Annotated in this window: 49 protein-coding genes (1 of these 49 running past the window's edge); 32 read left to right on the top strand and 17 right to left on the bottom strand. The window is 34.5% G+C overall.

Annotated features, from left to right (window positions below):
* Window positions 1–486 carry the 3' end of an endo-1,4-beta-xylanase gene (locus tag MJQ71_RS19055; protein WP_238808530.1) on the top strand. 630 nt of this gene lie to the left of the window's left edge, so only the last 486 of its 1,116 coding nucleotides appear in the window; its start codon lies off the left edge, out of view; the stop codon is at window positions 484–486.
* Window positions 487–759: 273 nt separating this feature from the next.
* On the opposite strand, the gene MJQ71_RS19050 is transcribed toward MJQ71_RS19055, so the two are convergent.
* From MJQ71_RS19050 to MJQ71_RS18995, 12 genes are all read right to left on the bottom strand, one after another.
* Window positions 760–2,160, bottom strand: coding sequence for a DUF1593 domain-containing protein (locus MJQ71_RS19050; RefSeq protein WP_238808529.1), 1,401 nt, complete (start codon window positions 2,158–2,160; stop codon window positions 760–762).
* A gap of 2 nt (window positions 2,161–2,162) precedes the next feature.
* Entirely contained in the window at window positions 2,163–3,659 is a 1,497-nt protein-coding gene (locus MJQ71_RS19045) for an FGGY family carbohydrate kinase (RefSeq protein ID WP_238808528.1), read from the bottom strand.
* A complete protein-coding gene (locus tag MJQ71_RS19040; RefSeq protein WP_238808527.1) occupies window positions 3,656–4,612 on the bottom strand; it encodes an ABC transporter permease in 957 nt (318 codons plus the stop codon). Before MJQ71_RS19040 ends, MJQ71_RS19045 begins: the two co-directional genes overlap by 4 nt.
* Before the next feature lie 19 nt (window positions 4,613–4,631).
* Window positions 4,632–6,116, bottom strand: a complete 1,485-nt coding sequence (locus MJQ71_RS19035) for a sugar ABC transporter ATP-binding protein (RefSeq protein ID WP_238808526.1) — start codon at window positions 6,114–6,116, stop codon at window positions 4,632–4,634.
* Window positions 6,117–6,165: 49 nt separating this feature from the next.
* Window positions 6,166–6,780, bottom strand: coding sequence for a DUF2291 domain-containing protein (locus tag MJQ71_RS19030; protein WP_238808525.1), 615 nt, complete (start codon window positions 6,778–6,780; stop codon window positions 6,166–6,168).
* 2 nt (window positions 6,781–6,782) lie between these two features.
* Window positions 6,783–7,691, bottom strand: a complete 909-nt coding sequence (locus MJQ71_RS19025; RefSeq protein ID WP_238808524.1) for a D-ribose ABC transporter substrate-binding protein — start codon at window positions 7,689–7,691, stop codon at window positions 6,783–6,785.
* The gene (locus MJQ71_RS19020; RefSeq protein ID WP_238808523.1) at window positions 7,688–8,665 is read right to left on the bottom strand and encodes a transketolase family protein; all 978 of its coding nucleotides are present in this window, start codon (window positions 8,663–8,665) and stop codon (window positions 7,688–7,690) included. The genes MJQ71_RS19025 and MJQ71_RS19020 overlap by 4 nt, the downstream gene beginning before the upstream one ends.
* Before the next feature lie 30 nt (window positions 8,666–8,695).
* Window positions 8,696–9,523, bottom strand: coding sequence for a transketolase (locus MJQ71_RS19015; protein ID WP_238808522.1), 828 nt, complete (start codon window positions 9,521–9,523; stop codon window positions 8,696–8,698).
* A 19-nt stretch (window positions 9,524–9,542) separates the two neighbouring features.
* Window positions 9,543–10,940, bottom strand: coding sequence for an L-fucose/L-arabinose isomerase family protein (locus MJQ71_RS19010; protein ID WP_238808521.1), 1,398 nt, complete (start codon window positions 10,938–10,940; stop codon window positions 9,543–9,545).
* Between the two features lie 25 nt (window positions 10,941–10,965).
* Window positions 10,966–11,841 carry an alpha/beta hydrolase gene (locus tag MJQ71_RS19005; RefSeq protein WP_238808520.1) on the bottom strand — a complete coding sequence of 292 codons (876 nt, stop codon included), beginning with the start codon at window positions 11,839–11,841 and terminating at the stop codon, window positions 10,966–10,968.
* Window positions 11,842–11,864: 23 nt separating this feature from the next.
* Entirely contained in the window at window positions 11,865–12,824 is a 960-nt protein-coding gene (locus MJQ71_RS19000) for a sugar phosphate isomerase/epimerase family protein (RefSeq protein WP_238808519.1), read from the bottom strand.
* A gap of 70 nt (window positions 12,825–12,894) precedes the next feature.
* Entirely contained in the window at window positions 12,895–13,656 is a 762-nt protein-coding gene (locus tag MJQ71_RS18995; protein ID WP_310587548.1) for a DeoR/GlpR family DNA-binding transcription regulator, read from the bottom strand.
* A gap of 160 nt (window positions 13,657–13,816) precedes the next feature.
* Between MJQ71_RS18995 and MJQ71_RS18990 the strand changes: the two genes are divergently transcribed.
* From MJQ71_RS18990 to MJQ71_RS18975, 4 genes are all read left to right on the top strand, one after another.
* Window positions 13,817–15,322, top strand: a complete 1,506-nt coding sequence (locus MJQ71_RS18990) for a DUF1593 domain-containing protein (protein WP_238808517.1) — start codon at window positions 13,817–13,819, stop codon at window positions 15,320–15,322.
* A 65-nt stretch (window positions 15,323–15,387) separates the two neighbouring features.
* The gene (locus MJQ71_RS18985) at window positions 15,388–17,739 is read left to right on the top strand and encodes an outer membrane protein assembly factor BamB family protein (RefSeq protein ID WP_238808516.1); all 2,352 of its coding nucleotides are present in this window, start codon (window positions 15,388–15,390) and stop codon (window positions 17,737–17,739) included.
* A 48-nt stretch (window positions 17,740–17,787) separates the two neighbouring features.
* Window positions 17,788–19,086, top strand: coding sequence for an MFS transporter (locus MJQ71_RS18980; protein ID WP_238808515.1), 1,299 nt, complete (start codon window positions 17,788–17,790; stop codon window positions 19,084–19,086).
* Between the two features lie 48 nt (window positions 19,087–19,134).
* Window positions 19,135–21,246: an outer membrane protein assembly factor BamB family protein gene (locus MJQ71_RS18975; protein WP_238808514.1), complete on the top strand. Its 2,112-nt coding sequence runs from the start codon at window positions 19,135–19,137 to the stop codon at window positions 21,244–21,246.
* A 77-nt stretch (window positions 21,247–21,323) separates the two neighbouring features.
* Here the strand turns inward: MJQ71_RS18975 and MJQ71_RS18970 are convergent, their stop codons facing one another.
* Both MJQ71_RS18970 and MJQ71_RS18965 read right to left on the bottom strand, forming a co-directional pair.
* Complete coding sequence (locus MJQ71_RS18970) at window positions 21,324–23,900, bottom strand: TonB-dependent receptor (RefSeq protein ID WP_238808513.1); 2,577 nt, start codon at window positions 23,898–23,900, stop codon at window positions 21,324–21,326.
* A 65-nt stretch (window positions 23,901–23,965) separates the two neighbouring features.
* On the bottom strand, window positions 23,966–24,346 hold the full coding sequence (locus MJQ71_RS18965; RefSeq protein WP_238808512.1) for a winged helix-turn-helix domain-containing protein: 381 nt from the start codon (window positions 24,344–24,346) through the stop codon (window positions 23,966–23,968).
* 60 nt (window positions 24,347–24,406) lie between these two features.
* Between MJQ71_RS18965 and MJQ71_RS18960 the strand changes: the two genes are divergently transcribed.
* The 5 genes from MJQ71_RS18960 to MJQ71_RS18940 all read left to right on the top strand — a co-directional run bounded on the left by MJQ71_RS18960 (window position 24,407) and on the right by MJQ71_RS18940 (window position 28,671).
* Complete coding sequence (locus MJQ71_RS18960; protein WP_238808511.1) at window positions 24,407–25,141, top strand: sulfite exporter TauE/SafE family protein; 735 nt, start codon at window positions 24,407–24,409, stop codon at window positions 25,139–25,141.
* 690 nt (window positions 25,142–25,831) lie between these two features.
* Complete coding sequence (locus MJQ71_RS18955; RefSeq protein ID WP_238808510.1) at window positions 25,832–26,764, top strand: hypothetical protein; 933 nt, start codon at window positions 25,832–25,834, stop codon at window positions 26,762–26,764.
* Window positions 26,765–26,773: 9 nt separating this feature from the next.
* Window positions 26,774–27,037, top strand: coding sequence for a PqqD family protein (locus tag MJQ71_RS18950; RefSeq protein ID WP_238808509.1), 264 nt, complete (start codon window positions 26,774–26,776; stop codon window positions 27,035–27,037).
* 2 nt (window positions 27,038–27,039) lie between these two features.
* Entirely contained in the window at window positions 27,040–27,459 is a 420-nt protein-coding gene (locus MJQ71_RS18945) for a lasso peptide biosynthesis B2 protein (RefSeq protein ID WP_238808508.1), read from the top strand.
* Window positions 27,460–27,480: 21 nt separating this feature from the next.
* Window positions 27,481–28,671 (top strand): nucleotidyltransferase family protein, encoded by a 1,191-nt coding sequence (locus MJQ71_RS18940; RefSeq protein WP_238808507.1) that lies wholly within the window; start codon window positions 27,481–27,483, stop codon window positions 28,669–28,671.
* 476 nt (window positions 28,672–29,147) lie between these two features.
* Here MJQ71_RS18940 and MJQ71_RS18935 read toward each other — a convergent pair whose 3' ends face one another.
* Together MJQ71_RS18935 and MJQ71_RS18930 are read right to left on the bottom strand one after the other, a co-directional pair.
* A complete protein-coding gene (locus tag MJQ71_RS18935; RefSeq protein WP_238808506.1) occupies window positions 29,148–31,496 on the bottom strand; it encodes a PAS domain-containing hybrid sensor histidine kinase/response regulator in 2,349 nt (782 codons plus the stop codon).
* Between the two features lie 155 nt (window positions 31,497–31,651).
* On the bottom strand, window positions 31,652–32,245 hold the full coding sequence (locus MJQ71_RS18930) for a recombinase family protein (RefSeq protein ID WP_238808505.1): 594 nt from the start codon (window positions 32,243–32,245) through the stop codon (window positions 31,652–31,654).
* Between the two features lie 432 nt (window positions 32,246–32,677).
* Here MJQ71_RS18930 and MJQ71_RS18925 point away from each other — a divergent pair, with 432 nt between their 5' ends.
* The 5 genes from MJQ71_RS18925 (at window position 32,678) to MJQ71_RS18905 (ending at window position 35,533) form a co-directional block, all read left to right on the top strand.
* Window positions 32,678–32,911 carry a hypothetical protein gene (locus MJQ71_RS18925; RefSeq protein WP_238808504.1) on the top strand — a complete coding sequence of 78 codons (234 nt, stop codon included), beginning with the start codon at window positions 32,678–32,680 and terminating at the stop codon, window positions 32,909–32,911.
* Between the two features lie 176 nt (window positions 32,912–33,087).
* Window positions 33,088–33,483 (top strand): coiled-coil domain-containing protein, encoded by a 396-nt coding sequence (locus tag MJQ71_RS18920; protein ID WP_238808503.1) that lies wholly within the window; start codon window positions 33,088–33,090, stop codon window positions 33,481–33,483.
* 7 nt (window positions 33,484–33,490) lie between these two features.
* A complete protein-coding gene (locus tag MJQ71_RS18915) occupies window positions 33,491–34,036 on the top strand; it encodes a hypothetical protein (RefSeq protein WP_238808502.1) in 546 nt (181 codons plus the stop codon).
* A gap of 24 nt (window positions 34,037–34,060) precedes the next feature.
* A complete protein-coding gene (locus MJQ71_RS18910) occupies window positions 34,061–34,651 on the top strand; it encodes an N-acetylmuramidase family protein (protein WP_238808501.1) in 591 nt (196 codons plus the stop codon).
* Between the two features lie 45 nt (window positions 34,652–34,696).
* Entirely contained in the window at window positions 34,697–35,533 is an 837-nt protein-coding gene (locus MJQ71_RS18905) for a hypothetical protein (RefSeq protein WP_238808500.1), read from the top strand.
* Window positions 35,534–35,734: 201 nt separating this feature from the next.
* On the opposite strand, the gene MJQ71_RS18900 is transcribed toward MJQ71_RS18905, so the two are convergent.
* Complete coding sequence (locus tag MJQ71_RS18900) at window positions 35,735–36,439, bottom strand: LytTR family transcriptional regulator DNA-binding domain-containing protein (protein WP_238808499.1); 705 nt, start codon at window positions 36,437–36,439, stop codon at window positions 35,735–35,737.
* 481 nt (window positions 36,440–36,920) lie between these two features.
* Here MJQ71_RS18900 and MJQ71_RS18895 point away from each other — a divergent pair, with 481 nt between their 5' ends.
* The 17 genes from MJQ71_RS18895 to MJQ71_RS18815 form a co-directional block, all read left to right on the top strand.
* A complete protein-coding gene (locus MJQ71_RS18895; protein ID WP_238808498.1) occupies window positions 36,921–37,877 on the top strand; it encodes an AAA family ATPase in 957 nt (318 codons plus the stop codon).
* Between the two features lie 4 nt (window positions 37,878–37,881).
* Window positions 37,882–38,835, top strand: coding sequence for a ParB N-terminal domain-containing protein (locus MJQ71_RS18890; protein ID WP_238808497.1), 954 nt, complete (start codon window positions 37,882–37,884; stop codon window positions 38,833–38,835).
* A gap of 1,003 nt (window positions 38,836–39,838) precedes the next feature.
* Complete coding sequence (locus tag MJQ71_RS18885; protein ID WP_238808496.1) at window positions 39,839–41,224, top strand: replication initiation protein; 1,386 nt, start codon at window positions 39,839–39,841, stop codon at window positions 41,222–41,224.
* Between the two features lie 539 nt (window positions 41,225–41,763).
* Window positions 41,764–42,486 carry a LytTR family transcriptional regulator DNA-binding domain-containing protein gene (locus MJQ71_RS18880; RefSeq protein WP_238808495.1) on the top strand — a complete coding sequence of 241 codons (723 nt, stop codon included), beginning with the start codon at window positions 41,764–41,766 and terminating at the stop codon, window positions 42,484–42,486.
* A gap of 108 nt (window positions 42,487–42,594) precedes the next feature.
* Window positions 42,595–43,089 carry an AP2/ERF family transcription factor gene (locus MJQ71_RS18875; protein WP_238808494.1) on the top strand — a complete coding sequence of 165 codons (495 nt, stop codon included), beginning with the start codon at window positions 42,595–42,597 and terminating at the stop codon, window positions 43,087–43,089.
* A gap of 291 nt (window positions 43,090–43,380) precedes the next feature.
* Window positions 43,381–44,067, top strand: coding sequence for a response regulator transcription factor (locus MJQ71_RS18870; RefSeq protein WP_238808493.1), 687 nt, complete (start codon window positions 43,381–43,383; stop codon window positions 44,065–44,067).
* Between the two features lie 54 nt (window positions 44,068–44,121).
* A complete protein-coding gene (locus MJQ71_RS18865) occupies window positions 44,122–44,613 on the top strand; it encodes a hypothetical protein (protein ID WP_238808492.1) in 492 nt (163 codons plus the stop codon).
* A 105-nt stretch (window positions 44,614–44,718) separates the two neighbouring features.
* Window positions 44,719–45,501 (top strand): hypothetical protein, encoded by a 783-nt coding sequence (locus tag MJQ71_RS18860; RefSeq protein ID WP_238808491.1) that lies wholly within the window; start codon window positions 44,719–44,721, stop codon window positions 45,499–45,501.
* 59 nt (window positions 45,502–45,560) lie between these two features.
* Complete coding sequence (locus MJQ71_RS18855; protein ID WP_238808490.1) at window positions 45,561–46,091, top strand: STM3941 family protein; 531 nt, start codon at window positions 45,561–45,563, stop codon at window positions 46,089–46,091.
* Between the two features lie 742 nt (window positions 46,092–46,833).
* Window positions 46,834–50,682, top strand: coding sequence for a beta strand repeat-containing protein (locus MJQ71_RS18850; protein WP_238808489.1), 3,849 nt, complete (start codon window positions 46,834–46,836; stop codon window positions 50,680–50,682).
* 87 nt (window positions 50,683–50,769) lie between these two features.
* The gene (locus MJQ71_RS18845) at window positions 50,770–51,636 is read left to right on the top strand and encodes a phage tail-like protein (protein ID WP_238808488.1); all 867 of its coding nucleotides are present in this window, start codon (window positions 50,770–50,772) and stop codon (window positions 51,634–51,636) included.
* Between the two features lie 36 nt (window positions 51,637–51,672).
* Window positions 51,673–52,458 carry a hypothetical protein gene (locus MJQ71_RS18840; RefSeq protein WP_238808487.1) on the top strand — a complete coding sequence of 262 codons (786 nt, stop codon included), beginning with the start codon at window positions 51,673–51,675 and terminating at the stop codon, window positions 52,456–52,458.
* An 18-nt stretch (window positions 52,459–52,476) separates the two neighbouring features.
* On the top strand, window positions 52,477–53,034 hold the full coding sequence (locus MJQ71_RS18835) for a hypothetical protein (protein ID WP_238808486.1): 558 nt from the start codon (window positions 52,477–52,479) through the stop codon (window positions 53,032–53,034).
* Between the two features lie 55 nt (window positions 53,035–53,089).
* On the top strand, window positions 53,090–54,340 hold the full coding sequence (locus tag MJQ71_RS18830; RefSeq protein ID WP_238808485.1) for a phage tail-like protein: 1,251 nt from the start codon (window positions 53,090–53,092) through the stop codon (window positions 54,338–54,340).
* A 33-nt stretch (window positions 54,341–54,373) separates the two neighbouring features.
* On the top strand, window positions 54,374–55,132 hold the full coding sequence (locus MJQ71_RS18825) for a tetratricopeptide repeat protein (protein ID WP_238808484.1): 759 nt from the start codon (window positions 54,374–54,376) through the stop codon (window positions 55,130–55,132).
* Window positions 55,133–55,241: 109 nt separating this feature from the next.
* Entirely contained in the window at window positions 55,242–56,894 is a 1,653-nt protein-coding gene (locus MJQ71_RS18820) for a hypothetical protein (RefSeq protein WP_238808483.1), read from the top strand.
* 44 nt (window positions 56,895–56,938) lie between these two features.
* Window positions 56,939–57,671 (top strand): hypothetical protein (locus MJQ71_RS18815; RefSeq protein ID WP_238808482.1); only part of this gene is annotated, 733 nt, incomplete at its 3' end.

The following is a 57,671-nucleotide window of genomic DNA, read 5'->3' as shown; positions in this document are numbered from 1 at the left end:
CGTGCTGGCTGTATTGCATTAATCAAGAAAATTCAGAACGCGGGAGTAAGAATTGACGGGGTTGGAATTCAAGGACATTGGCACGTTGGCAAAATTCCATTGAAAGAAATTGAAGAAAGTATTTTGCAATATGCTGATTTGGGCTTGAAAGTAATGTTTACTGAATTAGATATTGAAGTTTTACCCCGTGATTTTCAAGGAGCAGATATAAATCAACGAATGACGAACAACACAGCATTGAATCCTTATCCAAATGGCTTGCCCGAAAATGTCCAACAACAATTGGCCGACGATTATGAAGCATTGTTTAAATTATTCCTTAAACACAAAGATAAAATTACAAGAGTTACTTTTTGGGGAGTTAACGATGCCAATAGTTGGCTTAATAATTGGCCAGTTAGAGGTCGTACAAACTATCCGTTATTGTTTGACAGAAATAACCAACCAAAACCTGCATTTTATAAAGTTATTGCTCTAAAAAAATAAACCAATAGTTGGCAAAAACTTTTTACACTTCATCTTATTGTTTGATGAAATGTAATTCAAACAAAATGTTGCCATCCCCTATTTAGCCAAAAACCCTGCTTAATAAAGTCCAATCAAACGTCCGTTTGATTGGACTTTATTAATGGCAAAAAATAGACTTTAATCTTTTTGTTTAAAGTCTATTTTTTGCCATTAGTTTGTATATTATTGTTGTATATAAAACAAAGTATAAATATTTTACTATTTCATCAGATAAGTATATACAAAACAGTATTAGGGTAAAACAGTTACAATCACACGTTTATACCTTGTTAGGGCGGGTTTACCTTTATCAGACACTTTTAATATAAAATGTATTGTTTGGGGTGAATCTACCTTTGGAGCGGAAAATGGAACTCGATACATATTTGAAGCATAAGGCCTAAAACTAATATTACCATTGTAAGTGCCTGCTTCACGGTACTGCATCCAAAAATAACTCAGAGCGTCACCATCGGGGTCGGTTGTTCCTTTTGCATCTAAGAAAAACTGTTCACTAGACTTGACGGTAATTTTATCAGAATGATTTAATTTTGGCACAGGAGGATGATTAGCTTCGCTAAAACTTTTATGAGTCCAATCCATGCGTGCGGCAAAATCGTTTTGAAAATCTTCTCTCCATCGTAAAATCGTTTCTAAATTTCCAATATAACTTTTTTTGTCAATACTAGAAACAATTGAATCCTTGGCGTTCGTCCAAATTGGTCGAATTTCGGGTTCTTCTTTTTGTAAAACTTTTGTATATGGATTTGGTTTGGGTTCTTCAAAATTAGGTTTGTAAAACTCATATCGTCCTCCCCAACCTCCAAAGTTAGGATTCGCTGAATCGTTTAATCCATTAGGAATCAAACCCATAAAAGAGGGAGAATCACCTTCCATACCATAAGCAACATCAGGGTATTTTGTTCCCAAAATTGAATGCCATTGTTGAATATTTTCAGAAAGCCATTGATTTGAAATCACATCATTATTAAATCCATCTGCTTTGGCATTAATGCCTCGCCAAGTTGCATTTGAATAAGTAAAACCAGGTGTTACTACAAAGAAAATATTTGGGAATGTCTTACGAATCCACGGATTTGAATCATCTTGGTCTGAAATTGTATAAACCCGAATTTTTTGATATAATTTTTCAGCCTGTTCAGTAGTCTTTGTTTGTTGAATTTTCCACAAAGCTTGAGCTAGACAATTAGACCCACCCCAAATAGAAAACCAAATAGGGCGACTATCATTTTGTTCAAGTACCTTAATAATCCAGTTTGAGCCTTCTGAGTCTTTTCCTTCGCCGACACCATCCATTCCGTATTTTTCGAGACCTTTTTTAATTTTTGTCTTTAAAAAAGCGGCAGTTGGGTATCCATTTTCGTGTTTCAAAAGATTAGGCTGTACTTTATCATAAGCATTCACAATATCATGGATACTTTCAACCGCAGCCCAATTTTTTTGATGAATAGAAGTTGTCGCAATAAGCCCTTCAATATCAAACTGATTTGAATACGTCAAAAGTCGAACCATTGATTGGGCGTCATCTGGGTCGGCTTCAATATCAGTTAGCACCAAAAGTCTAGGTTTTTGAGCGTTTAAAATGCTCATTGAAAGGAAGAAAATACTCAGTAAAAAAACTACTTTTTTCATATCTAGGCTGGTTTAGAGATTTTATTTTTCCATCCATCGTATCCAATTTTAACTGTTTCATTATTAAAATCGGGTAAAATCGTGTCTGTATTTGTTTGATTGAAAGCTTTTAATTGAGTAATATTTTCAAAAACACCACTTTTTAAGCCAGACAGATAAGCTGCTCCCAAGGCAGAAACATCTGGATTTTGCTGTTTTTTTAGCGGTAAAGCCAATAAATCAACTAAAAAACGGATGATAAATTGGTTTTTAGTCATACCACCATTGACGGAAATTGATTTTAACGAAGCATCCATATCATGCTCCATCGCAATAATTACATCTTTGATTTGATAAGGAATACTTTCTAAAGCTGCCCGTACAATATGATTTTTGGTTGTGCCGAAAGTCATTCCATCTAATGATGCTCGACGGCTCATTTGCCAATGCGGAGCTCCTAATCCACTAAAAGCGGGTATTAAGTAAACGCCTGCATTATCCGAAACGGCATTAGCCATTTGCTCGCTTGCTGATGCTTCTGTGAAAAGATTTAATTCATTTTTTAACCATTCGATGGTTGAGCCACAGGAAACAATCGCACCTTCTAAGGCGTAATCAACTCTATTTTCGGTACTCCAACAAATCGTTGTGAGCATACCCGATGACGATAGAACTGGTTTTTCTCCAATATTCATCATAATTGAGCTGCCTGTACCAAGTGTAACTTTGGCCGTTCCTTTTTCGAAACAACCTTCCCCAAAAGTTGCGGCGTGCGAATCGCCAATAAGAGCCGTAATTGGAATTATTGATTCGTCTCTGCTCAAAGAGCTAATTGTAAAATTGCCAAAATTGTGAGAAGATGGACAAATTTCGGGCAGATTTAATAGCCCTAAACCCCATAATTGTAAAATTTCTTCATCCCAAGTTAGCGTATGAATATTAAAAAATAGCGTGCGAGAAGCATTCGTAAAATCAGTTTTAAAAGCTTTCCCCTGAGTCATTTTAAACAATAACCAACAGTCAACTGTGCCGAAGTATAGTTCGCCCGCATCTAATTTTGTTTTAACGTTTTCATCGTTTTCGAGCAGCCAAAGTAATTTTGTTCCCGAAAAATAAGGGTCAATTATCAACCCTGTTTTTTGCTTAATTAATGCTTCTTGCCCTTTTTCTTTTAATGCTTGGCAAATTTTTATGGAACGTTTACACGCCCAAACGACGGCTGGACTTACGGCTTTTCCTGATTTGTCCCAAAGTATAAATGTTTCTCTTTGATTACTTATTCCGCAAGAAGTTATTTCTGCAATATTAAAACCCTTTTGCGTAAAATCATTTAAACATTCATTGATAGAATCGGTCGTATTTTGATAAATATCTTCTGGGTTTTGTTCTACAAAACCATTATCAAAATAATTAGTTTTTAAATCAACCGAGCCTTTTGAAACTGCTTGTCCGTTTTCATCAAAAATGATAGTTTTGGTGCTGCTCGTACCTTGGTCGATGGCTAAAACGTATTTTTTCATTTTTTACTTTTTCTATCAATAATTACTGCCAACAAAATCACTAATCCTTTCACAACTTGTTGCCAAAATGGTGAAACATTTAATAAAACTAATCCATTATTTAAAACACCAATAATGACCGCTCCGATGACAGTACCTGTTACCGAACCCACGCCGCCCGAAAGAGAAGTTCCTCCAATAACAACGGCCGCAATCGAATCTAATTCGTAGCTTGTTCCTGCATTTGGTTGAGCCGAATTTAGTCGAGAAGTAACCAAAATCCCACCAATAGCAGCCATCATTCCTGCCAAGCTATACACCATTAATTTGATTCGGTTAATGTTTATTCCTGATAAATAGGCCGCTTTTTCATTCCCTCCGATTGCGTAAATATATCGTCCAAAAGTTGTTTTCTTAGTGATAAAAACCATTAATAAAACCACAATTATCGAAATCCAAACAGGAACAGGAATACCTAAAAACCAACCCGAACCAATATATTCAAAACTACTTCCAAGATTTGAAATAGGAATTCCTTCAGAATAAAGCATTGTTGCTCCACGGGCGATAGTAAGCATTGCCAAAGTTGCTACAAATGGTGGAATTGCAAATGTTGTGATTGCCCAGCCATTAAATAAACCAAGTAAAAATCCGATTATTAGTGCTGCCAGAACCGCACCCAAAACAGTAAAACCAACAAACAAATCAAGTGATTCGATGGTGATGCCGTTTTTTAAGAATCCCGCACAAATCACTGATGTAAAGGCTAATACCGAACCAACAGATAAATCAATTCCTGCCATAAGTACAACCAAAGTCATGCCAACGGAAATACAAACATTGACCGAAATTTGACGCAGTACATTCCAAAGGTTTGCTCCAGTTAGAAATTTATCTGACAACAAAGTGATAACCAAACATAGCAGAAACAACGCTATCAGTGATTGAGATTTTTTTAGGATTTCTTTGTTCATTGTTTTTAAAATAATGGGTCTAAATGGCTGCTTTCAATAATTTATCTTCATTGGCATCGGCTGCTAAAAATTCGCCTTTAATTTTTCCTTCAGACATGACCAAAATTCTATCTGAAAGAGCTAAAATTTCAGGGATTTCAGAAGAAACTAACATGATACTTAGTCCATTTTCAGCTAATTTTTTTATTAATTGATAAATTTCGTTTTTCGCATTAATATCAATTCCGCGTGTTGGCTCGTCCAAAAGCAAAATTTTTGGTTGGGTTGCCAACCATTTTGCTAACACTACTTTTTGTTGATTTCCACCACTTAAATTTATACAAGACTGTTTTTCAGAAGGCGTTTTAATGCTTAATTGTTTAATATAATCTTGAGCTGCAATTGTATCGTTGGTTGCGTTTAAAATGCCAAATTCTGGCAAAACTGTCAAACTAATATTTTCAGCAATTGACATTCCAAGGACCAAACCTTCAGATTTTCGGTCTTCAGTAACAAATGCAAGGCCATTTTGAATGGCATCTTTTGGAGTACCTATTTTTCTGATTTTGCCTTCAATTTCTATTTCAAAACAACTTTTTGACGCATGAATACCAAAAATTACTTCTAAAAGTTCGGTTCTTCCTGCTCCCATTAAACCAAAAACACCAAGTATTTCACCTTTTTTTAATTCAAAAGAAATGCTTTGTAATTGGTTTTTATTTTGAATAGAATGGTGTTTAAGTGTCAAATTTTTAACCTTCAAAATCGTTTTATCAGCGAAATTAAATGTTTCTTTTGGGGAAATTTGCACATCTCGGCCAACCATTTTTCGTATCAAATCTTGTTCATTTACCGAACTCATTTCGCCTGCATCAATCGTGCTTCCATCACGCAAAACAGTATAATTATCAACTATTTTGAATAATTCATCCATTTTATGTGAAATGTAAACAATTGTTTTTCCTTCATTTTTGAGTTCGTGAATAATTCGATGTAAGTTATCAATTTCTTTATCCGTAAGAGCCGAAGTTGGTTCATCCATCAAAATTATTTGTGCGTTTGTGAGCAGAGCTTTGGCAATTTCGATTAACTGTTGTTCACCAATTTTGAGCGTTTGAACGAGCGTATTTGGCGAAACATTTAGCTGTAGTTTTTTTAATAATTGTTGGGTTTTATGGTGCATGATGCTTGTTGCTAAAAACCCGAAAGGAGTCAATATTTCTCGACCCAAAAACAGATTTTCAGCAATACTCAATTGTGGAATTAAATTAAGTTCTTGATGAATAATGGCAATTCCAGCATCATGTGCTTCCTTGATATTTTTAAACCTAATTGGCTTTCCATTTAATCGAATTTCTCCGTCATATTGATGATAAACACCAGTTAAAATCTTCAATAATGTAGACTTTCCTGCTCCATTTTCTCCTAAAATTGCATTTACTTTTGCTGGAAAAAACTTGATATTAACTCCATTTAGGGCCTTTACCCCAGGAAATTCTTTTGATATATTGATTGCTTCTAACATTTTTTGAGGGATAAATTAGGCGTAATGAATGGTGTAAATTCAAAATCTATCATTTTTCTTTTAGCGTTATAAAAACGGGTAATATCACCAAACCTAACACCTCTTTTTTACTCAATTTCAATGCTCCTGTAAAACTAATTTCGTCACCAATTTTAATTTTTGATATATTTTTCGGCAATACTTTTTCTCTAATTACCGTATTTAAGGCTTCCGAAACTTTATTAAAATCAGCATTTGTTTTAAAATCCGTCAATTTTACTAAACCTGACGCATCACGAATGGCATTCCCAAAAATATACTTGGTTTCGAGGTTGATAAAACTGCCATTTAGAGCAGCAATTGTCAATTGTCCATTGTCGATTTTGCTCACTTTTCCTTGACTTTTCACCATAAAAAAAGCCGAATTTCCAATACCTAATCTATTGCCGTGGGTTTTAAAAGCGGAGTCAGAATTTTCTTTAATTTGAACCAAAAGTTCATTTAAATCAATTGCTTTGGTATTTGTCAAAATACCTTTAAAATAAAGTGAATCGGCAAATAAATTGAAATCAAAAGTGACATTTTTTTGATTTTTGTGCGTACTTAATTTTTGGAAATAAACCGAATTATAGCCTAAAAATGCTATCAAAATCACCGAAAATGTACATTTATAGATGCTTTTCATGCTCAATATTTATTTGCATTTGAAGATTTTACTAACTCAACTTCAACTGGAACTCTTTGTGGAAATTCTCTTCGCCCCTTGAAATACTCATCGGCATATTGAGCGGCTGTTTTTGCCATTACTTTTGGATATTGCATTCCAGTTGCCACAATTTTATTTTCTCTGATTTTCTCAACTACTTCAGATGCTCCATCAAAACCAAAAACTCTGACTTTGTCAGCTTTTCCAGCCGACTGAAGAGCTTGATACGCACCCATCGCCATTGCATCATTTCCGCAGAAAACAGCATCAATATCTGGTTGTGCTTGCATGATTGTTTCTAAAACTTCCATTGCTTTATTTCGGTCAAAATCACCGCTTTGTTGAGCAACCATTTTTAAGTTTGGAAATTTATCTACCACCGAATGAAACCCTCCTGACCTTGCCCAAGTATTATTATCACCAACTAAACCGATTATTTCGACGTATTTTCCTTTTTCACGGAGCGTTTTCACAAATTCAATACCTATTTCAACGCATCCTGAATAATTATCAGATAATATTTGACTCGTTGCAGCATCATCAGCGTTGACTTCTCTATCCATACAAAAAACTGGAATTTTTGCCGTTTTTGCTTTCAAAATGTTTGCGATTGACCCATCAGCATCGGTTGGATTAAATAAGATAGCATCGAAACCCGATGAAATAAGGTTTTCAAAGTTATCCGACTCGGTTGCTGGATTGTTTTGGGAATCAAAGATTTTTGCCTCATAACCAAGTTTTTTGGCATTTTCGGCAGCAGATTCAGCCAAAACCACAAACCAAGGATTATTCAGCGTAGAAATAACTACGGCAATTTTGGGTTTTTCGACTTCTTTTTTAATCGAGCAAGCCAAAATCAACAATGATAAAATCAAAGAAAGATATTTCATGGATTAAGCATATTTAATACTGTTTTTTCTAAACCATTTGAAGAAATACCATAATGGTCGAATATTTCATTTTGCGAACCTGAAACTGTGTGTTCATCGGGCAAACCAATAATTTTGAATTTATTTCTACATCCATTTTGGAATAAAAGAGCAGCTACTGCTTCACCCAAACCGCCGTTGATGGAATGTTCTTCAACGGTAATTATTGGTTTTTCATTGGAGGCGGTTGCTAATACCAAATCCGTATCTAGAGGTTTAATGGTGTGCATACTGATTATTTTGCAAGAAATTTGGTGTTTATCTTGCAAAATTTTGGCAGTTTCAACGCATGGTAAAACAGCTTCTCCTGTGGCAATAAAAGTCAAATCCGAACCATTTCTGATTACTCGCCCTTTCCCAATTTGAAAATTTTCGTTACTAACCAATTCATTCTGACCAATATTTTTTAAATCAGTTGGCATTGCTTTCTTACCAAAACGTATATAGATTGGCATTTGGAATTCAGTCGCTTGCTTGATGACTTCCCTAGTTTCGTAATTATCAGCAGGAGCGACAATTGAAATATTATTTATTGCTCGTAAAACTGCAAAATCATGTAAACTATGGTGCGTGCTGCCCAAAGCTCCGTAACTGACGCCCGCCGAAATTCCAATCAATTTTACCGCATTATCTGAGTAACAAACATCATTTTTGATTTGCTCCAAACTTCGTGCAGTTAAAAAACAAGCGGGCGAAACGGCAAAAGTTTTTTTATCCATGCTTGCTAAACCCGCTGCCACACCCACCAGATTTTGTTCGGCAATGCCCACTTCTACAATTTGCTCAGGGAATTTTTGTCCAAAAGGAACGAGTTTCCCTGAGCCACGAGAATCGCTCGTAACAACCATTATATTTTTGTCTTTTTCTGCTAAAAACTGAAGTGTTTCCGAAAAAACTTCAAGATTTGCTTTCTTTAATATGTCTTTTATTTCCATTAGTCTGCGTCGTTTTTTACAAAAACATATTTAAAAATTACTCAAAGAATCAGCAGCTAATTCTTCCATTGCTTGTTCAAATTGTTCGGCAGTTGGTACTCCATGATGCCATTTTAATACATTTTCCATGTAACTTACCCCTTTTCCTTTTACGGTATGTGCTATCAGAAACGAAGGTTTTCCTGTCTCGAAAGGTAAATTTTTCAAGGTTTGAGTTAGTTCTTCCAAATTATGTCCATCTACGTGTTTTACAGCCCATCCAAATGCTTCAAGTTTTTTGTCAATGGGTTCGAGGCCCATTACTTCGGCATTTGGAGCGGTAATTTGTAATTTATTATAATCCAAAATAGCACAAAGATTATCTAATTTATAGTGAGCTGCAAACATCATCGCTTCCCAATTTGAGCCTTCGGCCATCTCTCCGTCGCCCAAAACTGTAAAAACTTTCACAGGTGAATTATCTTTTTTTGCCGCCAAAGCCATACCCGAACACATCGGTAATCCATGACCTAAGCCACCCGTATTTTGCTCCATTCCTTTGATATACTTGGTTGGATGCCCAATGTATGGTGAATTATATTGGCAAAGTGTCAATAAATCATCTTCAGGAAAAAAACCTTTATCGGCCAATACAACATATAATGCTTCAACGCAATGGCCTTTGCTTTGAACGTATCTGTCACGCAGATTTGAATGAAAATTTTCGGGAGAAACATTCATAATCCGATTATACAGTACATTCAAAATATCAATAATCGACAAACTACCGCCCGTATGTCCAGCTTTAGCATTGTAAATATATTTGAGAATTTTTCGACGATAAACTCGTGATTTCTCTTTTAATTCAGTTTCAATCATTATTTTTCAAGAAATCTTCTTAATGTTTATACACTTCCCATCCCATATAATTACTTAATGCTTCCTCTAAAATGGCTGCTGTTTTTGATGCGTTCATTACGACATGATGCTCAAAACCATTGCGACAAACGTATTTCATCAAACCTTGTAAGTCTGAAATTTGAGCCACTGCCCGATTGCCAAATGTACTTAATGGATCGTTTGTTAACTCACCCTCACCAATATACGCTTTGATAATTCCTTTGGGGTCGTCGGTACTGATTCTTCCGTAGGTCAAAGGCATTGCTGGCGTTCTTCCATCCAACGCACCGTAGGTGTTTTCTACGCCAACCGTTGTTCCAAGAATAGGTGCTGTTCCAATTGAAATATCTGGCAAGAATGATTTTGCCCAGTTTCCGCAGTGAAATAAAACACATTTATCGGGGTCATCGGCATAATTATTATTCCAATCGACCAAGGCACTCGGTGAACCAGATGCTAATTGCATGGCGTACATACTCAATGTTCCTGTAACATCGACCTCGCACGCACTTGGCAACATATTTTCCGACATGATGCTCATACTCGTACAAACATTACAACCATAGTTTTGCTGCAACGAAGTCCAGCATTGAATAGCCGTGGCATCGAGAGCGTATTCTTCCATAAATTCTTTCAAAACGACATCCAATTTTGCAATTTGAATCATGGCTTCGTTTGGTGTTTTTCCCTTAGGTGCATACGCATTAATTGCTTCCAAATGTTGTTTTACAACAGTATCATCTATGGTGAGTTTATTGGCTTTTCCCAAAATTTCAGAAAGGTCAACCGTCGTTACAGTTATGCCATTTCTTTGCAAAATTTTCTCAGAATAACGAACAGTATTAAAAGCTCCAGGTCTTGCTCCTACTGCTCCAATTCTTACGTTTCTGAGTCCTTTTACAACTCGACAAACGGCCACAAAATCAAGTAAATCTTTCTGAAAAACAGCCTCAGAAGGAGAGCTAACATGTTGACTTGTAAGCGAATACTTAATACCGTATTGGTATAAATTGTTACAAACAGAGATTTTTCCGCACCATGAATCTCGGCGATTGACCACGTTCATTTTAGTCAGTTCATCGGGATAAGCTTGTACCAAAACAGGAACATTCAACCCTGTTAATTTCAAGGTATCTGCAACGCCTTTTTCATCCCCAAAATTGGGTAAAAGCACTAAAACACCAACAATTTCTTCACGATGTGCTTTGAATAAATCGGCACATTTTTGGGCTTCTTTATACGTTTCAACGCCGCCTAACTTTGTGTCCGTACTATCCAAAAGGATAGGTTTTAATTTTAGTTTAGCAAAAACATCAATAATTTCGGTTCTTGCTTTTTCTACCAAACTATCTGGAAAAAAGTCTCTATTTCCAATGATTATACCTAAACTTAGCATTTTTTATTTTGTTAAATGTCATTTTTTACTTCAAAAATCCTTGCATTTTCAACCAAAGGCCAAAATGTTCTATCCATGCATCGGTCGTAATATTGCTTTTTCTCATGCCAAAACCATGACCGCCTTTTTCATAAATATGCAGTTCTGTTGGCTGTTTTGCTTGAAACCATTTGTTATAAATATTAATGCTATGTGGCACAAAACCTAATTGATCATCGCTGGCAACGGCAATAAAAATAGGCGTTTTTACCTTCGGAACTTCATTTCCAATAATGGCTTTTTCGTAAGCATAAATAGGAGCTACGAAATTAGGGCGGCTTTCATCAGTTGCACTATAAATTACTGACATCGTGAGCGTTGCACCCGCCGAAAATCCAATAAAACCAATTTTATTGCCAGCAATTTTTAGTTCATTTGCATGTGTCCGTACATATTTTACAGCTGTTAAGCCATCTTGCAAGGCCAATGGAACAACAGCCGCATTTTCTTCATCTAAAGTTTTGAAATTACCCATTTTGCCCATCAATTCTTTTACTGGGTCGTCGGTAAAACTTCTTGCAAGACGATACTTCAAAACGAATGCCGCAATACCATTTGAATTGAGCCATTTCGCAACCTCAATTCCTTCAGAATCCATTGAAAGCGTATGAAATGCCCCACCTGGAGCAACAATTACGGCTGTTCCATTGGCATTTGATGGTTCGGGTAAATATGCGGTAATCGTTGGATTTACAACATTATAAGCCACACGATTATTAAACATATTTTTAACGCTTTCACCTTCGCTCCAAGTCCAAGTTTCCGAACCAGGTGCTTTTCCTTCGTAAAGCGAAATTACTTTTTGAGCTTGTGTATTTTCAAAAGCCCAAATTAGCACTATAAAAGAAAGAATATATTTCATTTTTTAATGGGGTTAATTGGGTATTAAATTTCTTTTTTCAAATAATCTAAACTTCGTTTTAACGCAATTTCTGGCGAAGCAACCATGTCTTGCTCCACGAAATAATGCTCTACTCCTATTTCTTTCGCTTTTTTGATGATTCCTTTTAAATCTAGTACGCCATCACCCGCAGTGGTCATATTTGAAAAAAGAGGAATCCATTGCGAGGCATTTCCACCATCGCCCGAAAACTCTTTTTTCTCTTTCATGTCTTTCAAGTGTAACATTTTGTAGCGGTTCGGATATTTTTCCAAATATGAAATTGGGTCTGCTCCTCCTGATGCTGTCCAAAAAATATCTAATTCAAAAAACACTAAATTTGGGTCTGTTTGGTCAAGAATAATTTGTAAAGGAATTTGCCCATCCATTGGTTTGATACCATAACCATGATTATGATAGCCAAATTTTATTCCGTTCTTTTTTGCACTTTCCCCAATTTTATTGAACGTTTCGGCTATTCGTTTGTAATCGTCCAGAGTTTTTCTTTTGTCATCAGGAATGGCGGGCAATGTCACATACGTTTGCCCCAACACGTGAGCAGCTTCGCCAAGTTTATCCATTCCATTTATTAGCGTGTCTAAATCTGTGTGCATGGCAGGTGTTTTCAATCCATTATCTGATAAAATAGATTTTATTTCTTGAATACTTCGCCCAAAATAGCCACTTCCACTAAAACCGAGCATTGGCGTTACAGCAGCCCAACTTTTATGAGCCATCTCCGTACTAAAAGGAAATGGGCCGAAAAGTTCCAACTCTTTATAACCCATTTGAGATAACATTTTAATGCCACCAACAAAATCTTCAGAAAGCATTTTGGGCAATGAAAAAAGCTGAATTCCCATGAGGTTTTTGATTTCCATTTCAGCAAAAATTTTTTGTATTGGCGTTAAAGCTAAAGCCGATAAAATACCTGTGTTTTTTATAAAATTGCGTCTTGTTGTCATATCTATATTTTGATTTATATTGAAATCTTTAACTTTTTAATGTCACTTTTCAGCATTTAATTTCTTAATTTCAAGCAATTATTACTTCAATTTCATTATCTCTAAAAACCTCTTTGTGTTTTTCCTCAATACCTGCATCCGTAATGATATAATCTATCAAACCCAACGCCCCCAAACTTGCCAAAGCACTTTTACCGATTTTTGTACTATCAGCAACCAAATATGTAACTTCGGCTGCGTCAATCATTGCTTTTTTTACGACTAAATCGCTGATACTCGGATAAGTCAAACCTGATTTTAGCGAAATACCTGCCGTTGCCAAAAACAACTTTTGAACATTTAATCCTTTAAAAAAATCTGCGGCTTTTTGTCCTGTCAACGAAAGGGTTGGTGGCTTAAATTCTCCTCCCGTCATTATCACTTCTATGCCCGATTCTGTTCCCAACATCAAGGCAATATTTAAGGCATTTGTAATCACAGTCAAGTTTTTTAAGCCTTTTAGTTTTTTGGCAATTTCGGTGGTTGTACTTCCTGAATCAAGAATAATTGTATCGCCCGACTCAATAAATTCAAGGCATTTTTGGGCAATCACTTCTTTTTTATCTAAATTTTCTTGATGCACCAACGAAAAACTCCGCACCTGGTCTTCTACATTTTTCAAGAAAGCCCCACCGTGTTCTTTTATAATTAGCCCTTCGCTTTCTAATTTTTCTAAGTCTTGCCGAATCGTAACTTCGGTTACTTTGAACAGCCTAGATAAGTCCACAACCTTTGCTGAACCATCTTCTTTTAATAGGTCTAAAATTTTTTCTCGACGTTGATTTGGTAGCATTGCCATAATTTTAATTCAAAAATAAAAGATAGTAATCGTAAATAAAAATAAATAAACGAAAATATTTGAAACCATTTATTTTGTTTTTAATTTCGTAAACTAAATTTAGTTAAACTATTTCTTAGATAAAGGTAATTTAAAAATAAATTTTATAAATAAAATGAAAACAAAAATAAGTCTATTTCTTTTGATTAGTTGCTTAGGTTTACTGATGAATGAAAAACTTTTTGCCCAAAACAACCCAAAACCACGAACCATTGTAACCACCGACGGCGAACTTGATGACGTTGATTCTTTCATTAGAATGTTGCTTTATTCTAATGAATTTAAACTTGAAGGTTTGGTTTATAGTAGTTCGCAATGGCATTATAAAGGCGATGGCAAAGGCACAAAAATGATTTCAGAATTAGAAACAACCGCCAAACGCTACGGTGAGCGAACTGACCTTCGTTGGCCAGGAACAACTTGGATGCAAGAATTATTAGATGAATACGGCAAAATACAGCCTAATTTATTAAAACACGCCAAAGGTTTTCCAACCGCCACCGAATTGAAAAAAATGGTAAAAGTAGGAAATATCGACTTTGAAGGCGAAATGAGCAAAGAAACTGAAGGCTCGGAATGGATAAAAAAAATACTTTTAGATGAAAATCCACAACCGGTTTATTTGCAAATTTGGGGTGGTACAAATACAGTTGCACGGGCTTTAAAATCAATCGAAGAAACGTATAAAAACCAACCGAACTGGACAGCTATTTATGAAAAAGTATCTAAAAAAGCAATAATATATGCCGTTTTGGACCAAGATGCCACTTACAAAAAATACATCGCTCCGAATTGGAACAAGATTAGAGTTTTTTATAATTCTAATCAATTTTGGTGTTTAGCTTATCCGTGGACAATGGTTGTTCCGACCGAACTACAACCATTTTTGCGAGGCGAATTTATGGCTAAAAACATTATTCATAATCATGGACCACTTTTAGCAAAATACTATTCGTGGGGCGATGGACAAAAAATTGCCGACGACCCAGAGCATGACCAAGGTACAATTGCAGAAATGGAAAAACGGAAAATGACAAAATATGATTTCATTTCGGAAGGAGATTCACCAGCCTATTTTCAATTATTGGATGTTGGTTTGATGAACCGTGACAACCCAGAATTTGGTGGCTGGGGCGGTAGAATGGTGCAATCAGCTACAAACCCGTTTCGATGGGAAGATGCCCCTACATTGACAGATTATAATCCATTTACCAACAAACAAGATGCTTCTTTTCCTCAGACACGTTGGATTGATGCGTTACAATTGGACTTTGCGGCTCGTGCTGATTGGTGTGTAAAAGATTATAAATCGGCGAATCACGCTCCAAAAATCTCAGTTTTAGAAGGAAATCGAATCAACGTAAAAGCAGGGCAGCAATTAAACTTAAATGCCAAGGCAATCGACCCTGATGGAAATAAAGTTTCTTTTAAATTTTGGCAATATCAAGAAGCAGGAACTTCCAGTGAAAAAGTTATAATGACCGCAAAAGATAATAAAGCCCAAGTAACGGTTCCGACTTCGGTTAAAAGTGGTGATACTTTTCATATTATTGTGGAAGGAAAAGATGCAGGAATACCTACACTTATTAGGTATCAACGCGTGATATTGACAGTGAAATAAATAATTTTATTTTTATTGAAATGAATAAAAATTAAGTGTTTATTTGGATAAAATTAATGAAAACTATGAAAAAAACATTGAATTGGTCTATTTTCTTATTGCTGACAAGTATTACAGCTTTGGCTCAAACTAATAATGCCATTTCTAAAAATGAAATTCCAACAGCACTTAATGGTGTTTTTAGCAAAGACCAAGTTCAATCAGCTAGCGAGATATACCTTAATTCATGTGCCATTTGTCATGGACGAGATTTACGTGGTTCGGAAGGCGGTTCGGCACTAATTGGCGACAGGTTTCAGACCAAATGGAAAAATAAGACTTTGCGAGAATTGTTTCTTTACACAAAGTCAACAATGCCTAAGACAAAACCCAATTCTTTCGATGAAAAAACTTATGCAGCACTTATAGCCTTTATTTTGAATGCAAATGGATTCCCTTCGGGCGAAAAACCATTAGCCTTTAAAAACATTGCCGACAAAACCATTTTGGGGGCAGCTCCTCCTTCTCGTGTAAGTATGGGCTTTAAACCAGCAATTTCTGAAAATAAGCCCAAAACAATCGAAGCAGATTGGCCACAACACAGAGGCGATTTTGGTAGTACAAATTACTCTGTTTTGAATCAAATTAATGAAACAAATGCTCCTCAATTAAAAATCGCTTGGCGTTGGAAAACTGATAATTTTGGGCCAAGCCCAGAATATTATTTTAAGTCAACTCCGTTAATGGTCAAAGGCGTACTTTATACAACTGCAGGTTTGAGTCGCTCTATTGCGGCGATTGATGCCGAAACAGGAGAAACACTTTGGACATTTCGTTTGGATGAAAAAGAGCGAAAAGCTTATGTTCCAAGACAAAATTCGGGGCGGGGCGTTGCTTATTGGTCGGATGAGAAAGGAGGTAAAGATCGAGTAGTTTTTATTTCTCCAAGCTTTCAATTAGTGGCACTTGATGCTCAAACAGGAAGACCAATAAATGATTTTGGAGAAAACGGTATAGTTGATTTAAAAAAAGGATTAGGAAGCCACGTTGACCCATTAACTTCAACCATCGGTTCAACATCTCCACCAATCATTGTAAACGATGTAATTATCATGGGAGCGAGTTTTCCTGTTGGTTTAGCCCCCACTTCTAAAAGCCAAACAAGAGGTGATATTATGGGTTATGATGTGAAAACAGGTAAACAATTATGGATTTTTCATACAATTCCGCAAGCAGGTGAATTAGGTAACGAAACATGGAAAGATGAAAGTTGGAAATACACAGGCAATGCTGGAGCTTGGGCTCCATTAACTGCCGACCCAGCATTAGGATATGTTTATCTTCCGCTTGAAGCCGCAACAGGTGATTTTTATGGTGGACATCGCTCAGGTGATAATTTGTTTTCTCAAAGTTTGGTTTGCCTCAATGCCAAAACAGGAGAACGAGTTTGGCACTATCAACTAATACATCATGACATTTGGGATTATGATTTGCCAGCACCGCCAATTTTAGCTGATATTAATGTTGATGGAAAAGCAATAAAAGCCGTTATTCAGGTTACGAAACAAGCATTTGCTTTTGTTTTTGATAGAATTACAGGAAAACCAGTTTGGCCAATTGAAGAACGAGCGGTTCCCAAAAGTACTGTTCCAGGAGAAATAACGTCCCCTACACAGCCATTTCCAACGAAACCCGCTCCATTTGACAGACAAGGATATTCGGATGATATTTTGGTAGATTTTACGCCCGCCATTAAAAAAGAAGCATTGAAAATTGTTTCAAAATTCAACAAAGGCCCTTTATATACGCCTGTCAATCTTTACAATCCCCCAAACCAGTTAGGTACTTTAATGATACCAGATGCTGTTGGCGGTGCTAATTGGCAAGGCGGCGTTTTTGACCCCGAAAAAGGCATACTTTATGTTTCGTCAAGCACTGTTTTACGACCTATGAGCATTGAGCCTTCAACGAATAATTCCGATATGGCATACGTTGCGTATATGGGTACTTCAAGAATTGGACCTTATGGATTACCCTTAGTAAAACCTCCATACGGTAGAATTACTGCCATTGACTTAAATACAGGCGAGCATAAATGGATGGTTCCGAATGCAGACACACCAAAATGGGTTAAAGAAAATCCTGCTTTGAAAGGCCTTAAAATTCCAAGAACTGGCTCACCCGAACGTGTGGGAATGTTGGTTACTAAGTCTCTCCTTTTTGCTGGCGAAGGCTCTGGATTATATGCTTCTGATGGTGGTGGTGGAAAAATTTTCCGAGCATATAATAAAGAAACAGGTAAAATTATAGCTGAACTTGAATTACCAGCCAATCAAACGGGTGTTCCGATGACTTATTCTGTCAATGGCAAACAATACATCGTGGTTGCGGTTGGTGCAGTTGGGCATCCTGGCGAATTAGTTGCACTTAGTTTGTAACTTTATTCATCGTTTTATTTTAAAATTCAACCCTAAATAACTATAAAATTGACTTCCAAAATTAAAACTCTTATTGACCAAAGCCCAATGACTCGGCTACAATATACGACCATTTTTATTTGTATATTAATGAATATGCTTGATGGAATGGATGTAATGGTAATTTCGTATGCTGCTCCGAGCATTGTAAAATCATGGTTAATTTCGCCAGAAAAACTAGGAATTGTATTTAGTGCAGGATTACTAGGAATGACATTAGGAGCGATGTTTCTTGCCCCAAAAGCAGATATTATTGGTCGCAAAAGTATGATTTTATTGAGTGCTATTTTAATGGGAATCAGCATTTTCGCTACGGCTTACGTTCAATCTATTGAATTGTTAGTAATAATTCGCATCATCAGCGGTTTGGGTATTGGTGCGATGTTGGCCAGCACTGCCACGCTGACATCGGAATATACGCCGAATAAAACCAAAGATTTTTGGGTAAGTTTTGTGATAGCTGGATACCCGATTGGTGCAGTTTTGTCTGGTTTGGTGGCTGCCAAAGTCATTCCGCAATCGGGTTGGCAAGCGGTTTTTCAAATAGCGGGCATTGCAACATTGATTACGATTCCTTTAATTTATTTCCTTTTGTCCGAATCGCTTGATTTTTATCTAAAAACACAACCGCCAAATGCACTAAAAAAAGCCAATGAAATACTTCTTAAAATGAGATTTCCAATCTTAAATAATCTGCCCGAACAGCCAATTGAAAAAACAAATATTTCGGTCAAATCGCTCTTGGTTGGTGCAACAAGGTTGTCAACAATACAGCTTTGGATAGCCCTCTTTATGGCGTTTGCAACATTGTATTTTTTAACCAATTGGATTCCAAAATTGGCAACTAACGCAGGTTTATCAATCGAATTGGCGATTTATGCAGGAACAGTTTTTAATATGGGTGCATTTTTAGGAATTATTACGCAAGGTTATCTTTCAAGCAAATTTGGTTTGAAAAAAACAATTGGTGGATTCTTGATTTTGACGGCCATTTTGATGGCAACATTTGGTTATTTCTCTGGCTCAGATGTGATACTGTTATTGTTTGGTTTAATTGGCTTCGGAATTCAAGGTGGTTTTGTTGGACTTTATGCCGTTTCGGCACGTTTGTATCCGACCGAAATTCGTACCACTGGGGTTGGTTGGGCAATCGGAGCGGGACGTTTAGGAGCAATAATTGGACCTCTTTTAGGTGGTGTTTTTATTGGAATGGGACTTTCGATGACAACAAATTTTATGATTTATGCCATTCCTGCTTTAATCGCGGGGATTTTTACTATTTATATTTCTTCGGATACAATTAGTTAAAAACCCAAACTGATTATTTAGCAAGAGATTCTTTCAAAACCAATAACTATGAAAACAAAAATATATGTTGGAATAATAGTGCTGCTCATCTTTGTAATTACTTCAGCAGTGCAAACCAACTACTTAACAGATGATGTTGATTGGGCTGAATATTTAGGTGGAGCCGACCGAAATCATTATTCAACTTTGACCCAGATTAAACCTGAAAATGTAAATAAATTACAGGTTGCATGGTCATATTCAACACCAGATTCGGGTCAAATACAAGCAAATCCAATTATTGTCGGAGGTATTTTGTACGGTGTTACAGCCTCGGTTCAAGCATTTGCTTTGGATGCTGCTTCGGGCAAGGAGATTTGGCGATTTGGCGACCCGCTCAAAAATTGGGCAAGTACCAGCAGAGGCGTAACCTATTGGCAAAAAGGAAATGATAAACGAATTTTATATACCGCTGGTCCAAATCTTTGGGCTTTGGATGCAACGAATGGAAAGCCAATTGAGTCGTTTGGAGAAAATGGAAAGATTGACTTGCATACAGGCTTATCAGAGATAGCCAAAAATAAATTTATTATCTCAAATACGCCAGGAACGCTCTTTGAAGACTTGATTGTGATGCCATTACGTCTTTCGGAAGATGCTGATGCTGCTCCTGGTGACATTAGAGCGTTTAATGTAAAAACAGGAAAATTGGCTTGGACTTTTCATACTATTCCTTATACTGGCGAATTTGGCTACGAAACTTTCCCGAAAGACGCTTATAAAAACACATATACTGGTGCAGCAAACAATTGGGCAGGAATGGCCGTTGACCAAAAAAGAGGTATTATTTATGTGCCAACTGGCTCGGCAGGATACGATTTTTTTGGTGGAAATCGCAAAGGTCAAAATTTATTCTCTAATTGCCTTTTGGCCTTAGATGCTCGCACAGGCAAACGTCTCTGGCATTTTCAAACGACACACCATGATATTTGGGACAGAGATTTACCCGCTCCACCAAACTTGATTACGATTACCCAGAAAGGGAAAAAAATTGATGCCGTAGCTCAGGTTACCAAACAAGGATTTGTATTTGTTTTTGATAGAGTCACAGGTAAACCCATTTTTCCAATCAAAGAAATGCCTGTGCCAAAATCAATGCTACCTGGCGAAATCACTTGGCCAACTCAACCGATTCCGACTAAGCCCGCTCCTTTTGCCAGACAATCAAAATCATTAACTGAAAATGAAATTAGTCCGTATGCCGAAAACCGTGAAGAACTAATTCAAAATCTTAAAAAATATCAAACGGCTACCTATTCACCAGGAAGCAAAGAAGGAACAATTATATTCCCAGGTTATGATGGTGGAGCAGAATGGGGAGGAGCCGCTACCGACCCAGAGGGTATTTTGTATGTCAATGCCAACGAAATGGCTTGGGTACAAACAATGGTTGAAAATCCAAAACAAGACAACTTTACCAACCTAAGTGCAGGCGAAAAACTTTATAAATCGTATTGTATTGCTTGTCATGGAACAGACCGCAAAGGAAATCCGAAATCAAATTATCCATCATTGATTGATATTGAAAAAAAGAGAGATAAAGCTTTTTTAACCCAAATAGTTACTGCTGGAAAAGGAATGATGCCAGGTTTTACAATGCTTTCGGCTACCGAAAAACAAGCTTTAGTTTCGTTTCTATTTGGCGATGAAAAAAAAGAAATAAGTGCTACAACTAGCACATCGAAACCTGTTTATATTCCATTTAGAAGTACGGGCTATAATAAGTTCTTGGATAATAAAGGCCTTCCGGCCATCACGCCACCATGGGGAACAATGAGTGCGATTAACTTAAATACAGGCGAATATTTATGGAAAATCCCATTTGGTTACGAACCCAGTCTCAAAGAAAAGGGAATTGATAACACAGGGACAGAAAATTACGGAGGCCCAGTTGTAACGGCAAGTGGCTTGCTTTTTATTGCTGCCACAAAAGACGGAATGTTTAGGGCATTCGACAAAAAAACTGGCAAATTACTTTGGGAAACGAAACTTCCAGCTGCGGGTTTTGCAACGCCATCAACCTACCAAATTAAAGGAAAACAATACATTGTTATTGCTTGTGGTGGTACAAAGTTAGGCACAAAAAAAGGCAATAAGTACGTTGCTTTTGCCCTTCCATGAAAGATGTTTTTTGAATAAAAGTCTTTATAATTTGAAGACTTTTATTCAAAAAATGTAAAATAGCTAATTTCAATGATTTATTTAAAAGGATTATTAAACGTAATAGTTGAATAATAAAACGCACCAATAGTTGGCCCTGCAACGAAACTTACATATTGACGATTTAACATATTTGTTCCCGCTAATTTTATTTGAATCCCTTGTTTTCTGAGATTGTAAGTCAATTGAGCATCAAAATTATGAATTTTCGGGACTATTCCTGTTGCTAAAGCCGATTGCCATAAAAAAGACTCTTGGTATTTATAATTAACACTAAAACCTATATTTTTTGTGAATGTTGAATTATTAATACCCACATTAATTATCCAACGAGGCGTATTAAATGCTTCTTCAAAACCATCATTGTTTGCCACATTTTTGAGCTTTGCGAAAGAAGTATTGCTTATAATCGTAAAATTCTTGTAGAAATTATATGCTAAACTAACACCCCCACCAAAATTTCTAACGATAGTTTTTGAATTTGTCCAAAGCCGATAACGTGCCTGTTTATTTCGGTCATACATATAAAAAGCCAACGAATCAGTATTTGTCCCTGTTGGAACATTGGCTTCAATTTGAGCCATGAAATTTCGATAGACATTGTAGTAAAAATCTGCATCTACAAATAATCTTTTCCCTATCGGATAGCCTTTGTATCCGATTTCAAAGCTATTAACATATTCTGGTTGTAAATACGTATAATCATTTTTTCGGAGAATATTTTTATTCTTCAAAATTGCCTCATTTTGACTTAATTTATTAATATTTATATCCTGATTTACGGCCGCCGTAAAATCATCAATAGTTTTGCGTAAGTACGAATTTTCAAAAATACCTTGTGACATAATCGGTAAACCGCCCACACGCTTTACGCCACCGCTATTGATGTTTGAAAATGCCTCAAATAGACTCGGAAAACGATAACCATTTTGATAGTTAAGTCGGAAATGATTATTGTCATTAAGCGAATAAACCATTGAGCCACGTGGGTTAAATCGCAAATTAAAATATTGATTTTTATCTCCCCTTAACGTAAAAATTACTTTTATTTTTTCGTCTAAAAACTTCTTGCTCAATTGTACAAATCCACCCGTTTTCCAATAAGTTAAATTCTTTCCTGTTTCTTTTGGATTAATAAAATAGTTTCCATCAGGAATCACAAAGTAATTTCTGTAATCAAACCCAGCTAGAAGTCCAAATCCGTTTTTTTGTAAATCAGGCAAAAATTTATGGCTTAAATCGATCAAACCTTCAGTATGTAAAAGATATGATTTTACTCTCAAAGCGGCTCCGTTATCCCAATTGTTAATATCGCCAAGTTTAGTTATTAAATCATTAAATTGCTGTGTATTGGGTTGTGGACGGCCTTTGTCTGCAAAGTTTCTAGCACTATTCAACGCATCAATTATCGTTTTACCTTGCTTATTTTGGTTGTTATATTTGTTTGTGAAATCTGTAAACCAGACGTTATCACTTTTGAAATTTCGGTCAATATTTTCGGCCATGGAACGAATATTATAAGATTTTCCTGTGTTTTCAGCAGTTAAATATAATTTTAGTTGCGTATTCAGATTTTGATAAACCACCGCATTTTGAGATAAACGATAATTATCCAAACGAAACCGATTTGTTCGTTGATACACATTATCTAACTGTGCATATTTAAAAATATAAGAAATCTCGTGATTAGGTTTTAGCCTATAATTTACCGAAAAATCACCTTTAATGTTATTAATAGAATAATCTGTTACTTCTTCTTCAAAATAGCCTGTTCGTGCAACTACGTATTTTTTACCATTCAACGTAAGTGTTCGACGATTCGACGACTCATTTCCGTACGAATTTACATAATCAGCTCCAACATTATCTTTTCCGATTAAACCAACTGAAGTATTGGCGGTTGGATTTAAGTCTAATGTTGAACTTGCCATCCAATCATAACCTTTTTGATATGTAAAATTTGTTTTAAAGGCCCATTTTTCATTCAATTTTTTGGCGAAACGCAAGCTTGTTTCTGTAAATAATTTAGGGCTAATATGCTCATTATTAATATGATTAATGCCTGTTTTTTGCTGGATACTCAACCCTTCGGATTCAAATGGATTGATGGTTATCAAATTTACTAAGCCATTTAATGAGTTCATACCGTATAATGCCGATGCAACGCCAGGAATCATTTCAACTTGATGAATATCAAGGTCATTCGGAGTCATAGCAGATGCAACTGGCGAGCCAATATGTGGAGCTTGATTATCAATTCCATCAACTAATTGCACAAATCTTACATTGGTTGTATTCGTAAACCCACGTGCGTTATACACCCTAAATCCTAAACTCGGTGTGATGAGCTGAATCCCTCGCATATTTTCGATGGCATCAAAATAACTTAAAGTGGGACTTTGCTGAATCTGTTTTAGGGTCAACAATTCTATACTCGTAGGCGACTTTAAATATTTTTCTTTTATTCTTGACGCCGAAACAACTATTTCATCTAACATTTTAGATTTAACCGAATCTATTGTTTGGGCGAATATTTGAGAAGGAAATAATAACACGCAAATCGTTATATACTTCAATATATAACGATTTGCGTGAAAAAGTAAATTTTTAAACATCGTTTATTTTTTTAGGGATTTATAAAATCGAAACGTTATATTTGCAAATATATAACGCGATTTACTTATGATTGCAAGAAAGTTTCTATTTTTTCAGAAAAGTACAACCGAATATCAGCATGAAGTTGCTTAAAACTTGCGATTAATAACTTGCCTTCATCGGTAACGATTGTTCCGCCACCTTTTTCACCACCAGCTTGAGTAATAACAATAGGAGTAACGGTTTGTTGATTTATTGAATGAATAGAGTCCCAAGCTTTTTTATAGGACATTCCCATAAGTTTGGCTGCTTGACTAATAGAACCTGTTTCTATAATTTTTTCGAGTAATTCAATTCTTCCTGGCCCTAAAAAACGGTCATTTGTACTTTCTATTCTTAGCATATCATTGATATGAAAAGTCATAGAAGGGTTTAATATATCTTTGATTAACATCTTATTTTTCATTTTGACAAATATAATTAATTTAAAAACTAACCCGATACCAATCTTTCAAAATACAAAGTTATGGATTCACTTTTTTTACTTCTTTTTCTTTTAGCTATAGTTGCTTTTCTATATTCCTCCGTTGGTCATGGTGGAGCGAGTGGTTATTTGGCGGTGATGGCAATCATGGGTGTTGCTCCTTCAATGATGAAATCGTCAGCATTAGTGATGAATCTTGCAGTATCTTTATTTTCATTCATTGGTTTTTATAAAGCTGGGCATTTTCGCTTAAAACTGTTCCTTCCTTTTGCGATTGCAAGTGTACCGATGGCATTTTTAGGCGGTACAATGACGCTCTCAGATGCCATTTATAAGAAAGTATTAGCTGTATGTATTCTTTTTTCAATAGTCAGATTGATATATAAATTCAATAGTAAAAATGAACCTAATCGCCCGATTCCAATATGGGCAGGATTACTTTCGGGTGGAATCATTGGCTTACTTTCTGGAATGATAGGAATCGGAGGCGGTATTATATTGAGCCCTTTGATGCTTCTCCTGCGATGGGCTACTTTGAAAGAAACTGCAGCAGTTTCTGCACTTTTCATTTTTGTAAATTCGCTATCAGGTCTTTATGGGCAAATCCAAAAAGGGGGCATTCATCTCACCGAAAATCTTCAATGGGCTGTTTTGGCTACTATTATTGGTGGTTTAGCGGGTTCGTATTTTGGTAGTCAAAAATTTAATGTACCCACTTTAAAAAACCTTTTAGCTTTAGGTTTAGTGATTGCTTGCTTGAAATTGATTTTTACTTAAAATTCTGAATAGATTTAGTTGTTGAAGCTGATGGTAAATCTCAAATGAAGGTATCAGAAAAAATCTTGCTTATTTCAACAAAAGAGTTTAAAACAGCAAGGCGACGGTAAAAAGTTTGCAAAGTATCGAAATAAAGAAAATTTAGTAAATGCTATTTTTTAGAATCATTTACCTTTGCTAAAACCATGTATTGATTGTCTAATCAAACATCTGGTTGATTAGTGTTTTATGTAAAAATTTAACAACCTAGTTTCAAAAAAATTAGTCATATAAAATTATACAATAAAAATTGGTATGTACCATCTTAAAGGTATCTTACCCTATTTGTTTTTTTGAAAAACTAGCATATTTCTTTTTCTCTGAATAAAAAGTAACCGTTTTCACGCAATAATGCCCAACCTCTTTCAAGTAATTAAAGACTTAGTTTGTATTCCGACAAAAAGCAAGTTTCTCTAATACAATTAGATAACCTGAAAACACCGTGTATCCTTTCTTTTCACAAACTATTTTAGCAATAGACCAAATAAAATATCTGATTGATTATTGCTAATCATACCCTACTAAAAAACTATTTTTTTTGTATTATATTCAAAAAAATGTTTAAACGGTATCGTTTTTTAGTCTAAAATTTACAACTAAATCTTACCTTTGCCAGTATCAGAAACCCTAAACAATTTTTGCTTTCTTGTAATGCCCTACCACTATAATGCTTACGGATTATTGATAGAATCGACCATCGAATTACCAGCGTTTGTACCTGCAGTAACCGATTTATCAATGCCTGCAATCAACATTATTTGTGGAAGCGTCCCTCCTACTCTGAAAGATTTACCAACTGAGCATAACGAATATTTATCATTCAATGACCATGAGTTTAAATTTGAAATGCCAGCCATTGCTCGGTATTATATTTGTAATGGTGAGTTAATAATTATTGAACCACTATCCAATAATTGGCGAGAGATTTTATTATATTTCTATTCTAATTGTATGGCCAGCGTTCTTTTTCAACGCAACTTGATTCCGTTTCATGTCTCTGGGGTTTTTATCAATGACACCAAAGTTCTTTTATTTGCTGCACCATCTCAAACAGGAAAATCTACTACGTCAATTCTGTTGCAACAAAAAGGATATGCACCTTTTACCGATGATACGGCAGTAATAAACGTAGAAAACGAAAAATGTTATGCTCAAGCGTCATATCCCATGATACGCGTTTGGCAAAACACTATCAATAATCAAACATTATTGCCAGAAACCGAAAAAGAATATTTGTGGTCCGACAATGAGGTTGATAAATTTAGTTACTTTTTTCATGAAAAATTTATCAGTAAAAAAGTGGAAATAGCTGGGATTGTTTTTTTAGAAAAGCTTGGCGAACAAATACAAATCGAATCTCTTAAACCAACACAAAGCATTCAATTTTTAGGACAAAACATTTATCGTGGACTTTGGCTTCGAGCAATGAATAAAGGAAAACTTCAGTTTGAAGTGTTGAGCAAAATTGCCAATAAAATACCTGCTTACAGAGCAATTCGACCCGAAAATACACCAAGTTTTGACGTTTTTGCCGAAGCAATCGAAAATCAAATAATTAAAAAAATACTTTCTGAAAAATTGTAAAATAAACCAATGAACACATTCAAAGTTAATCACGACAAGATATTATTTACACAATTAGGCGAAGAAGGTGTAATTTTTGACATCGAAAAAAATGATTATATCACTTTAAACGAAACATTTTTCAAGATTTTACAAAGCATTGAGCAAGGTAAAAATCAAAATGAAATCGTGATTGATTTTTGTAAAGAATATGATATTTCAGAAGAAGATTGTCGCACTGACGTAAATACTGCGATTGAACAACTGCTCGATAAGCAATTTGTAATTTTATGAAAATGCAAAGGTTAGAAAAAATATTGATGCTCAGTTTTAGACGAAAACTACTGATAATCATGGTTTTATGTTTATCGTTTGGTACTTTTATTATGATGAAATATCTAAAGAAAAACACCAAATTTGGTCAAAGAAATGGCGTTTTAAAAAACACAACTATTGATATTTTTCTACTGAATGACATTCGGTTTGCTATCGAAGCAGTAAATAAAATTGTTCCTTGGGAAAACGTTTGTCGTCATCAAGCTTTTCAGGCAATGCTTTTGTGTAAGCTTTACAAAATCCCCTACCAAATTTTTGTCGGTTTCAAAAAAAACAATGACGGCAAAATTGAAGGTCACGCTTGGACAGTTGTTGACAACCAAATAATAACTGGCTTTTGTGATACAAATGAGTATATCGTACAAAGTGTTTTTTCTTAAAATATCAACAAACATCCATATATGTTTTCAATAGAATTACAGCTATTAATTGAATCAATCAAGGTTGTTTTACTCGATAAGCCTAAAGAGAAATTAATCGAATTATTTAATAATCCTGCTATTAATTGGGCAAGAATTAACCATTTATTGGCACGCCACCAAATTAGACCAATTGTTTATGAGGCAGCTCGTCAATCAAATTTTAAGAACAACTTTATCGAACAAATGGGGCATTTTTCTAAGGTACAATCCATAAAGAACTTAATGGATAGCCATGAACTGACCCATATTTTAGAAAATTTTCAACAACACAATATAGAGGTATTGCCTTATAAAGGACTAGTTTTTCTAGAAAAAATGTATCAAAATAGACCATTAAGAGAAAGTGGCGATATTGATATTGTTGTTAAACCAAGTGATGCAACTAAAGCTTTAAAACTTCTTATTGAAGCTGGCTACACGTTAGAAATTGATTCAGCAAATAACGAAAATATTATTAATGACATTGTTGAAAGAGGCCAATGGAGAGAAGTAAGTTTGTCTAAAATGACAAAATCTGGTTGGAAAACTTCTATAGATTTTCATTGGGGTATTAACGAAACTTTTCAGCAATATAAGTTTCATTTAGAAGATTTATTTGAAGACTCTAAAATTGATAGTTTTCAAAAAAAACAGCTTTTGATTCCTTCTCAAAATACTATTTTTAAACAAATGCTCAATCACCACGGAGGGCGAAATTGTTGGTTAAGGCTAAAAGATTTTTGTGATTTTATTGTATTTATGAAAGCCTATCCTGAGCAAGATTTCGCTTCATTACGCATTTTGGCCGCTGAGATGAATATGAAAGTTGTTTTTGAAAACGGTATTCAAATATTGGAATCCTATTTTTATGAGAACAAAGTTCTTAGTCCACTGAAAACAGTAAAACAAATTACTAATTTTTGGGAGGAACTTAAAGGCCCAGATATGTTATCTTACAAGATTACACTAAAAAGTATTCATCGTTCATTACAAGATTCACAAATAAGCTGGTGGAAATACATAATGATTCATATTAAATATTATTCTATTCCAAACCAAGTAGAAAATAAACGACTTATTGTATTCCCTGATAATTATGTTTTTTTGAATGCTTTTTCAAAATCAATAAGTTATCTGTTTTCAAGAATAAATCCATGCGATAATGCTCGTCGATTCCGTTACAAAGGCTAAAATTTGCCTTTGTAACGAAATTAACGTATCAAGAAAGGGGGTCTAAAAGTCTAGCTTTATTAAAAAAGCTTTCTCTCGTTTCTAAGTAAATCTTATTCATTTCTGGTTTTACCCAAATTTTCTTTTCAGTCTTTAAAACTTTTTTCTGTTGATTAGTTGTCATATTTTTCGGATTAAATGTACAAAGCTAAATACATACATAATTTATATAGATTTACAATAATCAATTATTACTTCATTAGTAGTTTTAATAATCTAATTGTTTTGGTTTAATCGCTGATAAAAAAAATTACGAACCTAAAAAACCAAACCCATTAAAAGGCTTTTGTGTACCTTCTAAATTGAGTTGAGTCATTTCGGGTTTAATCCAAGTTTTTTTCTGTTTGGTGTTGTCGTTGTTTTTCATTTCGTGTTTGTGTTTGATTTATTAAAAATATTATATTTTAGTTCATATAACATAAAAAATGTAGCAATTTCTAAAAATAATACTTCATAATTGCTTCCTTCAGTTGAACTGGCGTAAATGGTTTACTCACAATATCAACCATTCCGCAAGCAAGGGCTTTTTCTCTTTGAGTCACCAAGGCATCAGCAGTCAAAGCAATAATTGGCGTAGAATTATTTAGATTTTCGGTATTGATAATCTTTATTGTTGCTTCATAGCCATCCATGATTGGCATCTGAATATCCATCAAAATAATGTCATATTTTTTCAATTGTGCTTTTTGATAAGCCTCTGAGCCATCAAGTGCCACATCGCAATCTACATTCCATTTTCCAAGTAATGTACAAGCATATTTCCGATTGAGGTCATTGTCTTCAACTAACAAAATTTTTACTCCTTCAATGGTTTGTTGGAGTGCCTTTTGTGCTTTGTCGGCAACTAAAACTGCTGTATTTTGAGCTTCACTTTTTTTGGTTTTTCCTTTTTTTAAACGAAGAGTAAAGAACACTTTTGTGCCTTTTCCGATGGCACTTTCTGCCCAAATTGTACCGCCCAAAAACTCAACAATTTGTTTACAGATAGACAATCCTAAACCCGTACCAGGAGATTTTACTTTATTTTTATCATGAATTTGAGTGAATTTATTAAAAATAAATTCCATTTTATCACTCGGAATTCCTATTCCTGTATCAAATACTTCAAACTCAAAAAGCGTATCTTCGACGGTATTTTCAAGCAGTTTAACCTTTAACCCAATATGTCCTGTTTCTGTGAATTTATCAGCATTTCCCAATAAATTAAATAACACCTGATAAATAAGCGTTTCATCAGCATAGTAAAATTGTTCCATTGCTGAATCTGCCATAAAATCAACCGTTAACCCTTTTGGACTAACTTTCATTTGAAAAGTTTGTTGGATGGTTTTCAGTAATCCTTTCAAATCAAAATCTTTGGGATGTTCGGTTATTTTTCCTGCATCCATTTTCGCAATATCTAACAAATCTGTAATCAGGTTGAGTAAAAACCGTGAAGAATTTTTCAGAATATCCAAATATTCGGTTTGCTGCGTATTGGGCGAAGTGTCATACAATAAATGCGTAATTCCAATAATTGCATTGAGCGGCGTTCTGATTTCATGGCTCATATTTGCCAAAAACTGTTTTTCAGAATTTCTAGCCTTTTCGATTTCTTGTTCTGCTAGTTTTCGATGGGTAATATCCCGCACAATATCTCTTGAACCCGCAAAAACCCCGTTTTTAATGATTGCAGTCGAATTGGCTTCTATGTAACGAATTTCGTTATCCCCTCTAATAATTCGTCCTATATAGTTTTTATAAAAACCATCTGTTATCAGCTTTTTGATGTATTCATCAGAATGTTCTTTATCTTCGGGATGAACTATTTTTCCAAGGTCAATGAAATTCATTTCATCCCTAGGTACGCCTAAAATTTCTAAAAAAGTATTATTTGCCTCTTTTACTTTTCTAGTTTCTGTCAAAATCGCAACGCCATCATTGATATTCATGAAAAGGTCTTGATAACGAAGCGTCGAATCTAATAACTCTTGTTTATAGTCCGCAAATTTTTGTAATATAGCTTTTGTTTGCAAACCCAAACTTTCGGCATTTTCAAAATCACTGGTATCTATTGAAACCCCCATTTCTTTACATAACACTTCTAGTACCTCTTTTTGATTTCTTATTGAGCCACTCAATTGAAGGTTTTTTTCCTGAGCAAGATTAACAAGTTCACGATTGTGAGCAAATTGAGTCAACTGCCAGGTATAGACAAAATGTCCTACGAAAAACAAGAAAATAGTAAGTGCTGTAATTACAATGACAGTATCCAGCAGAATTTCTGAAGAAGGAACAAGGGTAAAATATCCTAAAAAAAAGATGGCTAAACAATAAATATTATACCAAATTCTTTCCTTTGTGTTTAGCGAAAACGATAGGTTAAAATATGACCCTGCAAATGCTAAAATAGTAAACTCAGTTCCATAATTTTTGGCTACGAAAGTAGTAAAATATTGGATAAAAGTAAGCAACATTACCGCCAAAATAATCCAAATTTTCAGTTTATCGCTGCCTTCATTTGTTGAAACTTCAACCGCAAGCTGTTTGATTTTGGACTGAATCACTAGAAACAATACTTCAGTAACTACCAGTGTTGAAACGTAACCTTTCCACCAAAAAGGGCTAAGAACTTTATACAGCTCAATCACATCAATAACTGTCATTATTGGGAGTGCAATGAGACCTATTTTTAGAGCTAGTATAATAGCTTTAGTTTGAAACTCTATACGTTCTACTTCAAATTCCTTTAAATGACGGGTTTTAAATGATGCTGAAAACCAATCTTTTATTCTTCCAAACGACATTTTAAAATAGATTTATGGTCAAGCACTATTTAACAAAACTTTCTATGTTGAAAGTAAAAACGTAATTCTGTTAAGTGATTATTGTCTTTTTGGGAAGTGGTAAAATTGGTTTGAATCAACACCGAAAATTATTATAAATCTTGTTTTTCTTCGGTTTATTCGCTTTTTTGATAGGCACTTATAGGTACTTTACGGTATCTGAGGTATTTATATAACGTCATTTTCGATACACCAATTTCAACTGCAATCTGATTGACTCCTAATTTTCCCTCTCGATAATAGCTTTCTGCCAAGATCGCTTTTTGCTCCGCTTCTTTTGTCATGCCTTGTCGGCGACCACCTTTTCGCCCTCTTGCCCTTGCCGCCTCCAATCCTGCTTTGGTTCGTTCTCTAATTAAGTCTCGTTCAAACTCCGCAAAACAGCCTGAAATATTAAAAAACAATCTTCCTTGTGGCGTAGTCGTATCTATGGCATCACTAATACTTTGAATACCAACATCCTTAGCACTCAACTCAGCAACCACTTCCAACAAATGTTTCAACGAACGGCCCAATCTGTCAAGTTTATAAACAACTACAATATCTCCCTTACGTATGTGAGACAATAATCGTACTAGTTCTACCCTATCCGTCTTTGCTCCTGAAGCAGTTTCTTTAAAAATCATTTCACACCCTGCATTTGTCAATGCATCAGTTTGCATTTCAAGATTTTGGTCTCTTGTACTTACTCTGGCGTATCCAATTTTCATCGTTATTTGCTTATAGACAGGTTAGTAATGTTTGCTATACATTGTTTTATAGACAACAAATATATACTTTTTTTATTATTCGCAAATATTTATTTATTATTTTTATTGATAAATTTAAAACATTAAAATTGATAATAGTACTTATGCTAACAAAAACACTAACTCCTACATATTTTTTGCCAATCCAAACAAATATTTAATTAAGAAAAATAGACAAGATTATGATACCGTTAAATAGTTTTTTGGTTTAATACCTTCCTATTTAGCAGAATCAAGCAAAAAACTACAACCTTGTTATATAAAAAAATTATAGATTTATACTATTTTTTATCAATTTTCACTTTCTTTGTAACCAAATTCATACACTTATTTACGGAATACTTTATTTCTGTTTTATTTCTAACAGGCCCATGTATTCTAAACACCACTACAATGAAACTTCTTGCATTAGTTTTTTTTATAATTATACCTGTATTTTCAATTATTCAAGTTGCGTTGTTTTATTTCTATTTTTTGTCTCAAAAAAGAAAAAAAGAGTCTGTAAATGACGTTTCAGAAAAAAAACAAGGTAGAAAGATAGCACTTCTTTTTATCCTTTTTTTTATAAGTATTGCTATAAATGCTTATTTATATTGGCTTGGAATGAACTTTCTTAGTGAAGTTTAATTAATAAAGCCTTTTTTTAGAGAATCTTTTCATATAAACTAACATCATCATGTTAGCTTGTGTTGGGCAATAAAAATAAAAGACATTTTCAGGAAAATAAAATATTTTGAGTACAAATGATTGATTAATTGCATGTGTAGTCTTTTACATTTTTCAACCTTAAATAATTATTTTTCATGGAAAAACCACTAAAAATAATAATATTCATCATACTTGGTTTTGCAATAATCAACGCAGCAATACTTTTCAATTCAAGAAGCAGTTTTAAAAAGGCAATCAACGAACTCAATGCCGCAAAAGACAGTATTTCACTTGTTAAAAATAAACTTGATAAAGCTCAATCAATTATTTTTGAAACTCAAAAAGAGTTGGATTCCTTCCAAAAAAAGTTAAATTCGTTTCAGAATGGCATTATCGCTTTAGATAATAAAGTTCTAGGCAATAACGCCAACTTCAATGCCGAACTCAATAATCTCAACTCAAAATTAGCTTCATTAAAAACGCAACAAAAAGAGTTAGACATCATCATCAATAACTTACCGCACAACATTCCGAAAGACCGTATCAAATAACTCTCCTATGAAAAATCTTCAAATATTATTTATTCTAGTTTTCATTTCGCACCTTAGTCATGGACAACAGAAAATTTTTAATGACTCAACCAATATCACAACTTACATAAGTCTGAAAAACGATGTCATCGTTAATGCTTGTGATTCTTTATTTATTCTCAATGCCAAAACTTATAAGATTTACGAAACCGCACTCACTAATATCAAAAAAAAGGCTAGCATTGATAATGAGATAATGAAATATTATTCAGAATCTCTTCAACTGACAATGAAACGTATTGATGCTCAAAACAGTGAATATAAAGAGTTAAAGAATTTAACAAATCATCTCATATCGGATAGTCAAACCTTTGTAAATACAACACAAAAACAACTAACCGATGTCAATACAATCTTATCAGACTCGAAGTCTATGCTAACAGCAGTCAATAAAAATCTTGATAATGTTATTGCTGAAATCAAAAACTCCAAAAAAGAACGCTGGAAATTATTAGGAAATGGTGTTCTTGCTGGTATCTCAATATCATCACTAGTGTTCATAATTGTTAAATAATAAATTTTTAAAAATCGTATTCTTATGGCAATTACATCAATCCAGTTTGACAATGCTGCAAAACGTCTCGGAGTTGAGATTGCAGCCATTAAATCAGTTGCAAGAGTAGAATCTGTGCAAGGAGGCTTTGATTCGGCAGGAAAACTGACAATCTTATTTGAACCTCATATTTTTTGGAAAAACTTACTAAAAGTAGGCATTGACCCAAAACCACTTAAACTAAAATATCCAGATTTATTAAATCCTGTTTGGGATAAAACACTTTATGGGCCATCAAAAAATCAATGGAATAAACTAATCCTCGCCCGAACAATTGACAAGCAAGCAGCCAATTTATCAGCCTCTTACGGTGCTTTTCAAATAATGGGTTTTAATTATTCCCAATGCGGATTTGCTGATGTTGAAGCTTTTATTAACTATTTAAACATCAGCGAATCTAATCAACTAGATGCTTTTTGTAGCTATTTATTTTCCGTTCATCTCGTCGATGAACTAAAACATTTAGATTGGAGTGGTTTTGCAAGGGGCTACAATGGTCCATTCTATTGGCAAAATAAATATGACATAAAACTCAAACAGTTTTATGACTTTTATAAAGCCAATCCTGACAAATAACAAAGTTTTTCATATTAGCACACCTTTTTATCAAATCACAAGTTTATGATTTTACTCAATTTCTTTTCTGATACAGGAAAAGTATCTTTCACTATTTATCTCTTTTTTATTGGCATTACTATTATCGGGCTATTTATTGCTTTCTACTACATAAAAAATAGTATTATTTCCGATGAAAAACTTGATAAAATGATTGATTTATTCAAATATTCTATCGTTTCTACCGCCATTGCAACCGTTACTTTGGTTATTGCAGATTTATTCAAGGAGCGAGAATATGATAAAAATGAAATGCTTGCCTTCAACGATTATATCCCTTACATAGTCGATACAACTGGAACTATTGATAAGAAAATTTATTTATGTCGATTTTTTTCAGCTGTTACACCAGAAGGAGATTTAAGAAATGGTTGGCAAAATTATACGAATTTTTTGGAGAATGAAAAAGTCAAAATTGAGCAACTCGTCCAAAAAACCAATCAAAAGTCTCAAGAATTAAATTATAAAAGCACACCACCCACCAATGATGAAATTCAACATTTGGAAGACAGTGAAGTTCAACGACAGAAAATAATTGCCGACTTGAATATTACCGACACCAATAATTATTTAGTAATTCTAGGAGCAGATACCAGCACCGAACTTGCCAAACCCGAAGTAGATTGGGCTTCAAAATTTAGTTCTTCAGCAACTATTTACAAAAAAGGTAACTGGTATAGAACCGTCATTCCAGTCAATACATCGTTTGGTGATGCCAAAGATTTAGCCGAAAAAATTAAATTTGAATCAAAAGGAAAGAAAGCGGCTTATGTCGTTTCTTCAAAAACTTGGTGCAACAATACAGAGTTTTCTGCTGTTGAAAACTGTATTATTTGCAAATAATACAGTTTTCAATTATTTAAATATTCAACAGCATAAGATTGCCATAATTGTTAACCACAAAATAATTGTAATACTAAATAATATTCTATAAAAAACGTGTGTATAGCCTTTTGGGTTTGTTTTTAAAAGATTCATGAAATATAAGTTTATTGTGGATTTCGTCGTTTTTTATACGAATTCTTTTTTGGGGCTAGAATATAATTACCTTACTTTTGCCAAACTTTTTTCTATCGTTGTTAACCAAAACAACGTTGTTTCTGTAAACTTTGATTGTGTTCTTCTTGAAACTCTAAAATTTTGATTATCAATTTTTATTACTCGATTCCTTCGTTCTAAACCTATATCTAAAAAGTTAAGAAACTTGATGTTAATAATTGTTTGTCGGTTTATTCTGACGAAGAAGGGATAGTTTTTACTCCTATTTTCAAAATTTTTAAGTGTATCATTCAAACTTTTGATACTTAAATCATCAAAGTAAATGGTACTTTCTACATCTTCTCGAATAATGTATTTTACCTTATCATAATTTATTTCTTCTACGCTTGTTTCAGAATTGCGACAATCCATTAATATTTGAAAAGGTATTAACGCATGTTCATTCTCTCCAGAAACCACCCATTGTACCTTGTTTATATTTTCTTCACTAACAATGTGCTTTTCCCCTGAAATCATTATCCAATTTTCTGAATCACTAAATGCATAATCATCTACAAATTTTAGATTGATAATTATATTTTCAGAAATCAATAAAAACCCTCTATTTTCAAGCAAAAAATGCTCAATATATGGAATAAAATATGGTTCTGAATAATTATGGTTATTGGCCAGAAAGTAACTCCATTTATTATTTTTTTTTATAATTAGACATATTTCGTCTCTCACTTCGTTATCCCGAATTTTATACATATATCTATTTTTAATCGATACTGTTATTTATTTTTAAATTTTTTCAGTATCAAACTTGTTGTGTTTAAGCTTTATCAGTTAACTTTTTTTTGTCATTATAACATCAATGCGTCATTAATTTATAAAAAATAACAAATCCAATTTACTTTTTAATGTTCAAACAAACTTCCTCGTTTTTTGAAAACAATTCAAGAAAAAAAAATAAACAATTAACATAAATATGTCATTGCAAATGCAGGTTTCTACCTTTATTACCATCGGATTTTAAATTTCAAACGCTATAATTGTATCCGTTTAATAAATTTAATCCAAAACAAATGACGGACACATCGCCAAATTTTATACTTTCTCTAGAAAACTGTCAATATTTCCATCCTAACTCTATGTATTTTAATTTATAAAAAAGAAAAAAATAAACCCTAAAAAGGGTACAAATAAACCATTATTAATTATATTTGGGTATTAATTTACAAATCAAAAAATGATAAGACAAGACCTACTTTTAAAATTTATAAGACATAATCCCGCTTTATCTATCAGCTCATTAGAAAAAGAGGCGGGTATTCCACGTCAAACAATTACTCGTGCATTGAATGAAAATCGAGCAATTCCTGAAAAACACATTGATTTGCTCATTCCAATCCTCACAAAATATGGGTATTCGCCAACGATTTATCAAAATGCTCGAATCATTTCAATCGTCAACCATAAAGGTGGTGTTGGCAAAACCACAACAACCGCTTCTTTGGGCGAAGCTTTGGCTAATAAAGGTTTTAAGGTTTTATTGATTGATTTAGACCCTCAAGGTAATTTAAGTCAAATCTTGGGTATTGATATGCCCGAAGTGCAGATCGCTGATTCATTGTTAAATAATGTCGAATTTCCAGTTATTCCTATTTTAGAAAACATGGATTTATCACCATCTGATATTGATTTGGCAAATGTTGAAATGCGTTTTCATGAGCTCACTGGAGGCGAATTTAGGCTCAAGAATCGAATCAGCCATTTACTACCAAAATATGATTATATCCTGATTGACTGTCCACCATCGCTCAATAAATTAACCATTTCGGCTTTAACTGCTTCAACGAGTTGCTTGATTACTTTGCTTCCTGAAATGTCGGCCGTAAAAGGTCTTAACTCTATTTGGGGAAAAATCATGGAAGTTAGACGCGACTTAAATGCATCTCTCCAAATTGACGGAATCGTTTATACAATGGTGAAACGCAATACGGTACACGACGGAATAAAAATACATGTAAAAGAGGAAGTTAAAAATGTAAAAATCTTCAATGCCGAAATAAAACATTTGATCGACTTCCAAAAATCACAAATTGCACAAAATTCAATTTCTCAGTTTTCGGAAGATTCTGAAGCGGCCAAATGTTATCGAGAATTCTGTGATGAGTACATTGAATACCTTCAAATTGTAAAATAATTTTATGAAAACCGATATTAAGAAAATTCTCGCGTCCAAAACAAAACAAGCTTTATCTAGTAATATCCTGCACGCTGATGCCATTAGACAAAATATTGTTGTTTTAGACGAACTAAAAAATCTAATTCCACCTCTTTCAAACGAAGAGTTTGAACAACTCCAATCTAACATTTTAGAGCATGGCTGCCAATCGCCACTTCAGCTTTGGCAAACACCAAAAAGTTCGATTGGTATCGCTTCAGAAAATAGTGGCGATATTGCCTACGTGCTTGTAGATGGACATAATCGTTACAAAATCTGCGTCAATAATAACTTACCTTTTGAAGTTTATCTATTGTCTTTTGAATCATTAAAAGAAGCAAAAGATTATATGATTGAGCTACAATTAGGTCGCCGAAACTTATCTCCAACGCAAATTTCATACTTCAGAGGCCTTCGATATAACAACGAAAAAATAGATAAATCGCAGAATTTGCCAAAGGGTCAAAATGACCTTTTGGCAAATTTGTCAGTTACTGAACAAGCCGAAATAATGGATAAAACACCAAAGGGTCAAAATGACCTTTTGGGAAATTCAACAGCCGAACGCCTTGCTGATGAATATAAAGTTAGTCCAAAAACTATTAAAAGAGATGCTGAATTTGCCAAAGGTTTACAAAGAATGGGAGCATCATTAAGAAATGATATTCTGACGGGCAAAGAGAAAATAGACAAAAATATTATCCAAAAACTCAGTAAAATCCCCGAAAATATAGGTACAATTGATGATATTGAAAGTTTATTGGCAATCTCAAACCAAAAAACAATGGAAGAAAAAACGCCAAATGGGGTATCAATTGTAATCCAAGAAAAGTCAGAGGAAATCTTAAAAATAACCAAACGTTTTTCAAAATCAATTAGTAAAACAGACCTCCAAAAAATAATAGAACTCAGCGAAGAACTGATAAAAATATTATAATTGTTTTCTAAAACCCAAGGTAATCTTACTTGCTTTGGGTTTTAGAAATACATATCGAAAAAGCTATTTTCCGAAATTTGTAATATTTTAGCAAACTCGAAAAATAGTAAATCGATCCTATTATTATGTTAATATCTTTGTTTTATGTAAGGCAAAGAAAACTATCACTAGTGATAAACAAAAAATTAATCACAACAAAACTTCACCTTCTATTATCATCAAATAAATGCTTCGGTTAAATTTTCTAACAATAGTTATTTTTAGAAAATCGCTATTCTGTTCCGTTTTTTGTAATAGCACATATCTAGCATGATTTGCCTGCGATAAAGAATAAAACACCAATTTGTCATTTTATAAAAAACTTCACGAACGCTAATTTTTGAGTAAAAGGCAATCTACTTACCTTTTCCATAGAATATTATCACACAAATAGGGGATAACAACTATTACAAAAAACGGAAACGAAACGGAAGAAGGAGCTACAATAACAAAATAAACTATTACAAAAAACGGAATGCATTTTAAATGTCTTTTAAAAATACCCTAAAAATTAGCTTCCATAAAAAATAACTATTACAAAAAACGGAATCCGAAAAACTTCACTTTTAAATGTACAACATGCTTTATTCTAGATTTATAGTTAGGAGAAGAGAAAATTTTCTAAATTATATGTTTTCTGTTTTTTGTAATATTTTAAAAAAAATCAGCAACAGTAGTGTTTGTTGTTTTTCTTTTATTTTAATTTTCTTTTAAATCTTTTAGGGCCTCATAACGCATTGATAGTCAGTTACTTATGAGCTTTATTATTACAAAAAACGGACTAACTATTACAAAAAACGGAACATCTATTACAAAAAACGGAATTAACTATTACAAAAAACGGACTAACTATTACAAAAAACGGAAACTATTACAAAAAACGGACTCATTTGTAAATATTACATTAGTTTAGGATTTGTAATATTTAGTTTTACTATTACTTTTGTATAAAATACTAAACATGATGGCTGAAAATCCCAAAACGAAAGCAGTTAAGTTTATTAGAAAATCTAATAATCTGGTTGAAGGTAGATTTCGATTTGATATTTGGGAAATGAGAATATTTGTAAAGATGTTAACAATTATTCATCGTGACGACGAAGACTTCAAACGATACCGAATTTACTTAAAAGAGATTATTTCTGAATTTGAATTAGAAAAAAACAATAGGTCTTACGAAGAATTAAAAAAAGGAGCAGAAAAATTAGCTAGTCGAGAAATCCGAATTCCGATGCTTTCTCCGAAAGGAGAAGCAATGGAGCTTTTTACGCATATTGTATCAGGAGCCAAAAGTTTTGTTGATAGTAAGCAAGGCAAATACATTGAGGTTGATTTTCATCCTGATATGAAACCTTATTTGCTACAATTACAAACCAAATTTTTGATGTATGATGTACGAAACGTATTAAAACTACCAAGTTCGTTTTCGATAAGAATTTATGAATTGTTGAAGCAATACGAAACGATAGGTAAACGTAAAATGAACGTTGAAGAAATCAAAGAAATGCTTGATATCAAAGATAAATACTCTTTGTATGCCAATTTGAAACAAAGAGTAATCATAAAAGCTCAAATGGATTTAGAAGCGTTTACGGATATTAAATTTACATTTGAAGAAGTCAAAAGAGGCAAATCAGTAGAAGAAATTGTTTTTTACATATTTAAAAATGCTGATGTAATTGATAAAAGAGAAGGAAATACGGAAGTCGTCATCGAATATCAACTGACAGAAAAAGATGTTACAGCAACGCAAATTTATAATTTGATAAAACAATATAAAGGCTCAAGTAAACTTACCGTTGAAAGCTGGGTAAATACTTATCCAGTCGAGCATATTATAAACCGTATTAATTTTGTTAAAAATCAGATAAATGTTGGGAAAGTCATTAAAAATCCGATGGGACTTTTACAAAAAATGATGATTGAATCAAATTTGTTTGACCCAATTCAGGAAGAAATAGAGCTTCAAGAACAAAATATTCAAAAAGCAAAGCAGGTTCAAGAAAGTAAACAAAACCAAATATCGAAAGAAAAGCAGCTACAACAAGCGAAAGAAAAATATGAACAAAATAAAACCGAACTGATGCGTTCACTTTTTGAAACGAATCCAGGTTTGGCAAAGGATTTTTTGTTGGATTTTAAAACTAAAAGAAACCTACCAGATGCTCCTTTTATTATTCAATTGGCGTATGACCATTACACCACGAATATTAACGGTATTCTTCCTGAGAGTAAAGACGAAATAATGTATAATTATAATTTGGGAGGGAGTTTTAGTGCATTATTAACCGAATGGTTTGAAAATAACTTTAGCCGTGAAATGACGACTTTACGAAATGATTTTGAATGAAAATCACTCCAATAAAACAACTAAATTTGTTGCAATAAATTCTGAATATTACTTGAAAATAATTAGAATTGACCGATCAATCAATGCCAAAAACCTTTGGTAATCCTATCTTCACAAAAAATAATATCCTTCAAAACGAACTTCTAGCAACAATAAAGTCAGAAAGGACGAAATGTTTTAAAACCTCGTTTCAAATAACATATTTATGTTATTTGCGAAAAAAACAGGAATGAGTTTTGACTTTATAAAATAAATACTCCTCTAATAATTCAATCAATTTTGATAAAAAATTGATTGAATGAATGTAGGATAACATAGTTGCGAAGAGGAATTAAGAAAAAGAGTTAAAACTTACTTTTCACCTAACATTAATATGTTACTCGTTTTGCTTTTGTAGTTGAGTTGTATGCTTATTGTGTGCGTAATTGCATCACAATTCTTTAACGGTAGGAAAACATAAGTTGTAAGATTTTATAAATTAAAATCTTAATTATTCGCTACAAAAGTTTAAGAGAAAATATCATTTTTAAGCTTTAAATATGAATGAGCAATTATTAAAATCGGATAAAATCAGCAAGATACGATTAATTGAAAAGAAAGAAGGAAATTGGTGTTCAGCTGAAAAAGTAAAAGTTAAGATTGAGAACATTGATGTTTTTTTGCAGGAACATAATCAGTTTGTAAATATCAGTGCAAAAAAAATAATCAATTTAGAGTTTGTAGGACGGTTTTCGTTTGATCCATCTGCGGCTTATATTGAAATAGCGAATACTCAAATTAAAGTTTCTAGAAGGTTTGTGCCTTATGTAAGAAGTGCATTTATTCTTTTTCTATCGCAACGAAATAAATCGCTAGATCAAAAAAGTGCAGTTTCAATGAATAAAAATGATGAGAAGAAACGCGGGACGTATCTCCATGTTTTTGAAAATAAAATAAGTAGAAAAGTCGATTTTAAGGGCATTAAATATTTATTCAGAGACGGAAGCCTTACCTCAGTTTTATTTGAAGATGGGAAAGTGCGTAACTATTACGAATCGCTCAAAGTTTTTGAAAATAAGTATCTAGAAAAAAAAGATTTTCTTAGAATCAATCGAAACTGTATTATTAATACCAAACACCTGAGTTGGTTTAATATTAACCTTACGCTGAATAGGGGAGAAGTCAAGATTGGTACAGATAGTTTCAAAATATCAAGAAGGTCTTTAGTTCAATTTAAATTGCTGGTTGGTAATTATACAACAATAGGAAGACCTATAATCTAGGCTTATAATCGAATATACGTATATATACTAGAGTTAGTTTTTGTTTGACATTATAAAGACTAATTTTTAAAAGAATACTAGAAAATCAATCAATAAAATATAATAGAGATGCAAAAAATATATTTGAATTCTGACAAATTTGTACTGATTGACGATGAAGACCTTTCATTATTTCAATCGTATTCGTGGCATATTGCAAAAGCAAAAAGTTACCAATACGTTCGAGTGTCTATCTATCCAAACAAAATTAAACAGACGATTTATTTGCATCGTTTGATTATGAATAATGATTCAAAAGATAAAGTGATTTGTTTTTTGGATGGGAATAGTCTGAACCTTCAAAAAGAGAATATGATATTGGTACCTCGGAGTACTAAATGCCATTTGAATAATAAAAACAATATCGGAAAAACGAGCATTTATAGGGGTGTTCTGAAGAGAAACCAAAAGTTTATAGCCCGAATTGTTGTAGATGGTAAAAGAAAATATTTAGGAAAATATGCCACAGAACAAGATGCGGTTGATATATATGATTTTCATGCTATCCAAGCTTTTGGAATGTTTGCACAAGTCAATAATATAAACAATTTGAATGTAAGTTAGGGTTGAAAGTGGTTTAATTAAAGAGTTTGTACTATAGTTTAGTATAAAGTTCACTCAACAGGTGATATGTTCCTTCTAGGAATAGGCGAGAAAGTAGTAAATAACTACTTTCTCTTTCCCTCTAAACTCTTTTTTTATGATGAAAGCAACCATTCACAGGCTAAGATTGAACAAAAAAAAACATTTAAAAACAGTTGGTAGAAAGATTAAGAATTGGTTGCACATTAAAACATAACTTTGCATAAAACAGTTAATAAACCAATAATTTACAAACACTATAAAATACGAAATATGAAAAAGTTTTTTCAACTGGCAGTGGTCGATGATAGTGACTTTGTAAGACAACGATTTAAAGAACACTTTCATATTGAAAAAGAATTGGTTTGTGTAAAAACATTTATTAAAACCGAGCCATTAATAGCTAATCTGGAAAGTGGTTTACTGCTAGATTTGTTGGTTTTGGATGTAAATCTGTTTGGTGTGAGCAGCCTAAATAGCATCTCTAAAATAAGAGAGTTATCGCCTAATACCAAGATTGTCATCTACACTTCTTATGAGGATGCTGATATTTTATTAAAAGCTTTAAGATTAGGTGCTTGCGGCTATCTACTGAAATCTAGTAGTGTGCAAGATATCGAGAAAGAATTGATGGATTTTATCAATGGGTCAATCAAGATTTCGAACAGAATGGCCCATAAATTAAGTCAATATTTTAGGTCAGAAAGTGTTGTAATAGATGAAGGGATAGAATCGCTTACACCTAGAGAATTGGAAGTATTAAAACTGCTCGCTGATGGTTATGAATATGACGAAATTGGTGAAAAACTAGGTATCGCTACGAATAGCGTACGTACGCACATCAAAAGTATTTATCGCAAAATGCAAGTGAAAAATAGTGTTCAAGCCGCCAAAAGATATTTTGATACAAGAGATTTAGTCATAGAAAATGAAAAAGACCGCTTGAAAATACTTAAATAAAGATGGTTTTGAAATAAACTATTTAGTAAAATGCATAAACAAGTAAGTTGAGTTATGTTGCAAACAATATTAAGGTTTTGGACAAATTTGCTTTTTACACAACAAAGAAGACCAGGTCAAAGCCATTTATCCCTAAGAAATCCACAAAATAAATTTGTTAAATACGTTTCTTTTGAGTTTATAAACGGGTTGTTTTATTTAATTGACTTTTTTATAAGCGAACTCGAAAAAAAAGGAATTTACCCAGAAAACCGATTATTAAGAATCACAGAGTTGAATCTTAGGGAGTTGAAAGGATTGAAAGAATGTATTTTACAGCAGAGCACACAATCTGTAATAAGTAACGAAGACAAAAAATGTCTGCTAAAATTATCTCCCCGACAGCGTAGAGATATTTACTGTATATTTATTGACTACGAAATAGTATTACTAAATCTTAGTCAGATGTCGTCTCCACAAGACTGGTTTCTTCTTAAAAAACAATATTTACTTATCAATAATTTCAGAAAAGAAATGAATGAAATGATAGAAGTTAAAGTAGAATAAAGTTTTTTTAATTTATACAAACCACCCCACAACAGAAAAAACAGTATGCTACTGAAATCAAACACCATCAATAAATTTTTGAGGATTTTTTGTGTCTTTTTATGTATGAAATTCTCAAGTTTTGAAACCGTTGGCCAGCAAAATATTTGTTTAACTATTAAGAATAATCCGTCAAAAAACTCTTTTGGTGTTTATGCAAAAACAAATTTTACGCAATCCAAATTTCGATTTTCATCCGCTCAAATTTCAATAGTTTTACCAACCATTGCTTCAAATGATAAATTGACTATACATAATGTTTCCAATGGCAATTGGGTCGAAAAATCAAAAGCTTCTTCGCCCGAAGTTGATTGTAAAAGAGATTATATTGGATTGTGGTTAGTTGATGGAAAGTATGATTTTATCGCAAATGAAGAGACTTTATTATTTGAATTTAGCTTGAATAAAAAAGTATTAATCGATGAAGTACGATTATTTGAAAATAAAGAAGACCCAAAAGCATCAGAACTAGGCATGAAAAGTATTGACTTTTCAAACTTATTGATAGATGAAGATGGAAACCATTTGTATAAGTTTAATTATTTTGACTCGAATAATTCTAAGAAAAATTATATTGATACCGCACAAGACGTTGAGTTAGTATTAAACCCAACAATTGTGAAAAACAATTTTAATATCTTTTTAAAAGGTGTTGAAGAAAATGATGAAGTGTCGCTGCTGGTCGTTACAGAAAGAGGAACAACCATCATCAATACGATTACAACCAACAAAAATATCATTGCTCGTGTATTCAGAGTTCCTGATGATATTCCGAGCCAAAACTTAATCGTGCGTGTGAAAGTAAAAAAAACGCTTATTAGTAAACGATTAGTTCTTGCACGAGAATAAAAAGAAACGATAACGGGCTAAGATAATGCTAGAAGACAATTATTTACCCAATTATCGAAATGAATGACACCAAAGATTTATTAATCTACCGCAGAAAATCCACATTAGTTTTGCTGCTTTCAATTGTTTCTTTCGCTTGGATACTAAAGTTTATCGTCTTTACTATTAGGGTTGAACCAAATTTATACTACAGAGACTACGATAGTATTGCTTTTATATATGATTTATGCTTCGGTTTTGGTGTTTTAATGATTTTAAAACGCCTTTCTTCTAGAACGCCTGCTATCATTATTTCAAAAGAAGGTCTAAAATTCGACTTTTCGTTCCATAACAAAGGCTTCGTTTTTTGGCAAGATATACTTAATATCAAAGAACTTGACGATAAAAAACACATAAGTATTTGCCTGATTGTAAAAAATAGTAATAAGGGAAATAATAACCTTAACAGTGATTTATCGAGAAAGTTGAGAAATGATATGCTCGGTATTGATGTGATTGAAATACCAGTGAAAATACTCAATTGTAATCATAAAAGTTTGAGAATTTTTATTGAAACAAAGCTTGAAGAATTAAGGAGAGAAGAATTTTGATCAAAAATTATGCCAAATGAATTAAATTTAGTTTTTAATTTTTAAAAGGTTAGTTTTTGATGATTTTACCTCAAAAAAATCAAATTTATGACTAATTAACAGCATTGATTATGGTAGCAACGAAAGTACTATATATTTGAGCATAAGTACACTTCAATAGCTATTCTGAGTGCTTTATTGGCCACTTTTTAAGAAATATCCCTTTTTTAAATTTATCCCTCAAACGACTCTCGCCTAAAAATACTTCATAAATAACTTTTTCACTAACATATATATGTTAGTATGCCGTTTGGCACGGCTATAAACTTGCACCTATTATACTGAAACATGGTAAAAGTATTATGATTGAGCGGTATTAAAGATGCATTTTTTGAGTTTTTTGGCAAAAAAGCAAAGATTTTATCAAAAATATCTATTGATGTAACATAAACATGTTAGTGGTCGAATATCCGTGGTATTAATTTCATAGTCTAAGTATTGTGTAAAGTTTGATTAGAAGGAAAAACAGATTGGGTAAGCTCATTAGCTTACTCAATTTTTAAGATTTTGAGTGTGGATTCAAAGAGCGGCATCAAATTCAACTTCTGGTTTTGTCTTTAACCAGATTTTGAATGCCGTTTTACAAGTAAAAAAGTGCAAGGGATCAAAATAAATAATTTCTAAAAAAAGTAAAATGGAAAAAATGAAAAAACAGTTTTACAAATGCCTCCTGTTTATTGCAGTGCTCATAGCAGGGACACAAATGGCTCAAGCACAGCAAAAAATAGGGACAAGCCCCGGTACGCTCGAGCAATCGGCTGTATTGGAGTTAGGTTCTTCGGATGTAGCAGGTGCTAAAAAAGGTTTCTTGGGGCCAAGAGTCAATTTGCCCAGTGCTACAACCTATTCTTTAGGCCCGGTAGGCACAGCAGCAGTTGATGGTATGATAGTTTATGCTATTGGTGCATCAGGCTTACCTGCTGGATACTACGTTTGGCAAAATGCAAAATGGAATCTGATTCAAGCGGGAGCTGCGGCTACTACCAATAGTTTAGGATTTTCGGGTTCTACACTAACTTCAACCGTGAATGGGGTAGATGGCACAGTTACATTACCAACAGCTTCAGGTACAGTTACAGGTTTGTTGAGCAGTGCAAATTTTAATACATTCAACGGTAAAGAAAACGTCCTAGGATTTTCTAATGGATTGACAAGAAATACAAATGCAATTAAGTTAGGTGGGGCTTTAACAGAAAATACTTTTATTGCAACAACTGCTGCATTCAACATGAATTATACTGGTGCTGGTAAATTAAATGCACCACTCGGTGGTTTTGGAATGCCCCAAGATAGTCGTAGAGGTATATTCTCAAGTTTTGGTGTTTCAACAGGTGCTGTTTATGGTATGGAGCAAGTAAGCTTTGGACAATCTGGAAATCAAACGGCATTACGACTTTTTTCTGGTACAGGTGTAATTGCTTTTGGTAATTATACAGATTCAACAAACTATAATGAAGCGGGTAGGTTTATGTCAGGAAGATTTGGTTTAGGTACAATTAACCCTTCGAATAAACTTCATGTGGTTGGTACAAACCCATTAAAATTGGAAGGTTTACAAACCATTACGCCATTAACGACTGACTCCGTGTTGGTATTTTCGGGTGCGGGTGGTGTTATTAAAAAGGCATTAGTTAGTTCTTTGGTTGGAGCAGGAGTAACTGCATCAAATGGTTTAAACGAATCAGGGGGTGTGGTACAATTAGGTGGTACATTAAGTAAAGCTACAACCGTTGCACAATCAACATTCAATTTGTCGTTTACAGGTACAGGCAACGTTGGTATTGGAACTACTAACCCAACCAGCAAATTGAGTGTTGTGGAAACTAACCCTTTGAAATTGGTTGGTTTACAAGCTATTACGCCAACTGTTAATGACTCAGTACTTGTATATTTGAGTGCAGGTGGTGGGGTCATTAAAAGAGCATCAATTACTTCTTTGGTTGGAGCAGGAGTAACTGCAGAAAATGGTGTAAGCGAATTGGGTGGCAAGGTAACATTAGGCGGTAATTTACTCATCCCTACCACCATCGGTACTACCGCTACCAATACGTTATCATTGACGGGCATACAAGCCAAAACAGCAGAAAGTGCTACGCTTGCCCTCAACGATTCAATTTTGGTGATTAGTAATACTGGGCGATTGGTGTACCGTGCCGCAAGTAGCGTTTCACCTGTCTCATCAGTAACTGCTGGTAATGGTTTAGCAGTATCAGCGTCGGGTGCATTATCAATGACCGCACCTACTGCATCAAGCATCACAGGCGGAGCAGACGTAACGGCGGGTTCTCCCAAAGTAGCTTTGGGTGGAACACCTTTAGGTGCTGCTTTAAAAGCATTCACTGTAGATGTAAATGAGGGAAACCTTAGTTTAGCAAATATTGGTGGTACGCTACCTGTTACAAAATTGGTTACTGGTACAGATAAACAGGTGCTACAGGTTGTAGGTACTACTCCTACATGGGTTACACCATCGGCTGCCAACTCACAAAATATTTATACAACTGATGGTACATTGACTGGTTCAAGAACAGTGAGCCAAGCAACAAATAACCTAATTTTTAGTGGTACTGGTAAAACAATTGTGGGTACGATCGCCGCTCCTTCCTTAACTCATGCTGGAAGATTAGCAGCCGTAACGGGTAGTAATGCTATACCTTCACTGACAATAATGAATGACTCTACTACTAAGGTGGGTAATGAAGCCTCAATTGGTTTCAGAACGCAAGGATCTCTTGGTGGTTATGGGTATACTGCTAGAATTAGTGCTGTACAAACAGATGCCGTTAGCGTAAAAACGGCATTATCTTTTGGTACTTATGATGGCTCGGGTGGTGCTGCAGAAAGAATGAGAATTGCATCTAATGGCTTAATAACGGTTAATAATTTAGCTGGTACAGGCTCACGTATGGTGGTAGCTAATGCCTCTGGTGATTTGAGTACACAAGCGATTCCAACTGGTACGGTAGCTTCAGTTGGCTTGTCTGTACCAAATATTTTTACAACAGGTGCTGCGATTACATCGTCAGGGAATTTGACTTTAGGTTTGGCTACTCAATCACCTAATTTGGTTTGGGCTGGCCCATCTTCTGGAACTGCTGCTGCTATGCCAACATTTCGTGCATTAGCTTTAGCGGACTTACCTGCCATTCCCGCATCAGCATTAATCGGAACTGGTAGCACTTCAGGTCAAGCACTTATTTCAACTGGTCCGACAACGGCTCCAACATGGCAGCCTTTACCAGCTTCAACGAACATTTACAATGCAGATGGTGCTTTGACTGGTAGTAGAACTGTTGCGATGGGAGCAAATAATTTAACATTTACTGGTACTACTGGTCTTACTGCAATCCAGTCGAAGACAGTAGTAGGTGCAACTACGACTACATCAGGTGCAAAGTTAAGTGTAACATCAAGCGGTCCAGATTTTTCTTTTGAGGTTGACCATATTGGAGCAGGTCCAGCAAATTCTGGGGGTAATATACGTATTAGAAGTGCCAGAGCAGCTGGAACTGCATCATTACTTGGAGAGGTTATTGGCTCTTATAGAGTTGCTGGATCTACTACAGCAGGATTTTCGACTTCAGTAATGAGTATGAGTGCCGTTGCTGAGGAAAACTTCACTTCAACGAATCAAGGTACGGGTATAGCATTTAACACTGTTCCTTTAGGTTCTACATCTACGGTAAATTTCCCTGAAAGAATGAGAATTTCGGCAAATGGTGATGTCGGTATCGGTACGTCTGCTCCTCGAGCTAAATTACATATTCAAGGTAGTGGATTAGCTAATGATACTTTGATTCATTTTGGTACTGACCGTCCTTTTGCTTTTTTACAAAGAGGTACAACATTAACCTCAGCTTTGGATTTATATTCATTACATGATAAACCATTTGGAATTACTGGTTCAACGGGGAGAGTATTCCAAGCTAATCTCAATCCGGGAAGTGAGTCTGTAAACATTTTAAGTTCTTTCAGTTCATTAAACATTGATAGGGGTTACTCTAATTCAAATGTTCGACTCAATTCTCTTGATACTTTAGAGTTGCAGAGTGGAAGTGGAACAACAAATGCAAACCAAATAGCATTATTGCCAAACGGCTTTGTTTCAATAGGGTCATATGGCACTTCAACAAAGCCTGCACCAAAATCAACATTGGATGTAAATGGTTCATTATCATTGTCTACAAACTACTTCGCAACCGCTACAACAAATACAGCAGAGGTAGTTACACCTAGTACACCTAATGGAAGCATTTTTGAGCTTACAGCTGAACATCATACATTATTTGTAAATGCAGCTAATCAATCTTCTACGTTTGGTACAGTTGTCAGAATCCCTTATCCTGCATCATGTGCGGGTCGTGTATATGTTATTCGTAAAGTAGATGAGACATCAAATGCCGTTTCATTTGTGACAAATTCAGCGGCGGCTTTAACTACTTGGACACCATCATTTTTAAAAGTAACTCAAACTGCAATCATCAATTCTTTAAATTATGTAAAGACAATCAGAATCCAAAGTGATGGAAACAATTGGTGGGTAATTGATTAATCTGCGTTTTTGATATAGTTTTTGGTAAAGCTGTTTTTTCAAAGCCCTGCTAGTATGGCAGGGCTAATTTAAAATTTTTAGAAAATCATGAAGATAGATATATTTCATAAAGGGTTATTATCCTTCGCTTTCGTGGTAGTGTGTGGTTCGGTTACTATGGCACAAGTAAAAATAGGTAATAACCCAACAACACTTTCGCCATCAGCCATACTAGAAATGGAAAGCACCAATCGAGGAATGCTACTCCCAAGATTATCGTTGGGGAGTACAGTTTCGGCAGAGATGGGGTCAAGCACAACCAAAACGGCCGTTGTGGGAATGACTGTTTATAATACCAATGCAGGTATTTCGGGAAGTGCTACATATCCAGCAAACGGAGCAGGAATATACTATTTCGATGGAACTGGTTGGGTATATGGTGGGCTTCCAACAGGAGGAACTTCGGGGCAAATTTTGTCAAGAACTGCCACAGGGTTAAGTTGGAGCGATGCTGCATCTGGAATTGCTACTTATTCGGTTGGGAGTTCAACTGGGGCGGGAGCAATGATTAAAGCCACAGGCTTAGGCGTAACGATGGCTGTAGATGTCAATAATCAGTTAGTAACTTTTTCAGTTCCTAATGGCGTAGAATTGCTCTCAGTTAGACTATATGATTTATCAGCTAATGCTGGTACAACCTCAAGTTATGGATTAACAGGAGCTAGTAATTTTTTGAATATTAAGTATCAATTTGCAAATACAGCCATAGCTACAAACTATGCAACCACGATTTTACCACAAATTCAGGTATTTTTAGATGGAGGCACACCTTTGTATTTGGATACGTATGGTACAGGTTATCCTCGCCAATATACGCTTGCGGGTACGCCATCAGGTAATAATTATACTGTTAGGATTCAGTTAATGGATCCAAATACATTAGGTAATAAGTGGATTGTTCTGATGAATTTTTAATTGACTGTTTAATCTATTTAACAAAAATAAATAAAAATGAAAAATATAATTTTCATGTTTTTGTTATGCTTTGGATTAAGCATAACAACCTATTCTCAAAGAGCTACATCTTCGTCCAGAGATGCAACACAAGTTAGATTAGCAGCAACACTTGCGGTTACATCATCTACACTTTCAAGCGGTACAATTAATACAACTTCTGCAGTATATACAGTCGTAGGAACATACAGTGACCCCAGTGGAAAATTTGGAGGTAGTAGTGTAACCGCAGGTATGATGTTGATTGATGGTGCATGTAAGATGTATCAGATAACTCAATTTAATAGCTCAAATCTTGGAGGCACACTAAACATAAATGTAAAACCAGTTGGAGCATTGTCAACAGAGGTAACAGCTCCAAGTACAGGACTCACAGGGTTGGTTTTTGACCCGACACCTAATTTACTTTTACCTCAATGGGTATTTAATATGCCAGTAAAAGTACAAAGCTGCTTATTGAGCCACATGGCAAATATCTTAGATTTGAAATTGGGTAATATTTCTCCGTCTATTTTAATCAAAACGACAGATTATTCATTATCAAATTATGATGATACCGTGCTGTTTGATATTGCTGCGGCTTCAACGCTCACATTACCATCGGCATCAGCCAATACAGCAAAGGTATTCAAGATTGGTAAAATAGATGAGTCAACGAATATACTCACCATTAGTCCAGCCATTAGATTAACGGCTTCTACAAGCATTTCTACGCTGAATTACCCAAGAACATTTATTGTTCAAAGCGATGGTACTGATTGGCGAGTAATAAATCAAAACTAATAAAACTTTATAGGAAAAATGAGCCAAAATATAAGAATAGCCATGTTAATCATTTTACATTTTTCGGCTTTGTTGAGTGCTTTTGGGCAAGCGAAAAATAAGGAGATATTGACTCAAGATGAAACGCAGGCGATAAAGATACGTACGTTTTCTTTGCCATCAACCACAGCACAATTACTGAGTTTAGGGCCAGAGAGAGGGATGGTAATATATAATACAAACCCGTCAACAACTGGAACATTATCATATCCGTCAATTGGGGTAGGAGTGTATGTTTTTGATGGCATTGGTTGGGTAATATCGAAGTCCGAAAAATTAAGTTTCTCGAATACCAACACCAATCCAGGCCTTATCAATGCAGTGTTATTGTTGGATGAAGGTGATTTTATGCCACCAAATGCGATTCAAGAAGCTGGTCGGTATTATTATATTAGAAATACAAGCAAAATAAATAAACTTTCAATTTTGGGAGTAATTGATTTTGGCGAAGACACGGCGAAGAATATTAGCCTAACACCTAAAGAAGGTACGATGATGATTTATAGTGATGGGAAAAATTGGTATAGATTAAAGTAGTCGAAGTATATTCTTAAAAAAACTTGTTGTGAATTAGAATTTTCTTTTTAAACGTATGAAAGCAAATAAATTTTACTTACTCATTCTGGTCGTTTTTTTGTTTCAATTTGGGGGCTTTAGCAGCTTCGCTCAAGTTGGAATAAAACTCGGAACGGGTACTACTTTTGGAACAAAAACACCGAGTGCGGTACTTGATTTGGGTACGGGTATTCAAGGGTTATTACTGCCAAAGGTTGCACTTACGAGTAAAACGTCGCAATCGCCATTGGTAGGAGCAAGTTTTGCTGCTGCTGCCCCTGCTGGAATGACTGTGTACAATACAGCTACGGCAGGAACATCACCTAATAATGTGACAGCAGGTATATATTATTCAGATGGTATGAAGTGGAACAGAAATGAAGAGATATTTGCGAGTAATGGTCTTATAAAGGATGTAGAAAATATAGAATTAGGCGGTTCACTAACAAAACATACAACTATCGAAGAGAATGGGTTCAATTTCATTTTGAAACCATCAACTACGGCATCGGGGATGACCTTCGCCGCAGGAAATAACACTGCAAATAATCGAATTTATATGCCATCTGATGGACTTGAGATTCAATCTAATGAAGTAACTCCATCAACCAAACCGATAATTCAGGTGATGAACTCAACCAACGAAAAGTTTCGAGTTCAATCAGATGGTAAGGTTGGTATTGGTACGGAAACTCCCACAAATCTTCTTCATATCAATGGAGGAGCAGAAGGTGTAGAAACGGTACTTTTGAACCTTCAAGTAAATGCAGGTTCAGCAGTAACTTCTGGTACTGGTGCAGCTATAAGGCTTTCACCAACCAATGCAATAAATGAAAGAGGGGTAGAATTAGCCGCTGTTAATCAAGGAGCAAATGCTATTGATTTGGTCTTCCGCACGACATCAGCTGTTAATAATTTTTTAGAGCGTATGAAGATTACGTCAACGGGGCAGGTTGGAATAAATACTAATCCAACAAATATTGTCTCTACTTCAACTGTTCAATCTCCTGGGCCAACCAGTATTTTACATGTGAATGGTACTATAGCCGTAACAACAGGAGCAACAACAGCAAATTCAGTAATTCTTTCAAGTACGAACGTCACTTTACCTACTGCGAGTACTTGTTCTGGGCGAATATATATGATTCGGAATACTGGTACTGTGGCTATTTCGGTTACATCAATTATTGCTTACAATTCAACAACACCTGCTGTATATAGTTTGTCTGCTGTTGAAGGAGCAATTACGGTAGTTAGTAATGGCACAAACTGGTACAGAATACAATAAAAATAAAAAAACAACAATCTATTGAAAAACCTTATGAAAAACATTACAAGAACAAATTTGAGTTTAATCACTATTATTTTTTTGACGAGTAATTTATTAATGGCACAAATGGTAAAAACAAAACCTAAAACCATGATAAAGGAAAATCCACATTTGGCGGTATATAAACAAGCAAAAATGTATGGAGATGTAGGCACTGTGATAAGTAGTTTAAATTACTTGATTGTTTCTGAGCCAGTTAAATATAAAACTTATGCAGATACACTTGCAGAAGCTTACTTGAATGCAGGCTACTACGGCCAATGTAATAATTTAGCTAGTATTTTATTGACAGAAAGCCCTGAAAAGGAATCACTTCAAGTATTAAAAGCTACCGCATTACGTCAGCTGCAAATAAATAGTTTAGCAGCAGAAATGTATCAAAAACTCTATTTAAATACCAAAAAATACAGATATGGGCTTGAGTTAATACAGTTGCAACTTGGTTTACAACGCCTAGCAGAATGTGAATTAACCATTGGAGAGTTATTGAAGCAAGATATAAAAGATTCTGAGAAAATAGCAGTTCCCAAAAAAGACCGCCAGAGCACACAAGAAGTAACTGTTAAATCATTCATTTACTATGTTCAAGGGCTTGCATATAATTTGGCTAAGAATAATGAAAAAGCGATTAAATCTTTTGAAAAAGCATTAGAGTCTGATAAAACTTTTGAATTAGCAACGGCCTCAATTGATGCTTTAAAAGCACCAAAAGAAGATACAACTAAAGCTGAAGCAGATATTAAAAAATAAGTTTTGTTTTGAATTACTAGCAATGCCCGATACTAATAAATACAACTATTTGAATATTTTTTAAGCAAATAACTATCAAAACTTGCTTTGAAAACAATTAATGTCAAACATGGGAAATTTTACTTTTCGTCAAAAGCGTCATGTCACTTACTTCATAATCTTACTTTTTGTAGGATTGTGCAGCAAGGGTTATGGACAATCGGCAAGTTTTGGTGGTACGTTTGTTGGCTCAGGCGATGAAATGGCAATTTTTGGCAATCACGATTTTCAAAATGGTGGTGGTGCATTTACGGCAGGAATTATCGGTACTGAAAGAACTTTGCCCTATGGTGTAATTAGCTTTGTTGATGGCTCATCTTGGATTAATGCGTCAAATAACGGTTTTGTAGATGGTTATGTGCGAAAATATGCTACTGGAGCATTTATATTTCCGATTGGAGATAATGCCAAATATCGACCAATAAAAATTGGAGGAATGACTAACATCACCGATTTGACGACGGCAAGTTATTTTGCAGCTGACCCAAGTGTAGCTATTACCACAAGTTTAGCAGGAGGCAATCATACGGTCTTACCGAGTGGAGCTCCATTTTCTACAGTCTCAAAAGCAGCAAATATAGCGACTGTTAACAATGTTGAATATTGGGATATTGACGGAACTGCAAGTACAAAAATTTCATTAAGCTACGATGCCAATAGTGCTGTTTCATCACTTACTGGTGGCGTTTTATCCAAACTCTCTATTGTTGGTTGGGATGTTACACTAAATCAGTGGGTAGTTATTCCATCAACAATCGACATTACGTCATTTTTAGGAGGTAATAGTACGCTTACGTCGGGTTCAATTACCAGTAATTTCCCAATTATTCCAGGTAATTATAAAGCATTTACGCTTGCAAGTACGCTTAATTCGTTCGTAAAAATAAATGTAAAAGCATATTTACAAGGAGCGGGCACAGGCGTTTCTTCGCCAATTTTAGCCAATGTGGATGGTTTATTAAGAGATGATTTACGCTCAGGAATTAATACAGGAAATTCCAACTTATTACCAACGTCAATCGAACCATATACATTATTAGGATTTTCGGGAGTTACGGCAAATACCGTTACGGCTAATTTTTCGACAATAGGAAACGACGCAATTGTTGATTGGGTATTGGTTGAATTGCGTTCGGCATCAAACGCAACTGCAATTATTGCTCGCCAAGCAGCATTTATTCAACGAGACGGAGATATTGTGGATACCGATGGGATTTCAGTTTTGAGTATTCCTGCTTCAGATGCAAGTTATTATGTTTCAGTCAGGCATCGCAATCATTTGGGTATAATGACCGCATCAACGGTTGCATTGAGCGGAACAGGCACACCTGCGGCTATTGATTTTACTTTACCTACAACTGTCACTTATGGTACGAATGCCCAAATCACTATTTCAGGGAAAAATTATCTCTGGGCAGGGAATGCCAATTTAGAGAGTGATGTCAATGGCAGTACTGTACCGAATGCAAGAGTAATTGCACAAGGAAGTAGCAGCGATAGAAGCAAAATATTAAGCGAAGTTATCAATGCCAGCGGTAATAGTAGTCGTTCTAATGCTTTTGCTACGGCACAAGGATACTTGCTCAGTGACACAAATATGGATGGTAAGTACATTGCAAATGGTACAAATGCCGATAGCGATTTTGTGTTGAATATTGTAAAAAACCATCCACTCAATACATCAAGTCTTAAAATTTATATAATCAAACAACAACTGCCTTAGTGAAGGCTATTTCAATTTTTTAAACGAAAAATAAAATTTCTAACATGAAACAATTAAACTATTTTAAAATAGCATCCTATACCTGGCTGTTGTTGTTTATAAGTACGGCTTTTTCCTTTGCACAAGGGCCGATTACGCTATCTTTACAATATAAAAGTTTAGATAATAAATATCACGTTTATCTAAAACCAACTTCTACACCAACTGGAACGAATGCAAATCAAACGGATGGTAGCTCAACTATTACGATTACAGCTCCTGCGGGGCTTGTAACGATGGGTACTGTTACATCTGTAACTCCTGCATCAACGTGGTCGTTAGTGACTACCGCATTAGCAGCTGGTGTAACAGTTGCTGATCAAGCTACAGGAACGCCAACAGGCAAAGATTTCTTTGTGTTTGCCCCATCAGGAGACTTTACGTCAATAACATATATATCTGGTGTTGAGGTTGAATTATTTAGTTTTAGTGCGACGGGAATCTGTTCGGGAAATTTGGATATTTTACCATCTGCAGGTCAAACAGCAGGTGATGGTACGCTGAATATTGGTTCTTATTATGGTGTAGATGGCTACGCAGGTGGCATTGGAACAAATCATTTTGTTGGAACATATAATATGGTTTCAGCTATTCCAACAGCCCCAACTGCAGCAACCGCAAGTCCAGCTACCATCTGTTCGGGAAGTAGTACAACTTTAAGTGCAACATGCTCAACAGGAACATTAGCATGGTACACAAATGCAGGATTGACAGGAACAGCTTTGGCGAGTAGCACAG

Origin of the sequence: Emticicia aquatica, from assembly GCF_923079645.1 — a bacterium.
Classification (GTDB): domain Bacteria; phylum Bacteroidota; class Bacteroidia; order Cytophagales; family Spirosomataceae; genus Emticicia; species Emticicia aquatica.
Note: the sequence above shows the minus strand (reverse complement) of the source record. Positions and strands in the feature narration are given on the sequence as shown.

Bases quoted from the DNA above. Each gene is read 5' to 3' on its own strand.
- MJQ71_RS19050 (WP_238808529.1), bottom strand. From the start codon at position 2,160: ATGAAAAAAGTAGTTTTTTTACTGAGTATTTTCTTCCTTTCAATGAGC.
- MJQ71_RS19045 (WP_238808528.1), bottom strand. From the start codon at position 3,659: ATGAAAAAATACGTTTTAGCCATCGACCAAGGTACGAGCAGCACCAAA.
- MJQ71_RS19040 (WP_238808527.1), bottom strand. From the start codon at position 4,612: ATGAACAAAGAAATCCTAAAAAAATCTCAATCACTGATAGCGTTGTTT.
- MJQ71_RS19035 (WP_238808526.1), bottom strand. From the start codon at position 6,116: ATGTTAGAAGCAATCAATATATCAAAAGAATTTCCTGGGGTAAAGGCC.
- MJQ71_RS19030 (WP_238808525.1), bottom strand. From the start codon at position 6,780: ATGAAAAGCATCTATAAATGTACATTTTCGGTGATTTTGATAGCATTT.
- MJQ71_RS19025 (WP_238808524.1), bottom strand. From the start codon at position 7,691: ATGAAATATCTTTCTTTGATTTTATCATTGTTGATTTTGGCTTGCTCG.
- MJQ71_RS19020 (WP_238808523.1), bottom strand. From the start codon at position 8,665: ATGGAAATAAAAGACATATTAAAGAAAGCAAATCTTGAAGTTTTTTCG.
- MJQ71_RS19015 (WP_238808522.1), bottom strand. From the start codon at position 9,523: ATGATTGAAACTGAATTAAAAGAGAAATCACGAGTTTATCGTCGAAAA.
- MJQ71_RS19010 (WP_238808521.1), bottom strand. From the start codon at position 10,940: ATGCTAAGTTTAGGTATAATCATTGGAAATAGAGACTTTTTTCCAGAT.
- MJQ71_RS19005 (WP_238808520.1), bottom strand. From the start codon at position 11,841: ATGAAATATATTCTTTCTTTTATAGTGCTAATTTGGGCTTTTGAAAAT.
- MJQ71_RS19000 (WP_238808519.1), bottom strand. From the start codon at position 12,824: ATGACAACAAGACGCAATTTTATAAAAAACACAGGTATTTTATCGGCT.
- MJQ71_RS18995 (WP_310587548.1), bottom strand. From the start codon at position 13,656: ATGCTACCAAATCAACGTCGAGAAAAAATTTTAGACCTATTAAAAGAA.
- MJQ71_RS18990 (WP_238808517.1), top strand. From the start codon at position 13,817: ATGAAAACAAAAATAAGTCTATTTCTTTTGATTAGTTGCTTAGGTTTA.
- MJQ71_RS18985 (WP_238808516.1), top strand. From the start codon at position 15,388: ATGAAAAAAACATTGAATTGGTCTATTTTCTTATTGCTGACAAGTATT.
- MJQ71_RS18975 (WP_238808514.1), top strand. From the start codon at position 19,135: ATGAAAACAAAAATATATGTTGGAATAATAGTGCTGCTCATCTTTGTA.
- MJQ71_RS18970 (WP_238808513.1), bottom strand. From the start codon at position 23,900: ATGTTTAAAAATTTACTTTTTCACGCAAATCGTTATATATTGAAGTAT.
- MJQ71_RS18965 (WP_238808512.1), bottom strand. From the start codon at position 24,346: ATGAAAAATAAGATGTTAATCAAAGATATATTAAACCCTTCTATGACT.
- MJQ71_RS18960 (WP_238808511.1), top strand. From the start codon at position 24,407: ATGGATTCACTTTTTTTACTTCTTTTTCTTTTAGCTATAGTTGCTTTT.
- MJQ71_RS18955 (WP_238808510.1), top strand. From the start codon at position 25,832: ATGCCCTACCACTATAATGCTTACGGATTATTGATAGAATCGACCATC.
- MJQ71_RS18950 (WP_238808509.1), top strand. From the start codon at position 26,774: ATGAACACATTCAAAGTTAATCACGACAAGATATTATTTACACAATTA.
- MJQ71_RS18945 (WP_238808508.1), top strand. From the start codon at position 27,040: ATGCAAAGGTTAGAAAAAATATTGATGCTCAGTTTTAGACGAAAACTA.
- MJQ71_RS18940 (WP_238808507.1), top strand. From the start codon at position 27,481: ATGTTTTCAATAGAATTACAGCTATTAATTGAATCAATCAAGGTTGTT.
- MJQ71_RS18935 (WP_238808506.1), bottom strand. From the start codon at position 31,496: ATGTCGTTTGGAAGAATAAAAGATTGGTTTTCAGCATCATTTAAAACC.
- MJQ71_RS18930 (WP_238808505.1), bottom strand. From the start codon at position 32,245: ATGAAAATTGGATACGCCAGAGTAAGTACAAGAGACCAAAATCTTGAA.
- MJQ71_RS18925 (WP_238808504.1), top strand. From the start codon at position 32,678: ATGAAACTTCTTGCATTAGTTTTTTTTATAATTATACCTGTATTTTCA.
- MJQ71_RS18920 (WP_238808503.1), top strand. From the start codon at position 33,088: ATGGAAAAACCACTAAAAATAATAATATTCATCATACTTGGTTTTGCA.
- MJQ71_RS18915 (WP_238808502.1), top strand. From the start codon at position 33,491: ATGAAAAATCTTCAAATATTATTTATTCTAGTTTTCATTTCGCACCTT.
- MJQ71_RS18910 (WP_238808501.1), top strand. From the start codon at position 34,061: ATGGCAATTACATCAATCCAGTTTGACAATGCTGCAAAACGTCTCGGA.
- MJQ71_RS18905 (WP_238808500.1), top strand. From the start codon at position 34,697: ATGATTTTACTCAATTTCTTTTCTGATACAGGAAAAGTATCTTTCACT.
- MJQ71_RS18900 (WP_238808499.1), bottom strand. From the start codon at position 36,439: ATGTATAAAATTCGGGATAACGAAGTGAGAGACGAAATATGTCTAATT.
- MJQ71_RS18895 (WP_238808498.1), top strand. From the start codon at position 36,921: ATGATAAGACAAGACCTACTTTTAAAATTTATAAGACATAATCCCGCT.
- MJQ71_RS18890 (WP_238808497.1), top strand. From the start codon at position 37,882: ATGAAAACCGATATTAAGAAAATTCTCGCGTCCAAAACAAAACAAGCT.
- MJQ71_RS18885 (WP_238808496.1), top strand. From the start codon at position 39,839: ATGGCTGAAAATCCCAAAACGAAAGCAGTTAAGTTTATTAGAAAATCT.
- MJQ71_RS18880 (WP_238808495.1), top strand. From the start codon at position 41,764: ATGAATGAGCAATTATTAAAATCGGATAAAATCAGCAAGATACGATTA.
- MJQ71_RS18875 (WP_238808494.1), top strand. From the start codon at position 42,595: ATGCAAAAAATATATTTGAATTCTGACAAATTTGTACTGATTGACGAT.
- MJQ71_RS18870 (WP_238808493.1), top strand. From the start codon at position 43,381: ATGAAAAAGTTTTTTCAACTGGCAGTGGTCGATGATAGTGACTTTGTA.
- MJQ71_RS18865 (WP_238808492.1), top strand. From the start codon at position 44,122: ATGTTGCAAACAATATTAAGGTTTTGGACAAATTTGCTTTTTACACAA.
- MJQ71_RS18860 (WP_238808491.1), top strand. From the start codon at position 44,719: ATGAAATTCTCAAGTTTTGAAACCGTTGGCCAGCAAAATATTTGTTTA.
- MJQ71_RS18855 (WP_238808490.1), top strand. From the start codon at position 45,561: ATGAATGACACCAAAGATTTATTAATCTACCGCAGAAAATCCACATTA.
- MJQ71_RS18850 (WP_238808489.1), top strand. From the start codon at position 46,834: ATGGCTCAAGCACAGCAAAAAATAGGGACAAGCCCCGGTACGCTCGAG.
- MJQ71_RS18845 (WP_238808488.1), top strand. From the start codon at position 50,770: ATGAAGATAGATATATTTCATAAAGGGTTATTATCCTTCGCTTTCGTG.
- MJQ71_RS18840 (WP_238808487.1), top strand. From the start codon at position 51,673: ATGAAAAATATAATTTTCATGTTTTTGTTATGCTTTGGATTAAGCATA.
- MJQ71_RS18835 (WP_238808486.1), top strand. From the start codon at position 52,477: ATGAGCCAAAATATAAGAATAGCCATGTTAATCATTTTACATTTTTCG.
- MJQ71_RS18830 (WP_238808485.1), top strand. From the start codon at position 53,090: ATGAAAGCAAATAAATTTTACTTACTCATTCTGGTCGTTTTTTTGTTT.
- MJQ71_RS18825 (WP_238808484.1), top strand. From the start codon at position 54,374: ATGAAAAACATTACAAGAACAAATTTGAGTTTAATCACTATTATTTTT.
- MJQ71_RS18820 (WP_238808483.1), top strand. From the start codon at position 55,242: ATGGGAAATTTTACTTTTCGTCAAAAGCGTCATGTCACTTACTTCATA.